At 62.6% G+C, this 57,671-nt stretch carries 51 protein-coding genes and 3 tRNA genes (2 of these 54 running past the window's edge); 34 read left to right on the top strand and 20 right to left on the bottom strand.

The annotated features are described in order from the left end of the window. Window positions 1-341, bottom strand: partial view of a phosphomannomutase/phosphoglucomutase gene (locus M1D51_RS17750; RefSeq protein ID WP_458107427.1) — the start only. It extends 1,078 nt beyond the left edge of the window; the window shows 341 of its 1,419 coding nt (coding positions 1-341); the start codon lies at window positions 339-341; its stop codon lies off the left edge, out of view. 125 nt (window positions 342-466) lie between these two features. Here M1D51_RS17750 and M1D51_RS17745 point away from each other — a divergent pair, with 125 nt between their 5' ends. Both M1D51_RS17745 and M1D51_RS17740 read left to right on the top strand, forming a co-directional pair. Then, a complete protein-coding gene (locus M1D51_RS17745; protein ID WP_458107426.1) occupies window positions 467-2,632 on the top strand; it encodes a RecQ family ATP-dependent DNA helicase in 2,166 nt (721 codons plus the stop codon). 205 nt (window positions 2,633-2,837) lie between these two features. Then, on the top strand, window positions 2,838-4,271 hold the full coding sequence (locus M1D51_RS17740; RefSeq protein ID WP_458107425.1) for an MFS transporter: 1,434 nt from the start codon (window positions 2,838-2,840) through the stop codon (window positions 4,269-4,271). Between the two features lie 177 nt (window positions 4,272-4,448). On the opposite strand, the gene M1D51_RS17735 is transcribed toward M1D51_RS17740, so the two are convergent. Beyond that, window positions 4,449-4,536: transfer RNA gene (locus M1D51_RS17735), tRNA-Ser, on the bottom strand. A 153-nt stretch (window positions 4,537-4,689) separates the two neighbouring features. Beyond that, window positions 4,690-6,951: a prolyl oligopeptidase family serine peptidase gene (locus M1D51_RS17730; RefSeq protein WP_458107424.1), complete on the bottom strand. Its 2,262-nt coding sequence runs from the start codon at window positions 6,949-6,951 to the stop codon at window positions 4,690-4,692. Between the two features lie 60 nt (window positions 6,952-7,011). On the opposite strand from M1D51_RS17730, the gene M1D51_RS17725 reads away from it, so the two are divergent. Next, complete coding sequence (locus M1D51_RS17725; RefSeq protein ID WP_458107423.1) at window positions 7,012-8,961, top strand: FAD/NAD(P)-binding protein; 1,950 nt, start codon at window positions 7,012-7,014, stop codon at window positions 8,959-8,961. 83 nt (window positions 8,962-9,044) lie between these two features. On the opposite strand, the gene M1D51_RS17720 is transcribed toward M1D51_RS17725, so the two are convergent. From M1D51_RS17720 to M1D51_RS17705, 4 genes are all read right to left on the bottom strand, one after another. Then, window positions 9,045-13,580, bottom strand: a complete 4,536-nt coding sequence (locus M1D51_RS17720; protein ID WP_458107422.1) for an ExeM/NucH family extracellular endonuclease — start codon at window positions 13,578-13,580, stop codon at window positions 9,045-9,047. 174 nt (window positions 13,581-13,754) lie between these two features. Beyond that, entirely contained in the window at window positions 13,755-14,246 is a 492-nt protein-coding gene (locus M1D51_RS17715; protein WP_458107421.1) for a septum formation family protein, read from the bottom strand. A 162-nt stretch (window positions 14,247-14,408) separates the two neighbouring features. After that, entirely contained in the window at window positions 14,409-15,194 is a 786-nt protein-coding gene (locus M1D51_RS17710; protein ID WP_172322746.1) for a VOC family protein, read from the bottom strand. A 225-nt stretch (window positions 15,195-15,419) separates the two neighbouring features. Beyond that, a tRNA-Ser gene (locus M1D51_RS17705) sits at window positions 15,420-15,507 on the bottom strand. A gap of 102 nt (window positions 15,508-15,609) precedes the next feature. On the opposite strand from M1D51_RS17705, the gene M1D51_RS17700 reads away from it, so the two are divergent. The 8 genes from M1D51_RS17700 to M1D51_RS17665 all read left to right on the top strand — a co-directional run bounded on the left by M1D51_RS17700 (window position 15,610) and on the right by M1D51_RS17665 (window position 23,094). Further along, window positions 15,610-16,593 (top strand): NAD(P)H-quinone oxidoreductase, encoded by a 984-nt coding sequence (locus M1D51_RS17700; RefSeq protein WP_172322745.1) that lies wholly within the window; start codon window positions 15,610-15,612, stop codon window positions 16,591-16,593. A 30-nt stretch (window positions 16,594-16,623) separates the two neighbouring features. Next, on the top strand, window positions 16,624-17,166 hold the full coding sequence (locus M1D51_RS17695) for a PadR family transcriptional regulator (protein WP_172322744.1): 543 nt from the start codon (window positions 16,624-16,626) through the stop codon (window positions 17,164-17,166). 200 nt (window positions 17,167-17,366) lie between these two features. After that, window positions 17,367-19,637, top strand: coding sequence for a carbon starvation CstA family protein (locus M1D51_RS17690; RefSeq protein WP_172322743.1), 2,271 nt, complete (start codon window positions 17,367-17,369; stop codon window positions 19,635-19,637). Next, the gene (locus tag M1D51_RS17685; RefSeq protein WP_172322742.1) at window positions 19,637-19,828 is read left to right on the top strand and encodes a YbdD/YjiX family protein; all 192 of its coding nucleotides are present in this window, start codon (window positions 19,637-19,639) and stop codon (window positions 19,826-19,828) included. Before M1D51_RS17690 ends, M1D51_RS17685 begins: the two co-directional genes overlap by 1 nt. An 83-nt stretch (window positions 19,829-19,911) precedes the next feature. Next, window positions 19,912-20,568 carry a bacterial proteasome activator family protein gene (locus M1D51_RS17680; protein WP_458107420.1) on the top strand — a complete coding sequence of 219 codons (657 nt, stop codon included), beginning with the start codon at window positions 19,912-19,914 and terminating at the stop codon, window positions 20,566-20,568. An 8-nt stretch (window positions 20,569-20,576) separates the two neighbouring features. Further along, a complete protein-coding gene (locus M1D51_RS17675; RefSeq protein ID WP_458107419.1) occupies window positions 20,577-21,017 on the top strand; it encodes a hypothetical protein in 441 nt (146 codons plus the stop codon). Window positions 21,018-21,151: 134 nt separating this feature from the next. After that, entirely contained in the window at window positions 21,152-21,991 is an 840-nt protein-coding gene (locus tag M1D51_RS17670; RefSeq protein ID WP_172322739.1) for an aldo/keto reductase, read from the top strand. Between the two features lie 149 nt (window positions 21,992-22,140). Next, on the top strand, window positions 22,141-23,094 hold the full coding sequence (locus tag M1D51_RS17665) for an Lrp/AsnC family transcriptional regulator (protein ID WP_458107418.1): 954 nt from the start codon (window positions 22,141-22,143) through the stop codon (window positions 23,092-23,094). On the opposite strand, the gene M1D51_RS17660 is transcribed toward M1D51_RS17665, so the two are convergent. Then, window positions 23,078-24,526, bottom strand: a complete 1,449-nt coding sequence (locus M1D51_RS17660; protein WP_458107417.1) for an amidase family protein — start codon at window positions 24,524-24,526, stop codon at window positions 23,078-23,080. The genes M1D51_RS17665 and M1D51_RS17660 overlap by 17 nt on opposite strands. 273 nt (window positions 24,527-24,799) lie before the next feature. On the opposite strand from M1D51_RS17660, the gene M1D51_RS17655 reads away from it, so the two are divergent. From M1D51_RS17655 to M1D51_RS17640, 4 genes are read left to right on the top strand one after another with little or no spacing between them, the layout of a single operon-like run. Further along, entirely contained in the window at window positions 24,800-25,549 is a 750-nt protein-coding gene (locus tag M1D51_RS17655) for a DUF5058 family protein (RefSeq protein WP_458107416.1), read from the top strand. Between the two features lie 48 nt (window positions 25,550-25,597). Further along, the gene (locus tag M1D51_RS17650; RefSeq protein WP_458107415.1) at window positions 25,598-26,329 is read left to right on the top strand and encodes a hypothetical protein; all 732 of its coding nucleotides are present in this window, start codon (window positions 25,598-25,600) and stop codon (window positions 26,327-26,329) included. A 46-nt stretch (window positions 26,330-26,375) separates the two neighbouring features. Beyond that, on the top strand, window positions 26,376-27,599 hold the full coding sequence (locus tag M1D51_RS17645) for an amidohydrolase (protein ID WP_458107414.1): 1,224 nt from the start codon (window positions 26,376-26,378) through the stop codon (window positions 27,597-27,599). A 56-nt stretch (window positions 27,600-27,655) separates the two neighbouring features. Further along, a complete protein-coding gene (locus M1D51_RS17640) occupies window positions 27,656-28,864 on the top strand; it encodes a DUF6226 family protein (RefSeq protein ID WP_458107413.1) in 1,209 nt (402 codons plus the stop codon). Between the two features lies 1 nt (window position 28,865). Here M1D51_RS17640 and M1D51_RS17635 read toward each other — a convergent pair whose 3' ends face one another. After that, complete coding sequence (locus tag M1D51_RS17635) at window positions 28,866-29,126, bottom strand: helix-turn-helix transcriptional regulator (protein ID WP_458107412.1); 261 nt, start codon at window positions 29,124-29,126, stop codon at window positions 28,866-28,868. Window positions 29,127-29,330: 204 nt separating this feature from the next. Further along, window positions 29,331-29,403: transfer RNA gene (locus M1D51_RS17630), tRNA-Thr, on the bottom strand. A 215-nt stretch (window positions 29,404-29,618) separates the two neighbouring features. Here M1D51_RS17630 and M1D51_RS17625 point away from each other — a divergent pair. Beyond that, window positions 29,619-30,350, top strand: coding sequence for an HAD family hydrolase (locus M1D51_RS17625; protein WP_172325611.1), 732 nt, complete (start codon window positions 29,619-29,621; stop codon window positions 30,348-30,350). Here the strand turns inward: M1D51_RS17625 and M1D51_RS17620 are convergent. From M1D51_RS17620 to tmk, 3 genes are read right to left on the bottom strand one after another with little or no spacing between them, the layout of a single operon-like run. Beyond that, window positions 30,347-31,969 (bottom strand): alpha/beta hydrolase, encoded by a 1,623-nt coding sequence (locus tag M1D51_RS17620; RefSeq protein ID WP_458107411.1) that lies wholly within the window; start codon window positions 31,967-31,969, stop codon window positions 30,347-30,349. The genes M1D51_RS17625 and M1D51_RS17620 overlap by 4 nt on opposite strands. A gap of 8 nt (window positions 31,970-31,977) precedes the next feature. After that, window positions 31,978-33,129 carry a DNA polymerase III subunit delta' gene (locus M1D51_RS17615; RefSeq protein WP_172325609.1) on the bottom strand — a complete coding sequence of 384 codons (1,152 nt, stop codon included), beginning with the start codon at window positions 33,127-33,129 and terminating at the stop codon, window positions 31,978-31,980. Continuing rightward, entirely contained in the window at window positions 33,126-33,785 is a 660-nt protein-coding gene (gene tmk / locus M1D51_RS17610) for a dTMP kinase (protein ID WP_458107410.1), read from the bottom strand. Before tmk ends, M1D51_RS17615 begins: the two co-directional genes overlap by 4 nt. Before the next feature lie 82 nt (window positions 33,786-33,867). Between tmk and M1D51_RS17605 the strand changes: the two genes are divergently transcribed. Both M1D51_RS17605 and M1D51_RS17600 read left to right on the top strand, forming a co-directional pair. Further along, complete coding sequence (locus M1D51_RS17605) at window positions 33,868-35,052, top strand: trans-sulfuration enzyme family protein (RefSeq protein ID WP_458107409.1); 1,185 nt, start codon at window positions 33,868-33,870, stop codon at window positions 35,050-35,052. 10 nt (window positions 35,053-35,062) lie between these two features. Beyond that, entirely contained in the window at window positions 35,063-35,404 is a 342-nt protein-coding gene (locus M1D51_RS17600) for a DUF2516 family protein (RefSeq protein ID WP_172325468.1), read from the top strand. Window positions 35,405-35,410: 6 nt separating this feature from the next. Here the strand turns inward: M1D51_RS17600 and M1D51_RS17595 are convergent, their stop codons facing one another. Next, window positions 35,411-36,232 carry a class I SAM-dependent methyltransferase gene (locus M1D51_RS17595; protein WP_458107408.1) on the bottom strand — a complete coding sequence of 274 codons (822 nt, stop codon included), beginning with the start codon at window positions 36,230-36,232 and terminating at the stop codon, window positions 35,411-35,413. A gap of 69 nt (window positions 36,233-36,301) precedes the next feature. Here M1D51_RS17595 and M1D51_RS17590 point away from each other — a divergent pair, with 69 nt between their 5' ends. Further along, window positions 36,302-37,048 carry a phosphoglyceromutase gene (locus M1D51_RS17590; RefSeq protein ID WP_458107407.1) on the top strand — a complete coding sequence of 249 codons (747 nt, stop codon included), beginning with the start codon at window positions 36,302-36,304 and terminating at the stop codon, window positions 37,046-37,048. Between the two features lie 71 nt (window positions 37,049-37,119). Here M1D51_RS17590 and phoU read toward each other — a convergent pair whose 3' ends face one another. Then, complete coding sequence (phoU, locus tag M1D51_RS17585; RefSeq protein WP_017198057.1) at window positions 37,120-37,773, bottom strand: phosphate signaling complex protein PhoU; 654 nt, start codon at window positions 37,771-37,773, stop codon at window positions 37,120-37,122. Window positions 37,774-37,972: 199 nt separating this feature from the next. Here phoU and M1D51_RS17580 point away from each other — a divergent pair, with 199 nt between their 5' ends. Next, window positions 37,973-39,277 (top strand): sensor histidine kinase, encoded by a 1,305-nt coding sequence (locus tag M1D51_RS17580; protein ID WP_458109612.1) that lies wholly within the window; start codon window positions 37,973-37,975, stop codon window positions 39,275-39,277. Then, window positions 39,274-39,954: a response regulator transcription factor gene (locus tag M1D51_RS17575; protein ID WP_020608526.1), complete on the top strand. Its 681-nt coding sequence runs from the start codon at window positions 39,274-39,276 to the stop codon at window positions 39,952-39,954. Before M1D51_RS17580 ends, M1D51_RS17575 begins: the two co-directional genes overlap by 4 nt. Window positions 39,955-40,085: 131 nt before the next feature. On the opposite strand, the gene M1D51_RS17570 is transcribed toward M1D51_RS17575, so the two are convergent. Next, a complete protein-coding gene (locus tag M1D51_RS17570) occupies window positions 40,086-40,622 on the bottom strand; it encodes a hypothetical protein (protein WP_172325475.1) in 537 nt (178 codons plus the stop codon). A 293-nt stretch (window positions 40,623-40,915) separates the two neighbouring features. Between M1D51_RS17570 and M1D51_RS17565 the strand changes: the two genes are divergently transcribed. From M1D51_RS17565 to rlmB, 6 genes are all read left to right on the top strand, one after another. Beyond that, complete coding sequence (locus tag M1D51_RS17565; RefSeq protein ID WP_011690592.1) at window positions 40,916-41,398, top strand: CarD family transcriptional regulator; 483 nt, start codon at window positions 40,916-40,918, stop codon at window positions 41,396-41,398. A 101-nt stretch (window positions 41,399-41,499) separates the two neighbouring features. Continuing rightward, complete coding sequence (ispD, locus tag M1D51_RS17560; RefSeq protein WP_458107406.1) at window positions 41,500-42,282, top strand: 2-C-methyl-D-erythritol 4-phosphate cytidylyltransferase; 783 nt, start codon at window positions 41,500-41,502, stop codon at window positions 42,280-42,282. Further along, window positions 42,282-42,839: a 2-C-methyl-D-erythritol 2,4-cyclodiphosphate synthase gene (gene ispF, locus M1D51_RS17555; RefSeq protein WP_458107405.1), complete on the top strand. Its 558-nt coding sequence runs from the start codon at window positions 42,282-42,284 to the stop codon at window positions 42,837-42,839. The genes ispD and ispF overlap by 1 nt, the downstream gene beginning before the upstream one ends. Continuing rightward, window positions 42,832-43,188, top strand: coding sequence for a hypothetical protein (locus M1D51_RS17550; RefSeq protein WP_458107404.1), 357 nt, complete (start codon window positions 42,832-42,834; stop codon window positions 43,186-43,188). The genes ispF and M1D51_RS17550 overlap by 8 nt, the downstream gene beginning before the upstream one ends. A gap of 35 nt (window positions 43,189-43,223) precedes the next feature. Continuing rightward, window positions 43,224-44,678, top strand: coding sequence for a cysteine--tRNA ligase (gene cysS / locus M1D51_RS17545; protein ID WP_458107403.1), 1,455 nt, complete (start codon window positions 43,224-43,226; stop codon window positions 44,676-44,678). An 80-nt stretch (window positions 44,679-44,758) separates the two neighbouring features. Further along, complete coding sequence (gene rlmB / locus M1D51_RS17540) at window positions 44,759-45,751, top strand: 23S rRNA (guanosine(2251)-2'-O)-methyltransferase RlmB (RefSeq protein ID WP_026542164.1); 993 nt, start codon at window positions 44,759-44,761, stop codon at window positions 45,749-45,751. A 341-nt stretch (window positions 45,752-46,092) separates the two neighbouring features. On the opposite strand, the gene M1D51_RS17535 is transcribed toward rlmB, so the two are convergent. From M1D51_RS17535 to M1D51_RS17525, 3 genes are all read right to left on the bottom strand, one after another. Continuing rightward, window positions 46,093-46,398 (bottom strand): transposase, encoded by a 306-nt coding sequence (locus M1D51_RS17535; RefSeq protein ID WP_458107402.1) that lies wholly within the window; start codon window positions 46,396-46,398, stop codon window positions 46,093-46,095. Between the two features lie 283 nt (window positions 46,399-46,681). Next, complete coding sequence (locus tag M1D51_RS17530) at window positions 46,682-47,938, bottom strand: IS110 family RNA-guided transposase (protein ID WP_458107401.1); 1,257 nt, start codon at window positions 47,936-47,938, stop codon at window positions 46,682-46,684. 259 nt (window positions 47,939-48,197) lie between these two features. After that, on the bottom strand, window positions 48,198-49,007 hold the full coding sequence (locus tag M1D51_RS17525; protein WP_458107400.1) for a carbon-nitrogen hydrolase family protein: 810 nt from the start codon (window positions 49,005-49,007) through the stop codon (window positions 48,198-48,200). 238 nt (window positions 49,008-49,245) lie between these two features. Between M1D51_RS17525 and glgX the strand changes: the two genes are divergently transcribed. The 7 genes from glgX to M1D51_RS17490 all read left to right on the top strand — a co-directional run bounded on the left by glgX (window position 49,246) and on the right by M1D51_RS17490 (window position 57,106). Then, the gene (gene glgX / locus M1D51_RS17520) at window positions 49,246-51,360 is read left to right on the top strand and encodes a glycogen debranching protein GlgX (protein WP_458107399.1); all 2,115 of its coding nucleotides are present in this window, start codon (window positions 49,246-49,248) and stop codon (window positions 51,358-51,360) included. Between the two features lie 28 nt (window positions 51,361-51,388). Then, window positions 51,389-51,835 (top strand): ribonuclease domain-containing protein, encoded by a 447-nt coding sequence (locus M1D51_RS17515; RefSeq protein WP_458107398.1) that lies wholly within the window; start codon window positions 51,389-51,391, stop codon window positions 51,833-51,835. A 6-nt stretch (window positions 51,836-51,841) separates the two neighbouring features. Then, window positions 51,842-52,201: a barstar family protein gene (locus M1D51_RS17510; RefSeq protein WP_354232656.1), complete on the top strand. Its 360-nt coding sequence runs from the start codon at window positions 51,842-51,844 to the stop codon at window positions 52,199-52,201. A gap of 311 nt (window positions 52,202-52,512) precedes the next feature. Then, the gene (locus tag M1D51_RS17505; protein WP_207596381.1) at window positions 52,513-52,839 is read left to right on the top strand and encodes a hypothetical protein; all 327 of its coding nucleotides are present in this window, start codon (window positions 52,513-52,515) and stop codon (window positions 52,837-52,839) included. A gap of 195 nt (window positions 52,840-53,034) precedes the next feature. Continuing rightward, the gene (locus M1D51_RS17500; protein WP_458107397.1) at window positions 53,035-53,883 is read left to right on the top strand and encodes a hypothetical protein; all 849 of its coding nucleotides are present in this window, start codon (window positions 53,035-53,037) and stop codon (window positions 53,881-53,883) included. 167 nt (window positions 53,884-54,050) lie between these two features. After that, window positions 54,051-55,091: a hypothetical protein gene (locus tag M1D51_RS17495; protein WP_458107396.1), complete on the top strand. Its 1,041-nt coding sequence runs from the start codon at window positions 54,051-54,053 to the stop codon at window positions 55,089-55,091. A 59-nt stretch (window positions 55,092-55,150) separates the two neighbouring features. After that, entirely contained in the window at window positions 55,151-57,106 is a 1,956-nt protein-coding gene (locus M1D51_RS17490; protein ID WP_458107395.1) for an ABC transporter ATP-binding protein/permease, read from the top strand. Between the two features lie 127 nt (window positions 57,107-57,233). Here M1D51_RS17490 and glgP read toward each other — a convergent pair whose 3' ends face one another. After that, window positions 57,234-57,671, bottom strand: the 3' end of a protein-coding gene (gene glgP, locus M1D51_RS17485) for an alpha-glucan family phosphorylase (RefSeq protein ID WP_458107394.1). Its footprint extends 2,187 nt past the window's final position; the window shows 438 of its 2,625 coding nt (coding positions 2,188-2,625); its start codon lies off the right edge, out of view — the gene reads right to left on this strand; the stop codon is at window positions 57,234-57,236.

The following is a 57,671-nucleotide window of genomic DNA, read 5'->3' as shown; positions in this document are numbered from 1 at the left end:
TTGTATTCGGCAGGATTGTGGCTGGCGGTGAACGTGGCACCGGCGGCGTTCAACGCACCGCACGCGTAGTACAGCTCATCGGTGGAAATCAGGTCCAGCAAAAGGACATCAGCTCCGCGCGCGGCAGCACCGTTGGCGAAAGCCTGGCTGAACTCAGGCGAGGACGGACGCATGTCCCCGCCGACCAGGACGGTTTCGCCTTCGAGGCCCAGGACGTCAATGAAGGCAGCCCCTACGGCCTCGACGATTTCAGCCGTAATGGATTCACCCACGATCCCACGGACGTCGTATGCCTTGAAGGATGCCGAGAGGTCGAATGTCTTGTTCTGCTCGCTAGTCACGCGCTCAATCCTACTGTGGCAACGCAAACGGGCAGGAATGCCGGCCCCTGCCTTGTGGATAATGGTTGTCCACATAACGGGGTCTGCACGTTATGGCGCTCAGGGTCGGCTGGAATACTGGGGTGATGGCCAACAACTCCCAGAACGCTGCAGTTTCCGTGCAATCACCCACCCAACAGCAGGCACTGGCTTGCCTGAGGGAGTTGGTGGGGCACCCCGAAGCCCAGTTTCACGACGGCCAATATGAGGCCATCGAAGCGTTGGTTGATGCCGGGCGCAGGGCATTGGTGGTCCAGCGCACCGGTTGGGGAAAGTCTGCTGTCTACTTCGTTGCATCCTTGTTGCTGCGACGGCGTGGAGCTGGCCCTACCTTGATTGTTTCGCCTTTGCTGGCGCTCATGCGTGACCAAGTTGCAGCCGCCGCCCGGGCAGGAGTGCGGGCTGTTGCCATCAACTCCGCAAACGCCCTGGAATGGGATACCGTGCTGGCCCGGTTGGCCGCTGACGAGGTGGACGTCCTGCTGGTCTCTCCCGAACGGCTGACCAACCCTTCCTTCAGGGAGAACCAGCTTCCGGAACTCATCCGGCGTACGGGCCTGCTGGTCATCGATGAAGCCCACTGTATTTCCGACTGGGGGCATGACTTCCGCCCTGACTACCGCCGCATTGCGGACCTCATTGCACAGCTGCCGCCGTCCGTTCCTGTCCTGGCAACCACCGCTACCGCCAACTCCAGGGTGGTCCACGACATCGAAGAGCAACTCGGCGAAGGCGTTCTGACCATCCGTGGCGCCTTGGGCCGCGAATCGCTGCGCCTTGGAGTGCTGACATTGCCCGATTCCCGGGACCGGCTTGGCTGGTTGCTGACCCACCTTGCAGATATGCCCGGGAGCGGCATCATCTACACACTCACTGTCTCGGCCGCCGAGGATACGGCCAGACTCCTGGCCGAAGCCGGGCACAATGTTCTCTCGTACACGGGTCGGACGGACCCCGCAGACAGGGAGCGTGCGGAACAGCTCCTCAAAGACAACCAGGTGAAGGCCCTCGTGGCCACGTCCGCACTGGGAATGGGCTTCGACAAACCGGACCTGGGCTTCGTCATCCACCTTGGCGCGCCGTCGTCGCCAGTTGCCTACTACCAGCAGGTTGGCCGTGCAGGACGTGGTGCGGCCAACGCAGATGTCCTGCTGCTTCCCGGCTCCGAGGACCGCGAAATCTGGCAGTACTTCGCCACTGCATCCATGCCTTCGGCAGAGAAAGCCAACGCCGTACTGGCAGTCCTCGGCGACGCCGGCTCGGCCTTGTCCACGGTGGCCCTGGAAGCAAGGGTGGACCTTCGCCGCACTCCGTTGGAACTCCTCCTCAAGGTCCTGGCGGTAGATGGAGCGGTGGAACGGGTTGGCGGAGGATGGCGTTCCACGGGGCTGCCGTGGAACTACGACGCCGAGCGCTACGCCCGTATCGCCGAAGCCCGGGTGGACGAGCAGGATTCCATGGTGATCTACCAGGACACCGCCGGATGCCGCATGGAATACATCACCTCGGTGCTGGACGACGAAACGGCTGCTGCTTGTGGGCGCTGCGATAACTGCGCCGGCCGATGGTTCCCGGTGGACGTGGCAGCCTCGGCAGCCGACGCTGCGGGGCAAACCCTGCGCCGCGCCGGAATAGCGGTGGAACCCCGCCTTCAATGGCCCAGTGGAATGGACCGGCTGGGAGTATCCGTCAAAGGAAAGATCAAACCGGATGAGAGCGTCTCAGAGGGACGGATTCTTGCCAGGCTGACCGACCTCGGCTGGGGCGGATCATTGCGGGAGTTGTTCGCTGCCGGGGCTCCGGACCGTACGGTGGACCCCGCCATGCTGCAGGCATGTGTTCAGGTGCTCCGGGAATGGTCAGGTGCTGAGGGCGGGACCCCCTGGAACGGTGTCGGCCGTCCCGCGGCCGTAGTCAGCATTCCTTCACGGAGCAAGCCGCAACTGGTTGAATCCTTGGCTCAGGGAATTGCCGGCATAGGACGTATGCCCTACCTCGGGCAACTGCAGGCCCAGCATGGCGGACCGACCGGCGCTCGCGGCGGTAACAGTGCCTACAGGCTGGCAGGGGTGTGGGACAGGCTGGTAGTCGGTTCCGATCTCGCCCAGGCTTTGGCCGGCCTGGGTGGCCAGCCGGTGCTATTGGTCGATGACCTTATTGACAGCCGTTGGACCATGACCGTCTCGGCCAGGGCACTGCGTCATGCCGGCGTGGGGGCGGTGCTGCCGCTCGCGTTGGCGCAGGCGGGCTAGGGGGGTCAGGACCTCTCGGATGGAACTGCGGATGGAGCTGCGCATGGAACTGCGGATGGAACTGCGGATGGAACTGCGGATGGAACTGCGTCTGGAACTCTGCCTGGAGCTGCGTCATGTTGTAATCGCTCCCACTCTGCGTCTATAGGATCGACCCAACAGCCTGCTGTCCGTCGCGGGCACTCCATGAACCCGGACCGGAGCCATGAGCACAAATCCGAGCAACACAGACGTCGAAGCCGCTGACCAGCCGACGTGGCGGCCGAGACTGGCACTGCTGGTGGCCGCGACATTTTTCATGGAGTTCCTGGACGGGACCATCCTGACCACGGCCATTCCCAGCATCGCCTCCGATTTCCGGGTGGCACCGGCCGACATCAACATCACCATGACGGCGTACCTGGTGACTGTTGCCATGGGCATCCCGTTGAGTAGCTGGCTGGCGGAGCGTTTTGGTGCCCGCAGGATCTTCTGTCTCGCAATTTCGGTTTTCACCATTGCCTCCCTGCTCTGCGCCATCAGCACCGACTTGACCATGCTCACGCTGAGCAGGGTAGCCCAGGGGATGGGCGGAGCCATGATGGTGCCCGTGGGCACCCTGGTGGTTCTGCGGGGCACACCCAAGTCCGAGCTTCTGCGCGCCACCGCCTACCTCGTGTGGCCGGGGCTTCTTGCACCTGTCCTGGCCCCGATGGTGGGCGGGGCGCTCACCACCTTCCTTTCATGGCACTGGATCTTCATCATCAACGTTCCACTGGGATTGGCTGCCTTCATCGCCGCGCTGCGGTTGGTTCCGCGGACACAGTTTGACGGGAAACGACGACTGGACTGGTTCGGCCTGCTGCTCACCACCTTGGGTGTAGGCGCTTTGGTGGTGGGCCTGGAAACCTTGGGCGGGCACGCGTCCAACCTCCTTGCTGCAGGAGTGGTCTTCGCCGGGGTTCTGTCCCTTGCAGGCGCAGTCTGGTGGATGAGCAAAGCGAAAGTTCCCCTGTTCAACCTCGACGTCTTCGGGACCCGGACCTTCAGGGCCACGTCTACTGGAGGGTTTATCTACCGGCTGACCATCAGCTCGGTCCCTTTCCTGCTGCCGTTGATGTTTCAGGATGGGTTTGGCTGGGATCCGCTGAAGGCAGGTGTGATGGTGGCAGCGGTGTTTGTGGGCAATATTGGGATCAAACCGGCAACTACGCCCTTGATCAGGCGCTTCGGGTTCAAACCGGTGCTTGTCTTTGCCTCGTTCGCCTCGGCTGTGACGTTTGCCCTGTGCGCTTTCCTTGATGCCCAAACACCTGAGCCCCTCATTTTCGCCTTGTTGTTGTTCAGCGGCGCCTTCCGTTCCATCGGTTTTTCTGCCTACGCCTCGGTTCAGTACGCGGACATCGTTCCCGGGCAACTGCCGTCGGCCAACGCCATTTCGGCAACGTTGGTTCAGTTGGCGGCTGCAGCCGGGATCGCAGTGGGCGCTTTGTTCCTGCGGTTGTTCGAGACCACCGACGTGTTCGGTCCGGATCAGGTGGCTGCTTACAAGGGTGCATTCGTAGCCATGGCTGCTTTGATGCTGATCAGCACCGTGGACAGCCTCACCCTGCACCGCCACGCGGGGGCTGAGGTCAGCGGCGGCGTCAAAACCGGATGAGGCAAAACCAACAGAGCACAGCGGGGGAGCTTAGCCCGGCGGCAGAGTGAAGCGCGCTGAGCTCCTGCCCTTTGCGCATCCGGAATTTATGCGCATCGGCTATAGCTCCGGATTCCTGAGGGAGGAAGCACGCTTAAACGCAAAAGGTCCCGGTTTCGAAAAACCGGGACCAATTCGCGGAGACGGGGGGATTTGAACCCCCGGTGGAGTTGTGCCCCACACTTCATTAGCAGTGAAGCCCATTCGGCCGCTCTGGCACGTCTCCCTTTGCTATTGCTAGCCCACCAAGGATACGCAGAACGTGCCGTCCAGCGCAAAACGTAGACATTCTCCCGCCCGTTTCGATGGTTCGCTGCTCAGGGGGCCGTACGAACGGCCTGGCTCGCAGCGGACCATCGAAATGGGTCCGTGGATGCGGTCAGTTGCTCCCAGCCAGCGATCGCCACAGGAAGTGGTTGCTCCGCGCCTGCAATGCCGCCGCCTGCCGGTTATCCGACGCGCCGGCGTGGCCTCCTTCAAGGGCCTCGTGGAACCACACATTCGGGATGCCCATGGCTTGCATGCGCGCAGCCATCTTGCGGGCTTGGACGGGTCCCACCCGGTCATCAGAGGTGGCAGTCCAGATGAACGTCTCGGGGTACTCCACGCCGTCATGCAGCAGATGGTACGGCGAGAAGGTGCGGATGAACTCCCATTGCGAGGGGACATCAGGGTCACCGTATTCGGCGATCCACGAGTACCCGGCGGAGAGCTTGGTGTACCGGCGCATGTCCAGGAGCGGCACGCCGCAGGACACTGCGCCGAACAGTTCGGGGTACTGGGTGAGCATGTTCCCCACCAGCAGCCCGCCGTTGGAGCCGCCGACGCAGCCCAGGCGCGGGCGGCTGGTGACGCCACGGGAGATCAGGTCCCGGGCCACAGCTGCGAAGTCCTCGTAGGCGCGGTGACGGTTCTCCTGGAGGGCGGCCCGGTGCCATGAGGGTCCATATTCGCCGCCGCCGCGGATATTGGCTACAACGTAGACCCCGCCGCGCGAGTGTGCGCCGGTGCCGTCCTCGGAGGAAACGCCCACAGTTCGCCGTTCGAGCCATGCCCGGCCAATGGACCCGCTGTAGGCCGGGGTCCGGGAGATCTCGAACCCGCCGTAGCCGGAGAGCTGCGTGGGGTTCTGGCCATCGAGGACCAAGTCCTTGGACGCCACCTGGAAGTACGGAACCTTGGTGCCATCGGCAGAGACGGCAAAGTGCTGCTGGACCTCGTACCCGGCTTCGTTGAAGAACGACGGCGACCGCTTCACTTCGGCATGCCGGCTCACCACGCCGCCGTCACCGACGCCGCCCTCACCCACACCGCCGGACTGCCTGTCCCCGGAGGGCGTCAGCGTTCCCCGCGTCAGCGTGGTGGGCGTGGTGAAACCGGTGGCAACGAGCCAGAAGTCGTTGCCGGCTGCGCCCGGGTCTTCCTCATCCACGGCGTAGGCGTTGACATCATGCAGCGGCGGGCAAGCATCCAGGAGGGTGGACGTCCAAGCACCTTCGGCGTCAGTAGTGGAAGGGTCCAACACCCGAATTTCCGAGGAGACGTCGCGCAAAAGGTTCAGCAGCAGGTAATCCTTGGTCCAACTCCAGGACTGCAGCGACGTTTGGGTATCCGGCGTGAACAGGACCAGGAGAGAGCGCGACCCCGCGAGGTAGGACTCAAAATCGGCAGCCAGCAGGGAACCCGCGGGGTACACGGCGCCGTCCACGTCCCAGTCTTTCTGCGGACGGAATAGCAGCCAGTCGCGGTGGGCGCTGATGTTGACGTCGGTGGGTACGTCGATTGCCACCCACGAGTCTTCGCGCAGCAACCACGTGCTCCGGTTGTAGAAATCGATGTAGTCCACTGCGAAGGTCCGCTCGTAGCCCGGCGTCGAGTCGTGGGCCACCATGGCCAGCATGTGGTCTTCGGGGATCTCGAAAAGGCGCTCAGCCTGGGCCAGCGATTGGCCGCGGCGAAGTTTCACCCCGGTGCGCGCATAGGAGGACGTCGTTGCGGGAAGCCCATCCGCCGTGCTGGATACCAGCAGAGTGTCCGCATCGAGCCAGCTGACGTTTCCCTTGGCTGTAGGGAGGTCGAAGCCACCCTGCACAAAGGTGCGGGATTCGACGTCGAACTCGCGGTGCCGGTCCGCGTCGCCGCCGTCGGGGGAGAGCGAAACCATGGCCAGGCGGTACTCCTCGCCCTCGGCGGGCCGGAGGAAACCGGCGCCGTGGAAGACCCACTCAACGTCCTCGGTCGCGGCAAGTGTGTCGATGTCCAGCAGGACATCCCACTCCGGCTCTTCGCTGAGGTAGCTCTCCCAGGTGGTGCGGCGCCACAGGCCTTTGGGGTGTTCCTGGTCTTTCCAGAAGTTGTAGTAGTAGTCGCCGCGTTTGGAGACCATGGCGATGCGGTCTGTTGAGTCAAGGACTTCCAGGATGCCGGCTTCAACAGCGGCATACTCGGTGTCTTCGAGCAGTTCCTCGGTACGGGCGTTCTGTTCGCGGACCCACGCCAGCTGTTCCTCACCGTGGATGTCCTCGAGCCAGACGTTTTCATCCGTGGGCTCAGGCGCGACGTCCGCGGCATGTCGCGGCCCGGTGGTGGTAGCAGTGTCTTTCCCGGGAAGTGGCGTCTGATCAGCTTCTGTGGTGGTCATCGCCCCATCCAAGCAACAGTGTTCGACTGGAAGCAAGTCACACGGAAGTTACGCTTGAGCGTGGCTAAATCGCAAACCAACCGTGTTGCCCTCATAGGGGCGGGCCCTCGCGGTACCAGCGTCCTTGAACGGTTGCTTGCGAATTGGGCTGCAGATACCCCGCAGGGAACCCGCCTTCACATCGATGTGGTGGATCCTTTTCCGGCCGGTTCCGGCCACGTGTGGCAGCCGGAGCAGTCACGGCTGTACCTGATGAACACCCAGTCGTTCTATCCCACCCTGATCCCCGAAGACCCGCGGTTAGCCCCGCCCCTGGCAGGTGGTTCCTTCGAGCAATGGCGCCAGGCGCGTCGTCGTGATGGCGAGGGACTGAACCACGCCGAAAAGGCGGAACTAGCTACCCTGGAAGCGAACAACTTCCCCAGCCGGGCCCTGTATGGCAGGTACCTGCGGCAAACCTTGGCGGGGTTGCTGGACCGGCTGCCCGACGGCGTCGAGGTCACCTTCCATGGCACGTCCGCCGTAGCGGCACGTCCCCTGGCGGACGGAACAGCGGACGGGTTCGACGTCGAACTCGCCAACGGCGACACCCTCACCGTCGGCTCCGTGGTCTTGGCGCTGGGGCACGTTGAGTCCCGTCTGAATCCGGAGCAGCGCTCTTTCAAACGCGCTGCAGAGGAGCAGGGGCTGCTCTACTTTCCACCTGCACCGCCGGCCGACGTCGACTGGCAAACCGTACCGGACAACCAGTCTGTCCTGGTGCGCGGCATGGGACTGAACTTCTTCGATGTCATGGGCCAGTTGACGGAGGGACGTGGTGGCAAATTTGTTGACGCCGGCGCCCCGGGAGCCGGGGTTCTGGAGTACCGGGCATCGGGACGCGAGCCAAAAATCATCGCTGCCTCCCGCCGCGGCACGCCATACCGGGCCAAGGCGGGTCTGGATGGTTACTATCCGAGCAGCATCACCATGAGGTACCTGACCGAAGACGCCGTGGACCGGTTCCGTGCAGCGGGAATCCAGCCTGGCTTTGATCATGACCTGTGGCCCCTGCTGCACCGCGACGCTTTGTGGGCTTACTACTCAACCCTGGCCCGTTCCCAACCCGCGGCCATCAAGGACCCTGCGCAGTTCCTCGCCGATCTTGAAGACGCGCTCCAAGTACACGCGCACACCACCACGCATTGGGAAAGCAGCGTCGGTGACCTCGTGGAGAAGCACGTAGTGGCCTCCCGCCGCTTGAACCTTCGCGGACTTGCTGCGCCGCTCGCAGGGCGTACCTTTGCATCACGGCGTGAGCTGGACTCGGCCATCACGGCTTACTTGGATGATGATGCCAGGCGTTCCGCCCTTGGGGAGGCGGACCCCGTCAAAATGGCCATCGGTGCACTGCACACCGGACGGGCCATCCTCAAATCGGTGGTGGCGGATGGCGGAATCACGGATGAGTCGTGGCTCTCAGGTCTCCGCGGTTGGTTCGAGTCGTTCGTGGAAGGGCTGGCCAGCGGTGCTCCTGCACTGCGCTCGGAGCAGCTGGCCGCTTTGGCGCGTGCCGGCGTCGTGAGTTTTGTGGGACCTGACCCGAAATTCAGCGTGGACCGTTCCGCCAAGGTATTCCGGGCCGTTTCTCCGTGGGTCCATGATGAGCCGGTGGAGGCGCCCACTTTGATCGAGGCGATGTCGCCGGCGAACAGGGTGGGCATGAACGTCTCTCCCTTGCTGGAACAGCTGATGGCTGATGGCTTGGTCCGTGCCAAGATCATGATGGGCGGCGAGGGCGTTCCCGTGCAGACCACCGGCTTGGATGTTGAACCGCATCCATACCGGCCGGTGGCGGCGAACGGGTCCATCACCAGGAATCTCTACGTCTTGGGCCTTCAACTCTCCGCGGTGCAGTGGGGCACGGCCATTGCTGCGGAAGCACGTCCACGGACCGGACCGGCCTATGCCAGCGGACAGCGGACGCTCCGCGATGCCGACGAGATTGCCCGCAGCATCCTGGCCCGCTAACCGGCCCGGACAGATACTTCCTGTAAGACGCCAGCAGGGCCCCTCGCGAAGGAGGGGCCCTGCTGTTTCTCACTCAGGGCGCGTTAGCCCCTCAAGCACCTCTGGTACTCCAACCACGCGACTGCGTACCTGAGCCAGCCCACGATGTCGTACCACTTGGACGGCTTGGTGGGCGCCGTGCACTGGGGCGGGTTCGGTCCGCTCTCAGCAACCGTTACCAAGGCCTTTACCACGGTTCCGCTTTCGACGGCGGTGAGCACCAACGTGCCGGTGCCTGCAGCTGCCGCGGCGGGAACCTTGAGGTCAACCGTTGCCGCCCCCGCTGATACGGGCACGGATCCGAGCGGTGCCGAGGCCCCCTTGCTGTCAACAAAGACGGCGTTGAGCGTGGCGTTGGCAGGGCTGCCAATGGACGTCAGGTTCAGCTTGGAAACTGCCAACGTGATCGGCTCGCCTGCCTTGACCCCGGCTGCGGTGGAGTTCACCACAGCGACCGAACGGCGGGCGAAGTCCGGCGACACCGGCTTGTGCTCCTGCAGGTACTTGATCCAGGCGTCGCGGTCCACCAGCCCGGTGTCCTTGGTGTTGCTGCCCTCCTTGAAGACCCTGAAGTTGTCACCGCCGGTGGCAAGGAAGCTGAAGGTTCCGATCCTGTACTGCTTTGCGGGATCAATCAGGCCACCGTTCACCCAGATGCCGGTGATGCGGTCGCCTGCGGTACGGGCGGCGTCGTAGGTGTAGTTGACGTTCTTGGACAGGCCAAGCTGCTGGTAAGGGCGGCTGGGCACGGTGCCGTCAGCGTTGGTCTGCCACTGCTGCTCCAGGAGCGTCTTGAACTGGGCACCCGTCAGGGACGTGGTCCATAGGTTGTTCACGAACGGCAGGACCGCGTTGGCCTCGGCGTAGGTGATGGTTCCGTCCGGCGCGTAGTAGAGCTCGTTGCGCAGGCCGCCGGGGTTTACGACGCCGATCTCCGCCGCACCCAGCTCGGGTGCCTTGAGGGTGTCCACCAGGGAGTCCGCCACCAGGTTGCCCAGGGTGGACTCGTTGGCGCGATCGTCACGCTTGGGAGCGCCGCCGGCCGGGTCCGGAGTGAAGGCCGTGGTGATATCGGCGGTGACTGTGCCAACGGGCTGGTTCCCGATTTCAGCAGCTTGGGCCAGCGCCTTGTCCACGATGGTCTTCACTGCAGCCACCCTCGGGTACGCGGCAACCAGGCTTTCGGCGGTCTCGGTGGTCCGGTCTACGATCGCTGCCTTGTACGCCGTCACCGACTTGCTGGCAGTGTCCACGGTGAGCGTCACGCTGCCCACGTTCTCGCCGTAGTTGCCGGTCTGAACGATGGGACGGGTCTTGCCGGTCGGCTGGCCGTTGGCGTCCAGTACTGGTGCGTCCCAGGCGTATTCCTTGTGGGTATGTCCGGTGAAGATGGCAGCAACGTCGGGAGTGGTTTCGTTGACCAGCTTGGCGAACGGTCCTCCGGCGGCAACTTCCTGCTCCAGCGTTGCACCCTCAGGAGTGCCGGATGCGGCGCCGTCGTGGTTTTCCACGATGATGAGGTCGGCCAGATCGTCGGCCTTGATCTTCGCAGCAACCCGGTTGATGGCCTCCACGGGATCCCCAAATTCGAGGTCCGGGATTCCGGCGGGTGTCACCAGGGAAGGGACTTCCTGGGTGACCGTGCCGATGACGGCCACCCGCATGCCGTTCATGTCCAGTACCTTGTACTCCGGCAATACCGGCGTGGTGGTGCCCTTCTGGTAAACGTTGGCGCCGAGGTAGGCGAACTTCGCGTTGGTACCTCCGGCGACGACGCGGTCGCGCAGGTCCTGCCAGCCGCCGTCGAACTCGTGGTTGCCTACAGCGGAGGCCTGCAGCTCCAGGGCGTTCAGGACGTCGATGGTGGGCTGGTCCTTCGCTACCGCAGAAGCGAAGAGTGAGGCGCCGATGTTGTCGCCGGCTGAGATGAAGGCCGTTGCGCCGGGGGGAGCTGCCGCCCGGAGTTTCTCCACCGTCCCTGCAAAGAGCACGGTGTTGGTGTCGATGCGGCCGTGGAAGTCGTTGATCCCCAGGAACTGCAGGTCAACGCTTGCTGGTGCTTCCGTGGTCAGGTCCAGGCCCACCACCACAGGATCGTGGTCGCTGGCCCGGAACTCGTCCGCGTCATAGTAGTTGGTCACATTGTTGTTATACCTGCTGTACTCAAGCGCGACGGATTCCACGGAGTTGATGTTCCAGATATCGGTTCCAGTGACTGCCTTGGCTGCAGCCGGAGAGGCAAGGATGTGGTCCAAGGAACCCACCATGCCGCCGAACAGATATGAGTGCTTGCCGGTGCCCGCCTCAAGGTCCGTGTAGCCGGCACCCGTGAGGACATTGATGGGGTCTTCCTTTGCGTAGGCGTTGAAGTCACCGATCAGGAAGACTTTGTCCGTGCCCTTGGAGGCCTGAAGATCCTTCGAGAAAGCGAGCAGCGATTCAGCCTGCTTGGTGCGGGCAATGTTCGAGGCGCCCTGGCCCTTGTCGGTATCGTCCGGAGTAGCGGCCGAGCCCTTGGACTTGAAGTGGTTCACGATCGCGATGAATTTTTTGTCATCCGATCCGCCCACCGGCTTGAAAACCTGCGCGAGGGGCTTGCGTGCGCTGGCGAATGCCACGGTGTCGTTGTGGATGATGGACTCGCCTACAGGCTCAGCCACGGCTTTCTTGAAGATGAAGGCAGTACGGATCATGTCCTCATCGCTCAGCGGGGGAGCATTGGCGGGCGTCCGCACGTAGTCCCATACGCCAGGCGTCTTCACGTTGAGGGCATCCACCAGTTTGGACAGGGCATCATCACGGTTCTTGCCGAACTGCGCGGAGTTCTCGATTTCCTCCAGGGATACGACGTCGGCGCCGGACTTGGTGATGGCCGCCACGATCTTGGCCTGCTGGCGCTCGAAGTTCTCGGCGTTGGCTGCACCGCGGGCGTTGCAGCCTTCCTTGACCGTGATCGGGTTGCCTTCGCGGTCCGTGTAGAAGACACACCCCGTGAGCTGGTCACCGGTGGTGGGGAAGTAGTTGAGCACGTTGAAGGAAGCCAGCTTGAGGCTGCCGCCAACATCTGCCGGACCCTCGGGCCGGCTGGCAGTGAAGCCCGCCGGCTGGACGGACTCAGCGTTGGCCGGGCTCAATGCCGCCAGCGGCTGGAACTTCCAGGAGTTGTTGCCGTAGCCCAGGATGACGTCCGTCCGGAACTGCGCGGGTGAACCCACGCGGACGGGATCCGACGCTGTCAGGTACGGCAGGACCTGTGCCTTGGTGGTGGCATCCTTCAGGAAGTTGGTGGATGCGCCGTCGTCGAGCTTGATGGCCCGGAGGGCGTTGTCCGCAACCACTGCCGCGTGCTCCGGGGAGCCGTACGCGGCCACAGCCGTGGGCTGGACCAACGGTGACGTTCCGGCCACGAGGCCGATTTCGCCATACTGGTTCAGGGAGTAGTTGTCCGTGACAGTGAAGTCGCCCTGGGGCGCCACGAGCATGCCTTCCAGGCTCTCCCTGGCCGCCTCATTGGCCGGCAACGTGAACGGTGTGGATTTGACCTCGGGAGCCGCCTCAGTGAGCTTCTTCATCCCTGCAGCTTCAACAGTGAGCTGGGTCTGGTTGGCGAATTCGCTGACAACACCGGTGAGTTCCAGGTAATCGCCCTGCTGGACCGTGGCCGCCGTCGTCGGTGAATAGATGAACACGGCGTCCGACGCCGACCTGGCCGCCCCGGCGGTCCCGCCGCCGGTTCCGGGGGTCTGGAGGTAGTAACCGTTGAAGCCGCCGGTGGCGTATACGGCGGTGACCTTGCCGCGGGTGGTCACGGTGCTGCCCACCAGGGGGCTGGCCGTTCCGGTTCCCTGGATGTCGGCAATGGCCTTGACTCCGGGTTCGGGCTGGGGATCCACGGGCGGAGTTCCGCCGCCGCTTGAGGCGGTGGGGGTAATGGTGGCGCTGAGGCTGAAATCGGCGGCGTTGGAGTTGGTGTCAGCGCCATTGGTGCGGTTCAGGCTCTTGACGTCCGAGTTGCCGGTGGGCGCGGTTGCCGGGGCAGTCTCAAAAGTGTTGGAGGTGCCATAGCCCAGGAGGTCGGCAATAGCGGCGTTCTCCATGACCGGGCCCGCAGGCAGCGGGGTCACGGCACCGGCCTGCTTCGCCAGGATCAACGTGCCCGTGGTTCCGCTGGGGTTCAGCGTTCCGGTGGCCTGCACATCGGCCGTGGGAAGTGCCGGCGCGGTGGAGGTTCCGCTGTTGGTGGCCCCTTGGACCAGGAAGTAACCCTTGGCCGGGATGCTGCCGGACAGGGGAGTGATTCCCGTGGGTGCAGCGGTGGCGGTGCCGGACCGGTACTGCAGTGACCAGCCCGCCAGGCTGACGGGGGAATCAGAGGAGTTGTAGAGCTCCACGAATTTGTTCTTGAAGGCGGCGCCGGCGCTGCCGCCGCTCAGGTACGCCTCGTTGATCACCACCGGCGATAAGCCGGCGGGTGCGGATGGATCATCCGCTGCCATGGCCGGAGCTGCCGTCAACGGGGCGGCAAGCAACCCCGCTGACAAGACTGTTCCTGCCAGTACTTTCCAATGTTGTTGGTGCATCCGCTCTAACTTTCATTAGGGGCCCTGTGGGGCCTTTTTGGACGACGACCACACTCTGGTGATGTGGGCGTTGTTCCGGAAGTTACTCCGGCGTAAACCTGTTGCTCGGGCATAGCAGAACACGGTGGAATGAATGGCAGGTGGACCGGGGGTGGCCGATCGGGTGCACCTGCGCTATTTGGCTGCACCCTTAAGGGATCCCGTGGTCGCGGCACCCGACGCGCCGCCGATCAGGCAGAGAATTTCGCGGTCTCCGTTCTTCCACGAGTCGCTGGTGGGGTGGAGGAAGGTGACCTCCAACTCGGAATTTTCGAAGGGCACGCCAACGAAAGGTGCAAATTGGGCGCCACAGTACTGTTCGGCCTGGGTGCCCACTTCGGTATCACCAGGGAACGTTGATGCGTCCATGTTGGTCAGTGCGTACGCCTCGAGATCGTGGCTCTGATCGCACGGGATGATGGTCACATCCACAACCTCCTGGCTGTCCGGATTGGCGATGCAGTCACCCAGCTTCACCTTGAAGGCATCAGCCTTGGAAGATTCCGTGGGCTTTCCCGATTCGTCCCGCCTGGCATCGCCGCTGCTGATCAAAGAACAGCCCGCCAGCGCGATCGATGCGATGCACAGCACAGCGGCAGTCTTCAGGCTTCGTGAAAAGTGGTGCATAGGGGTCCTCATTCCGGAAAGGAACACAGGCAGCAGGCCTGCGGTCAACCATGAGGGACCAGACAAGGACCCACGCCGGCTGATCCCCCAACACCGGCAATGAGCGGATCCGGCCGACCGCCCCTGGGTAGGAGGCAGCCGGGCGGGCCCGTTGTGTGAAAGCTAGGCTGTTTGGCCCAGGTCCTGAATGACTTTGAAGACGGCACCCGTGGGGTCCTGCAGCGTCGCCAAGCGGCCAAAAGGAGTGTCCTCGGCGGGTTGGGTGATGGTGGCACCCAAGGCGGTGGCCTGCTCCACTGCGGCGTCCGTGTCCTCCACGGCGAAATAGACGCTCCACATGGAGGGGACTTGCTCCGGGAGGAAGCCCGAGGCATCCATGATGCCTGCCTTGGCCTCGTCCCCGGCGCCAAGGGTGGTGTACCGGAATTCAGGAGTGTCGCTCATGACCTCCGTGTTCCAGCCGAAGACTTTCTGGTAGAAGGTGACCGCGGCGTCATAGTCCTTGGAAAGGAGTTCGTGCCATGCCGGAGCGCCGGCCTCAGCCGCGAGTTCGTAACCGGTCATTTCACCGAACTCCCAAGCACCGATCGAAGCGCCTGAAGCATCGCCATACATGGCCATGCTGCCCTGCTCAGGAACGTCCATGGGTTCCAGATACACCTGGCCTCCGTGGGCGGCTGCTGCCTCCGTGGTCGCCTTGATGTCATCGGTGCGCAGGTAGGTGGACCAGACATCGGGCATGGCGCCCATGTCAGCCTGCTTCGCCATGATGCCTGCCACCATCCGGCCATCTTTCAAAGCCGTAATGTAGCCGCCGTACTTTTCCTCATCCCCGGTCTCGTAGGTCCAACCAAAAAGCGCGTTGTAGAACGTCTTCGCTTTTTCAGTATCGGACGTCATCAGATCAATCCAGCAGGGTGCGCCGGGAGTGATGTCAGGCTTAGGCATGGGTCGGGCTCCTGTTGTTATTCCGCGGCGAAAGCTACGGCATATGTCAGTGGTGTGGAGACAGACAGAACACTATGCGGGGGGTCTGACACTTTCAATGATCTTCCGGGTGTCAGTTCTCAGTTGGCAGGCCGGACGGCTCGGCGGAGTGCCGCGCGAGGCCCTGCGGAGGAGGGCCGGGCATGCAAAATGCCCCGGGTCCTGGGACCCGGGGCATCTCATTTGCGGAAGGTAAGGGATTTGAACCCTTGGTACGGGGTTACCGCACACTGGTTTTCAAGACCAGCTCCTTAGGCCGCTCGGACAACCTTCCTCGCCTAGTAGTGTTTCATAGGGAGTTGGCTGTTCCAAAACATCACGTCCTCCAACCCCTGCCCCGGGGGTTTGAGGACCAGCAAGAAACCGGGAGTTCGTCATGAAAGCCGTCTACATCTCAGAGCCAGGCGGGCCCGAAGTCCTCGAAATCCGCGAGGTCCCCGCACCAGTGCCGGGGACAGGCGAGGTCCTGATCGACGTCGTCGCCGCCGGCTTGAACCGCGCGGACGTCCAACAGCGCCGCGGCTTCTATCCGCCGCCACCTGGGGCCTCGGACATTCCCGGGCTTGAAGTCTCCGGACGCATCGCAGCCTTTGGTCCCGGCGTTACCAAGGCCTTCTCCGTGGGAGACAAGGTAGTGGCACTGCTCTCCGGCGGCGGCTACGCCCAGCAAGTGGCCGTGCCCGCCGAACAAGTGCTGCGGATCCCTGAGGGCGTGGACCTCATCACCGCCGCTTCCCTGCCCGAAGTTGCCGCCACCGTTTACTCAAACCTCATCATGACCGCACAGCTGCAACCCGGGGAGACTGTGCTCATCCACGGGGCAACGGGCGGGATAGGCACCATGGCCATCCAGTTGGCCAAAGCGTACGGCGCGACGGTAGCTACAACCGCAGGAACCGACGAGAAGGTGGGAACCGCCAAGGCCTTCCTGGGCGCCGACATCGCCATCAACTACACCGAAGAGGATTTCGCCCAAAGCCTCAAGGCACAAAACGGGGGCAAAGGCGCTGACGTGATCCTCGACGTCGTGGGTGCCAAGTACCTCCAACAGAACATTGACGCGCTCGCCGACTATGGCCGCCTCATAGTGATCGGCCTGCAAGGCGGAACTACAGCGGAGATCAACCTGGGGCAACTCCTCAGCAAGCGTGCTGCCGTGATTGGCACAGCGCTGAGGCCTCGGCCCGTGGCGGAAAAGGGCATCATCATGTCCGCCGTTCGTGAGTCCGTATGGCCGATGCTGACGGACGGCAGGATCAAACCCCTGGTAGCAAAATCCTTCCCGTTGCACCAGGTCCGGGAAGCCCACGAGTACTTTGATTCCGGCGAGCATGTGGGCAAGGTCCTGTTGCTTCTCTGATCCGTCCGTCCACCCGCAGCGAGGAGCCTTATGTCCATCCGGCACAGCCTGCTGGCCCTGCTCCAGGACCAGCCCCGGTACGGCTATGAACTTCGGGTCGAATTCGAGGACCGGACAGGAGCCGCCTGGCCGCTGAACATCGGGCAGGTCTACACCACCCTTGACCGCCTTGAGCGCGATGGCCTGGTCAGTAAGGACGGCGACGACGGCGGCGGCCACGTCATCTACAGCATTACTGACGCCGGGGCTGAGGAAGTGGTGGCCTGGTTTGGCGGGGCCGTGGACCGTGGCACCCCGCCACGGAACGAGATTGCCATCAAGCTTGCACTTGCCGTGACGTTGCCGGGCGTTGATACGTCCGCTGTGATCCAAGCCCAGCGGGAGGTTTCCGTCCAGGCTTTGCAGGAGCACACGCAGGCGAGGAAGGCGGCGTCCGCCCATCAGCGTTCCATCGACACCGCGGGACTTCTGGTGCTTGACTCCCTGATTTTCCAGGCAGAGGCAGAGGTGCGCTGGCTGGACCTGTGCGAGGCCCGCATGGTGCAGGCGCAGGTCAATGGCGGCGCCGGCTAGTCCACCACGGCGCGGACCTTGGTCACCCGCCGCAGGGATGTGACCGTTTACCGACCCTTTGTTCAGGGGTGGCGCGTGCTCCCTTTACTTGTCTGTGACGGTTGTTACTGTGCTGGAAGGCAACCGGCGATGCGGTCCCCACCGCGAAGATCGCCACAAACAGTAGTACCCATCACTGCAGCAGTTCTCAAGGAGGAGATATGGGCAAGGTTCCTGACAAGACAGGGCTCGCGGATAAATTGGATCCCGCGCTGCCTTCACCGGCCGTGGATGACACGGTGCGGGAGGCTGAAGAGCGGAAGTGGACTCCGGCCAAGATCGGCCTCTGGGTAGCTATTTCGCTGCTGGGAGCCGTGGCGTGGTTCATGCTGGCCCTGGTGCGCGGTGAGACCGTGAATGCCATCTGGTTCGTTTTTGCCGCAGTCTGTACTTATCTGATCGGCTACCGCTTCTACTCCAAGGTCATTGAGCGGTACCTGCTCAAGCCGGACGATCGCCGTGCTACTCCCGCTGAATACAAGGCGGACGGCAAGGACTATGTCCGCACCGACCGGAATGTGTTGTTCGGCCATCACTTCGCCGCAATTGCCGGAGCCGGTCCGCTGGTGGGGCCGGTCATTGCAGCCCAGATGGGTTACTTGCCCGGCACCATCTGGATCATCATCGGCGTCGTCCTTGCCGGTGCCGTCCAGGACTATCTGGTCATGTTCTTCTCCATGCGTCGCGGCGGCCGTTCCCTCGGCCAGATGGCACGTGAAGAGCTGGGCGTCATTGGCGGAACGGCGGCCCTGGTAGCCACGCTGCTGATCATGATCATCATTGTGGCCATCCTGGCGCTTGTGGTGGTCAACGCCTTGGGAGAGAGCCCGTGGGGCGTCTTCTCCGTGGGGATGACCATCCCCATCGCACTGTTCATGGGCGTCTACCTGCGTTTCATCAGGCCCGGCAAGGTGATGGAAGTATCCATCATCGGGTTTGTCCTCCTTATGGCGGCCATCATCGGCGGCGGTGCCGTGGCCGGAACCGAGTGGGGCGCGGCCTTCTTCCACTTGGATAAGGTCACCATCGCCTGGGGCATCATCGTTTACGGCTTCATTGCCGCCATCCTGCCGGTGTGGCTGCTGCTGGCCCCGCGCGACTACCTCTCCACCTTCATGAAGATCGGCGTGATCGTGATGCTCGCGCTCGCCATCATCGTGGTGCGGCCGGAAATCACCGTCCCGGCGTTCAGCGAGTTCGCCAGCCGTGAGAACGGCCCCGTCTTCTCCGGCGCGCTCTTCCCCTTCCTCTTCGTCACCATCGCCTGTGGGGCCCTGTCCGGGTTCCACGCCCTCATTTCCTCCGGTACCACACCGAAGCTGATTGAGAAGGAACGCCAGACCCGTTTCATCGGCTACGGCGGCATGCTGATGGAATCCTTTGTTGCCATCATGGCCCTGGTGGCTGCCATCTCGATCGACCGTGGCATCTACTTCGCCATGAACGCGCCCCTTGCCCTCACCGGCGGAACGGTGGAATCCGCAGCGCAATGGGTGAACAGCCTCGGCTTGGCCAACGTGAACATCACTCCTGATGTCCTGGCGCAGACGGCCAAGGACGTGGGCGAGGAAAGCATCATTTCCCGTTCCGGTGGTGCACCCACCTTGGCAGTGGGCCTGGCGCACATCATGCAGCAGTTCATCGGCGGGCCCGGCATGATGGCCTTCTGGTACCACTTCGCCATCATGTTCGAAGCCCTGTTCATCCTGACTGCCGTGGATGCCGGCACGCGTGTTGCCCGCTTCATGCTGCAGGATTCCATCGGCAACTTTGTTCCCAAGTTCAAGGAAGCATCCTGGCGACCCGGTGCCTGGCTGTGCACCGCCATCATGGTGGGTGCATGGGGTGCCGTGCTCCTGATGGGTGTCACCGACCCCCTCGGAGGCATCAACACTCTCTTCCCGTTGTTCGGCATTGCCAACCAACTCCTGGCTGCCATCGCGTTGGCCGTGTGCCTGGCCATCACTGCCAAGCGCGGTGTCTTCAAGTGGCTGTGGATAGTGGCGGTGCCGCTTGCCTTTGCCGCAGTGGTGACCATCACCGCCAGCTTCCACAAGATCTTCTCGCCGGTTCCCGCAGTGGGCTACTTCGCCAACAACCAGGCATTCTCCAAGGCCCTGGCGGATGGCAAGACCGAGTTCGGCACGGCCAAGACCGTGGCCGCCATGGAAGCGGTGGTCAGGAACACCATGATCCAGGGCGTGTTGTCGGTCATCTTCGTGACCCTGAGCATCATCGTGATCGTGGCCGCACTGCTGGCAACCATCAAGGCTATCCGTGCCGGCGGTGGACAGGACCATGAGGACCCGGCGGTGCCGTCCAGGGTGTATGCCCCGGCTGGACTGATCCCGACCCCGGCGGAGAAGGCCCTGCTGGCTGAGTGGAATGCCCTCCCAGCGGAAAAAAGAACGCAGAAAGCCGGACATCACTGATGAATGCCGTGGCCAAAGGACTTCGCGGGTTCGCCACCTACATGGGTTCGCTCATGGGCGCCGATGCATACAAAAAGTACCTTGAACACTTCAATGCCGGCGGCCACGCCGGTCCCGCCATGACCGAACGTGAGTTCTGGCGGGACCGGATGGACCGGCAGGACAGCAATCCCCAGGGGCGTTGCTGCTGAAAGGGGACGGGTTTCGCTACGAACGAAGTCCACAATGAAAGATTGGACGGCGGTACGCGCGAACCCCATGAGAGTATGAACGAATGAGCGATCTGAACAACATTCAGCCCACGGATGAGGCTTCGGACGACACCCCCGTGGAGGGAACCACGCTGGAAGGTGGGCTTGAGAAGCCCCTCGGACAGCAATCCAATGGGGGAGAGCCCGGGAAGGCTGCCAAACCCAAGGCAGGCAACCTTCACGAGCTCGTAGACGAGCCGGCCAAGGTGATGCGGATCGGAACCATGATCCGCCAACTCCTGGAGGAAGTGAAGGCCGCGCCCCTGGATGACGCTGCCCGTGGCCGCCTCGCTGAAATCCACGAGCGCTCCATCAAGGAACTCGAGGACGGGCTGGCGCCGGAGCTGATCGAGGAGCTGGAACGCATCAGCTTGCCTTTCCCTGATGAAAAGGCGCCCTCGGATGCGGAGCTTCGCATTGCCCAGGCACAGCTGGTGGGTTGGCTGGAAGGCTTGTTCCACGGCATTCAGGCAGCCCTCGCTGCCCAGCAGGCTGCCAAGGAACATGCGGCCGCGCAGATGCACCTTCGCCAGCTCCCGCCGGGGACTGTCATTGCGCCGGGCATCGTTATTGGTGAAAACGGTCAGCCGCAACGGGCCGCAGCGCCGGGGGCTCCCGGTACAGCTCCTCAGCCGGGCCGGCCGGAAGACCCCGACCACGGTCCGGGTCAGTACCTCTGAGTTCCCAGGTGGGTTTCTTTGGGGCCGTCCGCCAAGGACGGAAAGACGATCTGGAGCTTGGCAAGGGGTTGTGGCGGCGCGCCCATGACCGTTTCCACCGTGGATTGGATCGATATCACCAGGTTCTCGAGGGCGTTGATGATGAACAGCTCTATGGCGAACTCGTTCAGATCGCCAACGAGCTCGCTGAGTTGTCTGCCCGTGTGAGGACTATTTGCGTCGAGGCACAAAAACGTTCTCCGAGCGACGGACTGGACGTTCCCGGGGCCTTGGCCGGCGTGCACCGGGCGTTGTCCAAGGCCGGTAATTCCTTGGCCACCACAGCAGAGGCGGCGGCGATGTTGAGGCTGGCTGTGGGCCCCGTGCCGGTGGGAGCCCTGTCCGTCAGGCGGCGTGCTGAGTCGGTGTTCGAGCAGGTGGCTGACGCGGAGCGGCAACTCGAGGCCTGACAAGCAAACAATAAGCCAAGCGTGCGCAACTACACGCGCACGCGTTTATTCCTCCTGGACAAGAAGTTAAGCGCATAGCTGATCTCCGTAACAATCCGGGCTTTTAACAGGTTCGTGCTGGCAGGATGGCACACATGACTTCGTCACCAACACTTACTTTCAACGACGGCAACACCATCCCCCAGCTCGGCTACGGGGTGTGGCAAGTTGAAGACGATGTAGCCGAAAAGGTGGTGCGCCAGGCTTTCGAAGCCGGCTTCCGCCACATCGATACCGCCAAGATCTACGGCAACGAGGCCGGCGTCGGCCGCGCCATTGCTTCCTCCGGCCTTTCCGCCGAGGACATCTTCATCACCACCAAGCTGTGGAACGCTGACCAGGGCTATGAGTCCACCCTGGCCGCTTTCGAGGAGTCCATGGACCGTCTCGGCCTTGAGACCCTGGACCTGTACCTGATCCACTGGCAGCAGCCCAAGCAGGAAAAATACGTGGACACCTGGAAGGCCCTTATCGAGCTCAAGAAGCGCGGACGGGTCAAGTCCATCGGTGTCTCCAACTTCACCAAGGAAGGCCTGCAGCACATCATCGATGAAACGGGCGTTGTTCCGGCCATCAACCAGGTGGAGCTTCACCCGTTCTTCAACCAGGCCGACCTCCGCGAATTCAACGCCTCCAAGGGCATCCTGACCCAGGCTTGGTCGCCGTTGGGACAAGGTGGCGAGCTGCTTGAAAGCGCCACGGTTGCCGAGATTGCCGCCAAGCACGATGCCACTCCCGCCCAGGTGGTCATCGCCTGGCACCTGGCCATCGGCAATGTGGTCATTCCCAAGTCCGTCACTGAGTCCCGCATCCAGGAAAACTTCGCAGCGCTCAACGTCACGCTGGACGCCACGGACATCGAGGCCATCAACGGTCTTGACCGCGGTGCCGAAGGCCGCATTGGACCGGACCCGGCAGTCTCCGACTTCGCCTAAACCCGAAGCCTGATCCCGGTGCCCCGTCCCCTCCCCGGGGGCGGGGCACTTGCCGTTAACGCACGACGCCGGTACCCGGCGTCGTGACGCCCCGCACCTGAGTCCGTGGTGAAATTGAGCAACCCCAGCCCACGGAGGACGGAGCTTGCATGGTGGTGTTTGACGCCTTGGAGCGGCAGATTGTTGCCGCTCTCCAACTGGACCCGCGGTGCCCTTGGCGCAAAATGGCGGCGGCGCTCGGCGAAGCAGAGCGAACCGTGGCCCGCCGCGGCTCACAGCTGTTGGAGTCCGGGGCGGTCGCCGTGGTGGGCATCCGGCCCAAGCCGGCCGTGGTGCTGGTGCAGATGCGGTGCCTGCCCGGTACAGTGCGGGCAGCGGCCCATGCACTGGGGCAAAGGGCGGACACCACGTTCGTGTACACCACTACGGGTGCCGGAGACTGCGTTGCGGAGATCCTCACCGAGCCATCCCGCATGGGTGATGTGCTCTCTGACGAGTTACCTGCAACCATTGGCCTGCGAGACGCCACCAGCTACCCCGTACTGCGATACTTCCGCACCATCCGCGGGTGGCGGCCGGAGATCCTCCCCAACGACCAAGCGGACGTGCTCCGCTCCAGCCTCACCCGCGATTCCGGCAGCCTGGTGCCGCGGCAGGACTTGAGCCGCCAGGACCACGAGATCGTTGATGCCCTTTGTGCCGATGGCAGGATGAGCTTTGAAGCGTTGGGCAGGCGGGTGGGTGTCTCGGAAGCAACAGCGCGTCGCCGCACCGAATGGTTGTTGGCCAATAATCAGGTTCATTTACGCGCGATCCTTGAACCGGCGTCCTTTGGCTTGAACGTTGAGGCACTGCTCTGGATCCGGGCGTCTCCGCAGCATGTTGAACAGGTGGGCAAGAGCCTGGCGGAGCTGCCCACTGTCCGCTATGCCGCGGCGATCGCCGGCGACTACCAGATCATGGCCGACGTCACGGTGCAGGACATGGCAGCCCTTTACAGTTTCATCACGGATTCGGCATGGGCGCAGAACGCCGTCACCGTGGATGTTTCCATCCTGTTGGACGCGGGAAAACGCGGTGGCAGGGTTATGCGCTCACGGTAGTCATTGGTTTCTGCGCTGATGTCACTTCAGGCGCGACGCCTGCATACAAGGTCTGCTGTTCGAAGGCGTAGCCGTAGCGCAGCAACTGCATATCCGTGTAGTGGTTGCTCGCCAGCTGCAGGCCGATAGGGAGTCCTGCAGGACCAAAGCCGGCCGGGACGCTGAGCACAGGTAACCCTGTGGCGGACAACAGGCAGGCCGAGCGCATCCAGTCCAGATACGTTTCCGAAGGCACCCCGGCAATGTCCGCCGGGTATCGCTGCGAGGCATCGAAGGGGAGGACCTGCGCGCACGGGCTGGCGAAGAGGTCGTACTGCCCAAAGAATGACTGGACGCTTTGTTCCAGCCGTGTTCGGGCCGCCGCGGTCTCCAGCAGGTCCCGGGCAGTGAGATCGAAGCCCTTCCGGACGTTCCAGTGCACCTCGGGTTTGATGACGTCCCCGGCGCGTTCCAGGATGGCTCCCAGTCCTGCGGCGAAGTCCATGGCACGGGTATTGCCGAATACAAGGTCGGCTTCGCTGAAATCGGGGGTGGCTTCTTCTACGATCGCCCCGAGGCGCTCAAAGACCTCCAGTTGCCGCTCAAGGTGATCCAGGATTTCACGGTCCACGGGGACCCCGATTCCGAAGTCCGGTGACCAGCCGATCCGGACGCCATGCATATCGGTTTGCAGCCCTTCCCGGAAAACCTCCGGGTTGAGCCCCTCCGGGTGCGGAACGCGGGGATCCTTGCCCGCCGTCACGGACATGAACAAAGCGATGTCCTCCACGCTCCGAGCCATGGGGCCGGTCCTTCCCAGCCACGCGTAGGCGTTGACGTCGGACGGCATGGGGATCACCGCCGTCGAGGGCCTGAAGCCCACCACATTGCAAAAGGAAGCCGGGATGCGGAGCGAGCCGCCCATGTCGCTGCCGTCGCCGATGCTTTGGACACGGGAAGCGACGACGGCGGCCACCCCGCCACTGCTGCCGCCGGCGCTGAGGGTGGGCGCGTAGGGGTTGGTGGTGGTCCCGAAGAGGTCGTTGAACGTGTGGGAGCCGGCTCCGAACTCGGGAACGTTCGACTTTCCGGTACTGACCACGCCGGCCGCCTTCAACCGGGCAATGATGAGGTCGTCGGCGTCGGGAACGAAGTCGCGCAAGGCGAGCGAGCCCTGTGTGGTGCGCATCCCGGCGGTGTTGTTGGTGTCCTTGTGGGTCATTGGCACGCCGTGAAGGGGTGGGAGTTGTGCCCCGGACGCCGTCAGTTGGTCCGCACGGTGCGCCAAGGCCTGGGCACCTTCGGCGTCGAGGGTCACCACTGCATTGATCACGGGGTTGACCTCGGCGATGCGTTCAAGGTGTTCGGCCAGGGCTTCGCGGGCAGAGATCTTCTTCGCCCGGATCGCTGCGGAAAGTTCGACGGCGGACAGCTCGCCAATGGTCTCAGGCATGGTGCTCCTTTGCTGGATGTCTACTGCCTTGAAGTGTGCCCCGTCACGCCGGAGCGCGGAAGCCCGGGATCCCCGACGGCAAGGTTTGACGGATTCGGCCAGATGAGAGGCTGATTCCGTCAGCTATTGTTTGTGATCCGGCTCATAGTGAATGGTGTTTCTAACCCCATGGCCGATCCGGTTACTGGGTATGGATTTGCCCCACAGCGCCGCACACTGCACAGCGTCGTCCCGGTCGAGGAACAGCTGGGGGGCTCTCACCCGGAGGTTTCCATGCACCAACCCCTGGCACTGCAATCACTGGTTCCCACCGATTCGAACGACATCATGGTCATCGCCAACAATCCTGTCCTGTGGATCTGCGTGGCCGGCGTCTTCGGCGTCATTATCCTCCAGTCCGTGATCTTCATGAAGGCCGCCCGGCGGGCGGCACCATCGGTTGAGATGAGTCCGCAGGACATCAAGACCTCGTTCCGCTCCGGGGCCGTCTCCGCAATCGGACCTTCCTTGGCCGTGTGCCTGGTCGCCATTGCCCTGTTGGGCCTCTTCGGGGCGCCTGCTGTCCTTGTACGCATCGGCCTTATTGGATCGGCAGCCTACGAGGTGTCAGCGGCGAGTGTCTCCGCGGGAACCTTGGGGGCCAAGCTGGGTGAGGCCAGCTACACCCAAAGCGTTTTTGCTGTCGCCTTCTTCGTCATGAGCATCGGCGGCGCCATGTGGATGCTGGCCACCTTGATCCTGACGCCGCTGCTCCGCAAAGGAGACGCCAAAATCCGATCCGTTAACCCTGCGGCCATGGCGATTGTCCCGGCGGCAGCCTTGATCGGCGCCTTTTCCTGCCTTGGGCTCACGGAACTCCCTAAATCCGGGGTCCATGTGTTGGCCTTCATCGTCTCCGCCGCGGTGATGGGCTTGTGCCTGCTGCTGGCGCAAAGGCTTCGCAGGAGTTGGCTGCGCGAGTGGGGGCTGGGTTTTTCCATTGTCATCGGGCTGGCCGCAGCCTACCTCGCAGTCGGCTCCTGAGACCGGCCGTCGTCGTCCCCTTCCATGAGCCCGAAAGGAATACCCAGTATGTCCTCCACCACCTCCGCTCCTGTCACCATCACCCAAACCGGTATGGCAGATTTCAACCGGACTACCTCCCGTTGGGGCCAGATCACCATGATCGCGGGGCTCCTTATATCCTTGGCCGGCCCCTTGTTCCTGGTCTTTTTCGGCGGGCTGGACATCACTGCCGCCCAGTTATGGATCGCCTTTGCCGCAGTCGCTGCAACTTTTGGCATTATCTGGATCGTGGAGCCGCTCACGTACTACCCGGTGCTGGGACCTGCCGGCATGTACCAGGCATTCATGATCGGCAATATTTCCAGCAAACTCCTTCCTGCGGCACTGATCGCCCAAACCAACATCGGGGCAAAGCCGGGCAGCAAGCGTGCCGAGTTGGCCGCCGTCGTCGCTATCTGTGGCGCCGCAGCAGTCCACCTGATGTCACTGGCAATCTTCGTTGGTCTCCTGGGCACTTGGCTCATCAGTGTCATCCCTCCCTCCGTGCTGCTGGTGACGCGCCTGTACGTGCTGCCTGCTGTGTTGGGTGCCGTGCTGGTGCAGGCCATCGTGTCCATGAAGCAGCCACGCACCACGGTGTTCGCGCTGCTGGTTTCGGCGGTCGTCGTGTTTATTGTTCTGCCGCTGGTGCCGTCGCTCGCCATGGTGTCCACCGCCATAGCTGTTCTGGGCACCATCCTGTTGGCATGGTTCTTCCGCCGCAAGGAAGCCATCAACGAGGCCACGCCGCACGTCTAACAGCCCCGCCTCCAAAACCCCGCAAAACCACCAGGAAGACAGGCCAATGACCCAGACTGCCACCGAACTCCGACTCGACGCCGAACAGACCGCCGAACTGCACTCCCTGTACCGTCACCTTCACGCCCATCCGGAATTGTCCATGCAGGAGTTCGCCACAGCAGCACTCATTGAAGAGCAGTTGGACCGTCTGGGGATTGAGCATTTCCGCTGCGGCGGCACAGGAGTGGTGGGAGTCCTCCGGAACGGTGACGGTCCGGTGGTGGCGTTCCGCGCAGATTCGGATGGCCTCCCCATCCAGGAAACCACCGGACTGGATTACGCCAGCACGGACACCGGCACCCTTCCGGACGGCACGGTGGTTCCCGTCATGCACGGCTGCGGCCATGACACGCACGTGGCCAGCCTGCTGGGTGCGGCCGAAGTGCTGGCTGGCAACGTGGAGTCCTGGTCCGGCACGCTGGTACTGATTTTCCAGCCCGGAGAGGAAACCGCGGCCGGTGCGCTGGCAATGCTGGACGATGGCTTGTGGGACAAGGCGCCCCGTCCCGAGGTGGTCTTTGGACAGCACGTCATGCCGCGGCCGGTTGGCACTATTGCCATTTCCAGCGGCCCGGTTGCTGCCATGGCAGATTCGTTGCGGGTCACGGTGCACGGCCAACAGTCCCATGGTTCCCAGCCGCAGGACTCCATCGATCCCATCGTCATGGCCGCGCACATGGTCACCCGGCTCCAGGGGATAGTGTCCCGTGAGCTGGATCCGCGGAAGTCCGCCGTCGTCACTGTGGGGACCTTCCACGCGGGACTCAAAGAGAACATCATCCCGGCCTCGGCCGAGTTCACCCTCAACATCCGCACCTTCGACGACGACGTCCGCGGCCAGGTCCTCTCTGCCGTTCGCCGCATCATCGAGGCAGAGGCGGCAGCGTCCGGGGCGGCCGTCCCGGTCATTGAGGAGATGTACCGCTTCCCGCAATGCTTCAACGACCCCGACACCGTCCCTGCAGTTATTGAGGCACTGCGGCTGACGTTGGGGGCTGAGTCAGTTGAATCCACCCCGCCCATGATGGGCAGCGAGGACTTCGGGCACCTGGGTACGGCGATCGGCGTGCCCTCGGTGTTTTGGATGTTCGGCGGCACTCCAGCCTCGGGGATTGAAGGTCCAATCCCCGTCAACCATTCGCCGTTCTTCGCGCCCGAGCTGGAAGGAACGCTTGCCGGGGGAGTCGCGGCCGCCGTCGCTGTGCTGATGTCCCGGCTGGGCAGATGATTCCCTTGATCTGACGTTTAAGGGTCGCACAAAACAGACTCGCCTAGGATGGGCCCATGGGGGATATCGAAGATCTTTTTGACGGGCCGGCATCAGGATCGCCAACCGCGCTTTCGAGCAAAGCTGTGCTAAATCGACGGACTGCCCAGTACATGCCGGCGGAGGAGGAAGAGGCCCCGGTCAGGCATCTTGCCGGATACGCGCCGTTCACGGCATTTTGCGAAGGCGAGGGAATTCCGGCCGGCCGGCTTGCCGCAGACGTTGCCGCATTGCTGGAATTCCTTCGATCCCACATCGGTGACATCTCCGGCGAACCCGGTTTGAGCGAGGCCGCCACCATCTTCGTTGGGAACGTCATTGCGGCCATGCGTCCGGAGGCGCACTGGAGAATCATGCCGGACGGTTCCCGCGAAGTCGGAGACCGCGGCATGGTGATCACGGTGGACCGTTTGATCGACGGGCTGAGGCAGGCCGACGACGCAATGGTGGCCGGGCTGCTGACGCACCTTATGGAGTGGGCGGATGAAGAGCCGGACGGTCCTGCGCCGGCCGAATTGCGACCGGTTCCCACGGGGCAAGCCCCTGAGCTTTTCATACGGCCGGAGTTGCCATCACGTGAATACCGCGACGCTGACGGCCAAGTGATCGGGTACGGGAGCAGATGGGGGTCGGAAAGCCCGCCGGAGGACTCCTACAGCGTGGACACCCACGGCGAACGCTTCGAAGGGCTGCACTTGGTGGCCCGGTCCTTGATTGAGTACCTCAACAGAACTTATGACGTGGATGTCAGCATTGTCCCGGCCCACACGGCGGAGGTATCCGTGACCGCCGAGGAGATGGTGGATGTGGTTCGATTGGCACCCCGGGACCCGCTAGCGGCGCCATTGACGTTCGTGCTGACCAGTCTTCCGTCAGTGGTGGTCCGTGCTGGAGTGCTGCACGACTTTCCATTTCCCATCTGCGGTTGCGACGCCTGTGACGAGACCGCAGAGAGCGAAGCGTCGCGCATGGAGGAGTTGGTCCTTGGCGTTGCAGCAGGTGGCTACGGCGAACGCTATCCCGTGGGCCGGAAGCGGTGGGCGGAGTACGCGCTTTTTGCTGTTGACGGCTCCGGCAGTCGCAGCGGGAAGGGTCCGCAGGGACGTTCGTCAGCTCAACTCTCCGCTGCGGAAGAGCGGCTCCGAGCTGTCCCCAACGGCTGGAAGCCATGGCCGCTCAGGGGCAGCGGGACGTCAATTCGTACTGCGAGGCCTGGATCCGCCTAGCTCACGGCCGCACCTGCAGCTTGGAAAAGCGCGGTACCAAAGCCACATCGCGGCCCACCGCCCTGATGGCCCGCATGGCAACGACCACGGAGACTGCTCCGCCGGCTTCGAGACGCACGATGGTTCCGCGGGTGACGCCCAGTTTCACGGCGAGCTCCTGCTGCGTGATTGCGGCTTCTTTGCGCGCATCTGCGATGGACCGCCCAAGGGATGCAGCATCGACAGCCCGGTAGAACGGCGTCAATTCATCGGAATGTTCCATAAATCGATCATAAGGACTCCTAGGCAAAATGTCCTTTATTTCGAACATTTCGGAAAATTTGGCAGATGTTCGAAAATTCCATCATCACGCCTGCATCTACATGGCCCATCAGGGGAAAAGCCCGGACAAGAAAGCCCGGACAAGAAAGCCCGGACAAGGGAAAAGCCCCGGACCCCCATAAGGGGATCCGAGGCTTTTACTCCGAGCTTCCTATCAGAATCGAACTGATGACCTTTTCATTACGAGTGAAACGCTCTACCGACTGAGCTAAGGAAGCACCGCGTTCATCCCCGGTTTCCCGGCGATCACGCAAGACATAACTGTAATAGAGGCACCGCACCCGGGTCAAAACGAGGGCGGTGGCGGCAGTTGCGGGGATGTTCACTCACGCGTCGGGCCGGGTTCAGGCGGGCGTTTCCCTGCCGCCGGAAGCTGGGGAATCAACTGTGGCGGGGTACACCCGCCACACAGACAAGCCAAAGGAGCCGCTCAATGACCGGGGACGCATTGACCAGGAACACCAGCCACACATTCAACCGGCTGAGGTTGGCGGTGGTGGACATGGTGGGTACCACCATCACCGATGATGGGCGCACCGAGCGTGCCATGTCCCGGGCGTTGGTGGAGCACGGCATCGAACCAGGAACCACCCGCTTCGAGAGCATGCTCGGCTACGCAAGAGGCACCATGGGTTACTCGAAAATGACCGTGTTCAGCCATCTTTTCGACGACGCAGCGGTGGCTGCCAGCGCCAACAAGGTCTTCGAGAAGGCCTACGACGACATGATTGCCGACGGCGGTGTCCGCGCCATTCCAGGGGCGGAGGAAGCCATCCTGTGGATGCGTGAGTCCGGGATGCAGGTGTGCCTGGCCACGGGCTTTGGCCGGCACACCCAGAACATGGTCCTGGAATCCTTGGGCTGGATGGGACTGGCGGACTTGAGCCTGTGCCCGGCGGATGCGGGGCGCGGACGTCCCTACCCTGACATGATCCTCACTGCCGTCCTCGCCCTGGATCTTGACGACGTCCGCGAGGTGGCCGTGGTGGGCGATACCAGCTCGGACATGCTTTCAGGTGTCCGTTCGGGAGCGTCCCTCGTGGCGGGCGTCCTGACAGGATCCCACTCGGAGGCGACGCTGCGCGCGGCGGGTGCCACCGTCGTCGTGGATTCGATCAAGCAACTGCCGCTCCTGGTGGAGAAGCGGGAAACCAGCCAGCTCTAGCAGGTGAGGCCGTCCTGCGGCAGCTTCCCGTCAACAAAATACTCGTCGACGGCGGTGCTGACGCAAGAGTTCGAGCGGCCGTAGGCGGTGTGTCCCTCGCCCTCCCACGTGAGCAGTGCAGCGTTCTCCAACTGCTTCCGCAGCGACTGGGACCATTCCAGGGGAGTGGCGGGATCTCCGGTGGTGCCAACCACCACGATGGGAGCGGAGCCCGTGTAGTCAACCGGTGCAGGGGTCCGGGCGCTCTTGTACGGCCAGTCCTTGCAATTCACCCCGCCATAGGCAAAGAAGGCGCCAAAGGTGGGTGATTCCTGGATGAGGCGGGCTTCCTCTGCGCGCATCCCGGCGGTGTCAGTGACCATGGGGTAGTCCAGGCAGTTGATGGCTTGGAACGCAAAGGCAGAGTTGGAGCTGTAGGTGCCGTTGGGCTCGCGGTCGGCTCCAAGATCAGCCAGCCGCATCATCTGGGATACGTCCCCGGAGAAGGCGCTCTCCAATGCCTGGGTCAGCGCGGGCCAGCTTTGGTCATTGTAGAGAGGCAGGATCAAGCCGTTGACGAAGTCATTGCCGGTCACCAGCCGGCCATCCTTGGCCGTCTGGGGGTTCTGGTCCACGGCGTTGATGAGTTCGCGGATTTCCTGGACGCCGTTCTCCACGGACCCGCTAAGCGGGCACTGGTTCTGGCCCTGGCAGCTGGCCACATAGGTGCGGATTGCCCGTTCGAAAGCCCGTGCCTGTCCGGCGGTCAATTCCTCGTTGCTGATGGACGGATCAACGGCGCCGTCGAGCACCAGGCGGCCTACATTGTCAGGGAAAAGCGCGGCGTAGGTGGATCCGAGGAACGTGCCGTAGGAGAAGCCCAAGTAGTTGAGCTTGGCGTCGTTGACCACGGCGCGAAGGACATCCAGGTCCTTGGCCGCGCTGACGGTATCGATGTGCCCCAGGACGTCCCCGGTCTGCTCCGAGCACTGCTCGGCGAAGGACTTGTTGAACGCCAGGGCGGCTTCCAATCCTTCGTCGGTGTTTTTTCGGAACACCTTTTCGCGGGCAGCATCACGTTCGGCGTCGGTCATGCAGGTCACGGGAGCGGAGCGCTTCACACCGCGGGGATCGAAGCCCACCAGATCGAAGTTGTTCTTCAGCTTCTCGGTGAAATTGGTGTTGCCCGCATCCTTGATGTAATCCACGCCGGAGCCACCGGGACCGCCGGGGTTGACCAGGATTGACCCCTGCTTGTTGCCGGTACTGGGCAACTTGATGACGGCGAGGGCGATTTCACCGTCCCCCGGATTGGCATAGTCCTTGGGTACTTGGACTTTGCCGCACTGGAAGCCGTTTTCGCAGGAGCTCCATTCCACCGGTTGTGAATAGAACTTTTCCAGACCCTTGGGCGCCGAGGCTGCGATGGATGGATCCACGGTGCTGGTGGACGGCTTGGCCGTGGGTGCAGGCAGGAAAGGTACCGTGCAGGCGCTCAGCACCAGCGCGGCAGCCAGGGCAACGCAGGTAGCCACGAAGCCGCGACGGACCCCACGCCGGGCGGACCGGTCCCTGGAAAGGTCGCCGGCGGACCGGACCTTTGAAGGGGCACCGGCGGACCGGCGGGGTGCGGACGTCATGGGTTCTCCTATTGCTGGATGAGGCTCGTGGCCATGGACTCGACCGCCAACAAGGGAGCTACGTTGGTGGTGGTGATTCGGACACGGGCTTTGTTGATGGCGTCCATCCGGGCCAAGGTGGTTTCCGGGGTTGAACTGCCGGCGTAGTCTTCCAGTTCGCTCTTGAGCTCAACGTTGACCAGGTCCACAGCGTTCCCCAACTGGATGATCAGGACGTCCCGGTAGAAGGACAGCAGGTCCGTCAGGGTACGGTCCAGGGAGTCTGTGATGGACCGCTTGGCGCGCCGTTTCTGGTCGTCCTCAAGCTGCTTGACCTGGCTGCGCATGGAGGGCGGCAGCGTGCCGGACTCCGGAGCGCCGAGGCTGGCCAGCAGGGCGATCTTCTCAGCTGCGTCGCGCTCGTCATTGGAGCTGTTGGCTTCTTCGGTAGCGATCTTCACCAGCTTTTCGGCCATCATCACCGCCGCCGTGACGCCGCGCAGACCCAGCGGAATCCTCACGGTATCCAGCCGCCGCTGCCTGGCGTCAGCGTCGCGGGCCAGCCGCCGGGCAATACCGATATGGCTCTGCGCGGCACGGGCGGCGCGATCAGCGAGTTGGCGTTCGACGCCGTCGCGCCTGACCAGAAGATCAGCGACGTCGGACGCCGGGGGAAGCCGCAGGCTCACCGGACGGCACCGGGAACGGATGGTGACCAGGACATCAGCGGGGGAGGGGGCGCACAGCATCCAAATGGTGCGGGGTGTAGGCTCCTCGATCGCTTTCAGGAGCACGTTGGTGGTCCGTTCGGCCATGCGGTCCGCGTCCTCCACCACGATGATCCGCCACCGGCCGGTGGCAGGCCGGTCGCCGGCCTTGGAGACCAGCCCGCGGGCTTCATCAATGGTGATGGTGACTTTCTCGGTCCGCACGAACGTCACGTCTGAGTGCGTTTCGCCAAGAATCGTGTGGCAGGCCGCGCATTCGCCGCAGCCGCGAAGGGCGACGTCGTCCTGCTCGCAGTTCAGCGCAGCCGCAAAGGCTTTGGCCGCATTGGAACGGCCGGATCCCGGAGGGCCGGTGAACAACCAGGCATGGGTCAGGCCGGTTTCACCCTGCGCCGCCTGTTTCAATTGCGCTACAACCGGTGCCTGCCCCTGGAGGTCGTCCCAGACGCTCACGGACGGTCGCCCGGAACGCGGTCACCCAGCAAAGACTCCACCCGCTCCAAAATCTGGGCGGCGAGGGTCTCAATGTCCGCACTCGCGGGCAGCACCAGGTAGCTGGAGGGGGCTGCCTCGGCCAGTTCCAGGAAGGCGTGCCGGATGGCCGAATGGAAGGCATCGGGCTCGGATTCCAGCCTGTCCTCAGTGGCGTCCCCGGCGGTGCGGCGCAGGCGGCCGTCGGAGGGGTCGACGTCGAGCAGTACCGTCAGGTCCGGATGCAGGCCTTCGGTGGCCCACTCATTGAGTGACAAAACGCCTTCGGCGCCCAGGCCTCGCCCGGCTCCCTGATAGGCCACGGAGGAATCAATGTAGCGGTCAGTGATGACCACCCGTCCCTCGGCCAGGGCCGGACGGATCACCTGGCTTGCATGGGCGGCGCGGGCTGCAGCAAACATGAGGGCTTCGGTGCGGGCATCGATGATGCCGTGGCCGTGGTCCAAGACCAGGGAACGCAGCTTTTCGCCAATGGGAGTACCGCCGGGTTCGCGGGTGCGCAGCACGGAAAGTCCCCGGGACTGGAGGGCGTCAGAGAGCCGGGCGGCCTGCGTGGACTTGCCCGCTCCGTCCCCGCCTTCGAAGGCGATAAATAGACCTGGGCTCTGAATACTCACCCGTCTAGCCTACCGAGCTTCACTGACATCCAAGCGCGTCATACCTTTCATCCACAGCCTTTGCCCCCACTACGCTGAAACCATGAGCCTTTCCGATCAGCATGCCGCCGAATTGTCTCCGGAAACCGTAGTCGTTGCAGCCGGCCGCCCCGAGCGCGCCCATGATGAGCCGGTCAATCCACCCATCGTCCTGTCCTCCACATACTTCGGCACCGGCTCATTGAGCGACGGCGACCGTGGCTACGGACGCTACGCCAACCCCACCTGGGATCCGTTCGAGGACGCACTTGCCAAACTGGAGGGTGCCACCCTTCCGGGCCTGCTGTACGCCTCCGGTCTCGCTGCAGTCAGTTCGGCACTGTCCCTGGTACCAGCCGGCGGCGTTGTGGTCATGCCCTCCCACAGTTATGCCGGCTCACTGGTGATGGCAACGGAGTTGGCAGAGAAGGGATTCCTCGAACTGCGCACGGTGGACATTACGGACACTGACGCCGTAAAGGCCCTCATCAACCCGGAAAACGGCACGACGGCGGACCTCCTCTGGCTCGAAAGCCCCACCAACCCCATGCTCGGCATCGCCGATATCCGTGCACTGGCCGATGCCGCTCACGCAGTGGGTGCGATCGTCGTCGCGGACAATACTTTCTCCACGCCCTTGGTGCAGCAGCCGTTCAGCCTGGGGGCCGACGTCGTACTTCACTCGGTGACCAAGTACCTGGCCGGACATTCGGACGTCGTGCTGGGCGCCTTGGTGACCTCCAACCCGGAACTGCGCGCCACGCTCCTGCACCATCGCATCATTCACGGTGGCATCGCCGGACCGTTCGAGGCCTGGCTGGCGCTGCGTGGCCTGCGCACGTTGGCGCTAAGGATTGAGCGCTCGCAGGCTTCGGCGGCAACGCTCGCTGAACGCCTCAGCAGCCACCCCCGCGTGGAAGCCATCCGCTTCCCCGGCCTCCGCACGGATCCCGGCCACGAGCGCGCCAAAGCGCAGATGAAGGGCTTCGGGTCCATCCTCTGCATCCAGATCGCCGGCGATGAACAGCGCAGCGGTGCAGACGCCGCGGACGCACTGGTCCGTGCCTTGCAGCTGTGGCTGCCTGCAACATCACTTGGCGGGGTCGAGTCACTGATTGAACGCCGACGCCGGCACACAGCCGAGCCCCTCAGCGTCCCGGAGAACCTGGTCCGCTTGAGCGTCGGGATCGAGAACGTCGAAGACCTCTGGTCCGACCTTGAGCAAGCGCTGAAGTCGTTGGACGGCTAGGCTAAAGGGCGTGGACGGAAAATTCTTGATCGCGATAGTCACCGGCGCGGTGTACCTCATCCTTGGCTTGGTAGCCCTTGCCTTGGAACTGTGGGCGTTCGCGGACTGCCTGCGCCATAAGCCGACGCTTTTCGTGGCTGCTTCCAAGCGGACCAAGACGTTCTGGACTGCGCTGACCGGCATTGCTTTTGCCATCGGCGCCTTGACGGTGATCAGCGGCGGAAGCGGCTTGGGCCTCTTCGGCATCGCTGCTGTCACCGCGGCCTGCGTTTACCTTGCCGACGTCCGTCCCGCCCTCCGCGAGGCCGGCAGCGGCGGCAACCGCAACGTGGGCCCGTACGGTCCCTGGTAGAAGGCTCTACCTGGGCGCCACTGCGTCCCACGCCACCGTCACTTCACCGAGGCGCCACCGCGCCGGACCGTCCTGAAGCGGCCATCCGGCGTCGAGCAGTGAACGGCACATCCCTGTCCAGCGCTGCCGGTTGCCGAACGACGCCAAAGGGGCCGCCTCCAGCCAGGCCTTGTCCATCGCCTGCAGGAACGCGTAGATGGGTTCGCCGGGAACGTTGCGGTGAATCAGGGCCTTCGGCAGCCGCTCAGCAACGTCAGAGGGCATTTCGAAACTCCCGAACCTCACCGAAAAGCTGAGGCTCAGCGGGCGCTCCGGATCAAGGGCCACCCACGTCACGCGGCGGCCGATCTCATCACACGTGCCGTCAATGAACAGGCCTCCCGGCGCCAGCCTCGATTGCACCAGCCGCCAAATGCCCGCAACATCAGCTTCCTCATACTGCCGCAGCACATTGAACGCGCGGACCAACACCGGATTTCCCGGCACCGGAACCTCGAACCCGCCCACGTGAAAGCTCAGCCCCGGCCGCTCGAGTTCCTTGGCGGTCCGGACACGCTCCGGCTCAATCTCGATACCGCAGACCCGGACATCCGGACGCACGGCCTGCAGCCGTTCGAAAAGTTCGACGGCGGTGGTCGGCGAGGCGCCATAGCCCAGATCCACCACCAGGGGCTCGACGGCGGCACGCAGCCGCCATGCCTGCGGCCCGGAAAGCCAACGGTCCAGGCGGCGCATGCGATTGGGATTGGTGGTGCCGCGGGTGATGTTTCCCACGGGCTTCCCGCCCCGACTGCGGGGAGAGCCCACCCGTTCCGCTTTTTGCACCACGGCCCCACTTTATCTCGCGCGGACGTAACGCCGGGCAGGGCACGTAACCGCTCAGCTAGGATGAAAACCATGACTTACAAGCTGATTCTGCTGCGCCATGGCCACAGCGAATGGAACGCCAAGAACCTGTTCACCGGTTGGGTGGACGTTGACCTGAACGATCAAGGCCGCGAAGAAGCAGTCCGCGGTGGAGAGCTCCTGGTTGAGAATGACATCCTGCCGGACGTCCTCTACACCTCGCTCCTGAAGCGTGCCATCAACACCGCCAACATGGCCCTGGACAAGGCTGACCGCGGCTGGATCCCGGTCAAGCGCGACTGGCGCCTGAACGAGCGCCACTACGGCGCACTGCAGGGCAAGGACAAGGCCCAGACCCTGGCCGAGTTCGGCGAAGAGCAGTTCATGGAATGGCGCCGCAGCTACGACACCCCGCCGCCGCCCCTCCCGGACGACAGCGAGTTCTCCCAGGCCCACGATGTCCGTTACAAGGATCTTGGCGACGCATTGCCGCGCACCGAATGCCTCAAGGACGTCCTGGTTCGCCTGCTCCCGTACTGGGAATCGGACATCAAGGAAGACCTCAAGGCCGGCAAGACCGTCCTGGTCACCGCCCACGGCAACTCCCTGCGCGCCCTCGTCAAACACCTGGACGGCATCAGCGACGACGCCATCGCCGGCTTGAACATCCCCACCGGCATCCCGCTGGTCTACGAACTGGATGAGGACTTCCAGCCCATCAACCCGGGCGGAACCTACCTGGACCCCGACGCAGCAGCACAGGCCATCCTCGCGGTGGCCAACCAGGGCAAAAAATAAAGCCTGAACCAACGACGACGGCGGCCGGTCACCTCAGGTGACCGGCCGCCGTCGTCGTTAATGCTGTAGGGCTAGAAGCCTTCCGGCTGCCATTCGCCGGTCACCAGGTAGGTGACCTTGCGTGCCACCGAGACGCCGTGATCGGCGAAGCGCTCGAAGTAGCGGCTCGCCAGCGCAACGTCCACAGTGGTGGACGGGCTTTCATTCCACTCGGGGGAGGCGATTGCCTTGAAGACGCTGAGGTGGAGGTCGTCCACGGCGATGTTGATCTTGAGGATGTCGCGGGCTACCTCAAGGTCGCGGGTCTCCAGGAGTTCAATGACCTTGGCCGTGATCTCGATGTCGTGCTGGGCCATGGCCTTGAAGGTCTGGGTCAGCGATGCGGGGATCACCGTGGCAGGGTAGCGCAGGCGTGCCAACTGGGCCACGTGCCGGGCCAGGTCACCCATGCGTTCCAGCGAGGCACTCATGCGCAGCGATCCCACAATCATGCGGAGGTCGCTTGCGACAGGACCCTGCAGGGCAAGGATGTCGATGGCACGCTCGTCGAGGCTGTTCTGCAGGAAGTCGATGCGGGCGTCTGCGGCGATGACGTCCTGGGCAAGGTCCACGTCGGCGCCTTCGAAGGAAGTAGTAGCCTTCGTGATTGCTTCGTGAACCAGCTTGGAGATCTCGATGAGGTCGTCACCTACCTGGGTGAGCTCCTCTTGAAAAACCTTGCGCACTAAGGCGTCCTTTCCTTGGAAATCCTGTTCCCATGATGGGGGTCGGATTTCAAAACCATTGACAGTCCAACCAGTAACTGTGTCAGGGGCCAGTGAACTGTTCGGCTCCTTTAGATGAACGTTAGTTGAACCGTCCGCGTTTAGCGCCGGATCACTGCTTGCCCGTGTTTCCACAGCATAAGCTGGACACGTGGATCCATTGCTCATAGGTGTCGTCGCAGGTCTCGTAGGCCTGTCGTTGGGCGTCTTTGGCATGCTCGCTTTCAGGATCAGCGAGCGGCAACGCAGCATTGTGGACCTGGACGTCAACGAACCCCTGCTTCCGGAAGGCGCAGCGGAAGTGCTGTCCGTCGTCGGGCGGGCCTTCGTTGTGGTGGACGCGATCGACGGCGTAGTCCGCGCGAGTCCGGCAGCCTATGCGTACGGGCTGGTGCGTGGCCACACCGTGGTGCACAAGCAGCTCCTGGATATGACCGCAAAGGTCCGCCGTGACGGCGTCATCCTGGAAGAGCAGTACGAACTCCCACGTGGTCCGCTGGGAAAGGGCACCATTGTGGTCCAGGTCCGGGCAGCCATGCTCGGCTGGGAATACATCGTGCTTCTGGCCGACGACCGTACCGAGATCACCCGTACCGAGGAGATCCGCAACGACTTCGTGGCCAACGTATCCCACGAACTGAAAACTCCCGTGGGCGCCATCTCCCTCCTTGCTGAGGCCTTGGAAGCGTCGCCGGATGACGAAGAAGCCGTGCGCAGGTTCGCCAAGCGCATGCACAAGGAGTCCGGCCGGCTGGCAGCCTTGGTCCAGGACATCATTGAACTTTCCCGCCTGCAGGGGGCCAACGTCGCCCAGCAGGGGCATCCGGTGGACATCAATACAGTGATCACCGAGGCCGTGGACCGCTCGCAGTTGCCGGCCGAGAGCAAGAACATCCAGATCTTGGTGGGCGGGCGCTCCGAGTCGTTGGTCTTCGGTGACCGCGATCTCCTGGTGACAGCCCTGCGCAACCTGATCGACAACGCCATCCGCTACTCGCCGGAAAATACCCGTGTGGGCGTCGGAGTCCGGAGCAGGGAAGGCGTGGTCGCCATCTCCGTCACGGACCAGGGCGAGGGGCTGACGCCCGAGGACCAGGAACGCGTCTTTGAACGCTTCTACCGCGTGGACGCGGCACGATCCCGCCACACGGGCGGCACGGGCCTGGGCCTCAGCATCGTCAAGCATGTGGTCTCCAACCACGGCGGCGAGGTGACCGTATGGTCCCAGCCCGGTCAAGGTTCCACGTTTACCATCCGCCTGCCTGAGATGGAAGGCCAGGACGACGACGCCGCACTGCCGGCTCCCGCTGCCACAGCAGCCGGGTCGTCCGAACTTCCGGCGGCCGGCGCCGCCGTCGAACCTGCCCACGCGGTTCGCCAAGACAACAATGCGATTCAACAACCCCAAATCGCGGGTCAACAAGGGGGCGCCAGCGGCGCCCAAGAGCAAGGAGCCAGCGCTTGAGCCGGATTTTGATTGTGGAGGATGAAGAGTCCTTCAGCGACCCCCTGTCCTATCTGCTGGGCAAGGAAGGGTTCGACGTCGAGGTAGTGGATAACGGCAGCGACGCCTTGGTGGAGTTCGACAGGAACGGTGCGGACCTGGTCCTCCTGGACCTGCAGTTGCCCGGAACGCCCGGAACCGAGGTCTGCCGCCAATTGCGCCAGCGTTCCAGTGTCCCCGTCATCATGTTGACGGCCAAGGACTCTGAGATCGACAAAGTAGTGGGCCTGGAACTCGGCGCCGACGACTACGTCACCAAGCCCTATTCCTCCCGGGAGCTCGTGGCCCGAGTCCGTGCCGTCCTGCGCCGGCAGGGAGAGCCGGAGGAACTCATCACCTCCACCGTCCAGGCCGGTCCTGTCCGGATGGACATCGAACGGCACGTGGTCAGCGTCAACGGCGAGCAAGTGTCACTGCCGCTCAAGGAGTTCGAGCTGCTGGAGATGCTGCTCCGCAACTCGGGCAGGGTGCTGACGCGCGGCCAGTTGATCGATCGCGTTTGGGGTTCGGACTATGTTGGCGACACCAAGACCCTCGACGTTCATGTGAAGCGCTTGCGCAGCAAGATCGAGCCCGATCCCTCCGCGCCCCGCTACCTGGTGACGGTGCGGGGGCTCGGCTACAAGTTCGAGCCGTAAAAGTCCGAACGAGCCGTAAAGATCTGCAGCACCAACATCTGCAGCACCAACAAAGGAAGGGTCCCGCCTCTCGGCGGGACCCTTCCTTGTTGCTTCTACGTGCTGTTGCTTCTACGTGCTGGTGCCGGGGCTTAGTGGCCGGCGGCCGGAGCCTCGGAGGACGTGGACGTGGACGTCGGTGTCGCCGTGGGGCTCGGGGTGGTGGGCAGGTACTTGGCGTATTCGGGCAAGGTGCCGTCCAGTACCGGGACGTTGACCGTGGCTGAGTCGGATCCGCTGCGGATGGTGATCGGGACCAAGCCGCCGGGGATGACACCGGCGGTGCTGAGGATCGCTGCATCCGCAGTGTCGTTGAGGAACGTCTCCCCGTTGGCCTTCACCGGGATCTCCGTCTGGGCGCCGTTTGCACCACTGACGGTGAGCGTCGCATCCGAGCTGGACTGGTTGAACACAGCACCGATCACCCGGCCGGGCTCGTTCTCACCGGAGGCAACAATCAGGATGTTGCGCAGCTGCAGGGGACCGAGATCAGCTTTGATCCCGTCCGATGCCGAGTACTGGTGGGTAGTCTGCTGGGCGTTGACGAATCCGCAGCCGGTGACGGACAGAAGACCGACGCCGATTGCAGCCGCCGCAATTGCCAGCTTGCCGCGCTGGACAGGGTTCATCGCAGTATTGCGCACGACACCTACTCCTCAAGAGTCATTGGAACACTTTTCAGCCATAGCCTATCGGCAAACGGACCAAAGTAAGGATTCGGGGAGGCATTATGGCGCTGCTGCCAGGGGAGATCTTGCTCGCACCTTGCTTGCTCGATGCATCTTTCCCCGAATACGTCAAGACCTTGGAGGAAGTCGTTTAAGGCCTTTTTCCCTGTATTGGCGCGGTAGAAGCGCCCTTCGAGTGCCAGTCGTATGCCTTAATCGTGATAGACTAATCTGCGGGAAAGGGGAAAGTCCACATGGTTTTTGAGGTCGGCGAGACAGTAGTTTACCCTCACCACGGTGCAGCAAAAATTGAGGAAATCAAGATGCGCACCATCAAGGGCGAAGAGAAGATGTATCTCAAGCTCAAGGTGGCTCAGGGTGATCTGACCATTGAAGTTCCAGCAGAGAACGTTGACCTTGTTGGGGTCCGGGACGTAGTGGGCAAAGAAGGCTTGGAGCACGTATTTGACGTTCTCCGCGCCGAGTTCACTGAAGAGCCTACCAACTGGTCACGTCGTTACAAGGCGAACCTGGAGAAGCTTGCTTCAGGCGATGTCATCAAGGTGGCAGAGGTCGTTCGCGATCTTTGGCGTCGTGATCACGATCGCGGCCTTTCCGCAGGCGAGAAGCGGATGCTGGCCAAGGCGCGGCAGATTCTGATTTCAGAACTGGCCCTGGCGGAGAAGACGGACGAAGAGAAGGCTGCAAGCGTTCTTGACGAGGTCTTGGCTTCCTAAGAATTGATCCCCGGTGGTGCGAAAGCGCCGCCGGGTTTCTTTTTGCCCGCAAAGTACCCGGAGATACTCGTTGATCAAGTATCTTCAGTAACCTTGGGCGCATGAGTATTCCTTCCAAGCGCGCCGTTACGGCCGTGATCGTGGTTGCCGCCGGCTCCGGTGAACGCCTCGGCTACGGCATGCCCAAAGCCCAGGTTCCACTGGGCGGCGAAACCATCCTGATGCACGCCCTCCGCGGTGTGGTTGCCGCGGATGTTGCGCGCCAGATATGCATCGCCGTGCCCAAAGGTGACACGGCGCTGCGGGAGTCGATCTCCAACTTCACCATTGATTTGGTGGACGGTGGCCCTGAAATTTCCGTGGTCGACGGCGGTTCCTCCCGCGCGGATTCCGTCCGGGCTGCGTTGGCTGCTTTGGAAGACGGCACCGAATTCGTGCTGGTGCATGATGCAGCCCGCGCCTTGACTCCGGAGCGCGTCTTCCAGCGCGTCGCCGACGCCTTGGCCGCCGGTGCGAAGGCCGTGATTCCGGCCATGCCAGTGGTGGACACCATCAAGACGGTCGCGGAGACCACCGGTACGGACTCATCCATCGCCCCGGAAGTTGTCGCCGGAACCGCGCCGCGCGAACACCTCAGGGCCGTACAGACCCCGCAGGGCTTCGAGCTGGCCACCTTGCGCCGAGCCCACGCCGCTGCGGAACTGTTTGATGACAAACAAGCCGCAGCCGTGACTGATGACGCCATGCTGGTGGAACTGTTGGGCGTTCCGGTCCACGCCGTTCGGGGAGCCAGCCAATCCCTGAAGATCACCACGCCGCTGGACCTCATCATTGCCGAAGGCCTCTTGGAAGGCCCCCTGGGAATCCGTTGGGTGGAAGGCTGATGACACTGAGCCAGGACATGATCCTGCCCCGAACCGGTGTCGGTATCGATGTGCACGCGTTTGCCCCCGCGGAGGACCCCCAGCCGCTCTGGTTGGGCGGGCTCTTCTGGGAAGGAGAGCAAGGACTCTCAGGGCATTCCGACGGCGACTGCGTGGCACATGCTGCCGCAGATGCACTTTTCTCTGCCTGCGGAATCGGGGATCTGGGCACCCACTTCGGGACTGACAGGCCCGAGTTCGCCGGGGCCTCAGGGGTCAAACTCCTCGGCGAAGCCGCCCGTATTGTCCGGGCAGCCGGCTTCGAAATCGGCAACGTCGCTGTGCAGTTCGTGGCCAACCGGCCCAAGTTCGGTCCACGCCGGGAAGAATCCCAACGTGTCCTGAGCGAAGCAGCGGGCGCTCCCGTGAGCGTCACGGCCACTACCAGTGACGGACTGGGGTTTACCGGCCGTGGCGAAGGAATTTCCGCCGTTGCCACCGCCCTGGTGTATCCGGTGCCCGCCCACCAAGCCACCGCGGCAGAGCCGGGCCCTGCTAAAGGTGCCCCGCATGCCTAAGCCCGGCGCCGGCGTCGTGCGTTCCGCGGTGATGCTTTCCCTAGGGCTCGCCGCCGCGCTCCTGGTGGGCGGTTGCGCCGGGACGCCGAAAATGGACGTGGCGGCCAGCTGCGAATTCTTGGACAATGACACCTTCAAGCCAGACGGTAACCAACAGCAGCAGTCCAAACAGATCGCTGCCCACTATCACGAGATCGCGGACAAGCTGGCTCCGGAGATCGGAAACCCGATCAAGGAAATGGCGGCGATCATGGACGAAGCGGCTGCTTCATCGCTCGGGGCAACCACCAAGGACCAGCAGGAAAAGCTCACGGTGCAGTTCAATAAGATCGGCGAATACTGCAAGTAGGCAGGTCACGCCGCGTCATCGGCTAATCTGGAGCGGTGACCCTGCGCTTCTATGACACCGCCTCCGCCGAAGTCCGCGACTTCGTTCCCCTCGAAGACGGCAAGGCCAGCGTGTATTACTGCGGGGCCACTGTCCAAGGAATGCCGCACGTAGGCCACGTCAGGTCGGCCATTGCGTTTGACCAACTGAACCGCTGGCTTGAGTTCCGCGGCCTCCGCGTCACCGTGGTTCGCAACGTCACGGATATCGACGACAAAATCCTCGCCAAGTCCGCCCAATCCTTCGGGCCGGACTGGGACTCCGAACCATCGGCACGGCAAGCCGAAGAGTGGTGGGCGTTGGCCTACCGCTACGAGCAGGAATTCCAGAACGCCTACGACTCCCTGGGTGTCCAACGGCCCACCTACGAGCCCCGCGCCACGGGCCACATCCCGGAGATGCACGCGCTCATCCAGCGCCTCATCGACCGAGGCCACGCTTACCCCGCCCTGGACGATTCCGGCGACGTCTACTTCGATGTCCGCTCCTGGAGCAAGTACGGCTCGCTGACGCGGCAGAACATTGACGACATGCAGGGAGCCGCGGACGCGGACCCCCGCGGTAAGCGGGATCCCCGCGACTTCGCGCTGTGGAAGGGTTTCAAGGACGGTGAACCCGTCACCGCCAAGTGGGAGTCCCCTTGGGGTGCCGGACGTCCCGGCTGGCACTTGGAGTGCTCGGCCATGGTCACCAAATACCTTGGCCCGCGGTTCGACATCCACGGTGGAGGACTGGATCTTCGCTTCCCGCACCACGAGAATGAGATGGCCCAGTCCCAGGCCGCAGGCGACGACTTCGCGAACTTCTGGATGCATAACGGCATGGTCACCTACCAGGGTGAAAAGATGTCCAAGTCCATCGGCAATACGGTGAGCCCGGCCGAAATGCTGGAACTGGCATCTCCCCGTGTGGTCCGCTACTACTTGGGCCAGGCCCACTACCGCTCCATCCTGGACTACCGTCCCACCTCGCTGCAGGAGGCCGCCGCCGCCGTCGAGCGTATTGACGGTTTCATCCACAAGGCATCCGCCAAGGTGGGCACCGCCGCCTCGGACGTTTCCCCGCAGGCCAACATGCCCGCTGCTTTCATCGCGGCCATGGACGACGACCTCAACGTCCCGCAGGCGCTTGGCGTCCTCCACGAAACCGTGCGGGCAGGAAACACCGCGCTGGCTTCGGGTGATCTGGACTCTGCGAAAGCCGCCCTGTACAGCGTCCTGTCCATGACAGAGGTGCTGGGCCTGGATGCGGTGAAACGTCCGGAAGCTGTTCAAGGCCGCGAGCACGCCGCCTTGGAAGTGCTGATCGAAGCCCAGCTTGAAGCGCGCGCTGCCGCCAGGGCCGCTAAGGACTGGGCTGCATCCGATGCGATCCGGGACACCCTGGCTGCTGCGGGCGTCGTGGTCGAAGATGGTGCGGACGGGGCCACTTGGAGCCTCAAGCGCGACTGACAAAAGGCCGCGGCGGCCGAATTGCATCGGGTCAGTAGACTTGATTCCAGACTTACTCACAAAATCAAGGATGGAAACTCATGGCCAACAACGGTCGCCGGTCGGTCAAGCAGAAGAAGGGCCCCTCCACCGGAACCGGTGGCCACGGCCGCAAGGCCCTGGAGGGCAAGGGTCCCACGCCCAAGGCGGAGGACCGCACCTACCACAAGGCATACAAGAACAAGCAGCTGGCTGAACGCTCAGCTGCCAAGCGCGGCACAGGTCCCCGCCAGGGTGGCGCCGGTGCACGCTCCGGCCCCAAGGGCCGTGCAACCGAAGAGCTGGTCACCGGCCGCAACTCGGTGGTCGAAGCCCTCCGCGCCGGCATCCCGGCCAAGGCACTGCACGTCGCCATCCGCATTGAGATGGACGACCGCGTCAAGGAATCCCTCAAACTTGCGGCCGAGCGTGGCATCCCCCTGCTCGAAACCGGCAAGGTTGAGCTGGACCGCATGACCGAGGACGCTGTCCACCAGGGCCTGGTCCTGCAGATCCCGCCGTACGAGTACGAGGACGCCTACGACCTCGCCGAGACGACGCTGGCCAAATGGAAGAAGGGGCACATCTCCAACGCCCCCATTTTCGTGGCACTGGACGGCATTACCGATCCCCGCAACCTTGGTGCGATCATCCGCTCCGTGTCGGCGTTCAGCGGCCACGGCGTGATCGTTCCCGAACGCCGCTCCGTGGGCGTCACCGCGTCCGCTTGGAAGACCAGCGCAGGTGCCGCTGTCCGCGTGCCAGTGGCCCGCGCGTCGAACCTTAACAACGCGCTCAAGCAATTCAAGAACATGGGCATCTATGTCCTTGGCTTGGACGGCGACGGCGACGTCTCACTGCCGGACCTCACTGTGGCAACCGAGCCCGTTTGCATCGTGGTCGGTTCCGAAGGCAAGGGCCTGAGCAGGCTGGTCCGCGAAAACTGCGACCAGATCGTCTCCATCCCGATCGACTCCGCCATGGAGTCACTCAACGCCTCCATGGCCGTTGGTATCTCGCTGTACGAAGTGTCGAGGCAGCGCGCCGCCAAGTAGTCTTCGCTAAGGCGCCGCAAGCGCCGTCCTCTCGCTAAGGCGCCGCAAGCGCCATCCTCTCGCTAAGGCGCCGCAAGCGCCATCCTCCGCGTGCTGCTCCTTCGTCGCTTTGACGCACGCTTCCGGACGGCCCTTGCGGCGCCTTTCGTGTGCCCCGTGTCATCAACGATTACCAACGCTCTCGCACATCCCTCGGGCTTGAGCCGCACGCTCTTTCAGGTCCCTAGGGTTTGAGTCGAACGCTCGCTCATGTCCCTAGGGTTTGAGTCGAACGCTCGCTCATGTCCCTAGGGTTTGAGTCGAACGCTCGCTCATGTCCCTAGGGTCTGAGTAGAAGTCCTCTACTTTTGCTTCGCGGCAAAGAAGGCGCTGACTTTTCCCAAGAACTCAACCTCAGCCTTCAACCGCGCGTTCTCGGCCAAAGCCTTCTGATGCTCTTCCCATTCCACGGGCCCACGATCGGGCACCGGGACCAGTGCCGGACCACCAGGGGAACGCTGACGGGCCCGCGCGAGCCAGTTGCCCAACGTGCTTTCCTTCACCCCGATCTCCTCAGCTACCTGTTTCACCGACCGATCAGTGGACAAAACCAGCTGCACTGCTTCCTCGCGGAACGCAGCATCATATTTTCTTCTGGGCGTGGTCATCTGAAGCGAATCTCCCATCAAGCTGTCTCAGAAAACCATACGACCGCAAACGCTCGCTCATGTCCCTAGGGTTTGAGTCGAACGCTCGCTCATGTCCCACGGGTTAGGGGGCGGACGCCCACGACACCTGGCCCCGTTGCTCAGGCCGGCGTGACGCTCCCTTGAGTTTCTCGATCCCTGTGAAGCCGGTATCCCACGTGCTTTCCTTCACTCCGAGCCCTAGGGATGTGCGAGAGGGCCGGTGGGAAGGGCTAGGGATGTGCGAGAGCGCCGGTGGGAAGGGCTAGGGATGTGCGAGAGGGCCGGCGGGAAGGGCTAGGGATGTGGGAGTGCCCCTATGTTTTTCGTCAAGCGGTTGCGGGGGTTGGTAGAGGGTGCCGTCGCGGAGCATGGCGTAGAGGGTGTCGCAGCGTCGTCGCGCCAGGGCGATGAGTGCCTGGTTGTGGCGTTTTCCTTCGGCTCGTTTGCGGTCATAGTAGGCCCGGGAGGGCGGGTCTTTGAGCGCTGCGAAAGCGGAGAGGAACAGGGTTCGTTTGAGGACTTTGTTGCCTTTCCTGGAGGAATGATCGCCACGGATGGAAGACCCGGATCGCCAGGTAACAGGGGCCAGCCCCGCGTAAGAGGCCAGGTGCCCTGCGGTGGGGAAGTCTTTCCCGGCGACTTCGGTGAGGATTCGTGCAGCGGTCCTGATGCCCACGGCCGGCAGAGACATCAGGACCGGGTGAAGAGGGTGGGCCTCCACAAGAGTCTCGACCTGGGTCAGGACCGTTGCGCGGCTTTCGTTGAGCCCGGCGAGCATGGCCGCGAGCTGGGGCAGCACGATGGTTGCGGCGTTCGTTCCCACGACAGTGACGGTTTGCCGGCCCAAGGCCTCGATGATTTCATCGGCAAGACGTTCACCCATGCGCGGAGCGAGTTTGGTCAGCCGGTTCCCGATCCGACGCCGGCCCGCATGACGGAGAGCTTCAGGGGTAGGCCAGGTCCGCAGCAGATCCAGCACCGCCGGGTGGTCCATGTAGGGTCCGAGCACCCTTTCCAAAGCTGGGTGGATCTGCGTGAGCAGCCCGCGGATCCGGTTCGAAGTCGCCGTGGCCTGCTTGGCCAGATCATCGTCGAACCCACACAGCATGCTCAGCTCAGCGAGCTGCTCATCGACCAACTGAACCGAGCGCAGGGCATGCGGCATGGTCCTGGCGGCCTCGGCGATGATGAACGCATCCCGGGCATCGGTTTTCGCCTCTCCGGGGTGAAGATCCGCGATCCGGCGCATCGCCAGGCCCGGCAGGTAGCCGACCAGCACCCCGGCGGCCTGGGCCACCGCGACGGGAAGCGCACCGATGGTCGCGGGCTGGTCAACAACAAACAGGATCCGGCCGTTGTCCTCCAGCTCGGCCATGATCTCCCGGATTTTGGCTTCGTCGTTGGGCAGCGCCCGGTCCAGCAATTTCCTGCCGGCCCGGTCCACGGCAACGGCATGATGGACGCCCTTACCAACATCCAAACCAATAAACACTTCGACAGCGTCGTGGTTCCTGATCATCTGGCACCTTCAGTCGTAGTCAACTACCGCACTGGCCCGCCAGCGGTGTCAGGACCCGGCACCCACGTTACGCACGACGTTCCCGAACTGTCCTGCCCCTATCAGCGATCTCCCGGCACCTACCAACCCCGGTGACAACACTCTCAAGATCATCGAATCAACAGAGGGTCGCAATCATGCCGGGACCAGCAGGCCAGCACACCCATATCCTGCACCAGGAAACGGGCTACGAAAAAGGTAACGAGGGCCGGTGGGGGAGTTAGAACCGGCGGCGGTTGGTCAGCACCGGGAGTTTCTGGCGGGCTTCCTCGACTACGGCAGGGTCCAAGTCGTAGAAGATCAAGCCGGGTTCACCGTCAAGGGCCTCCAGGACCTGGCCGAACGGGGATACGACGGCGGAGTACCCCACTCCTGTGGGCGCGGCACCTTGAGGCTCAACGCCCTGCGTGGCGGGATCGCCCTGGCCGCACGCGAGCACGAACGTGGTGGTGTCCACGGCGCGGGCGCGCGCAAGAAGTTGCCACTGCTCGGCTTTGCCCGGCCCGGACCCCCAGGACGCCGAGACGATGTTCACCACCGCGCCGCGATCGGCGTTGGCCGTGAACAAAGCCGGGAAACGGATGTCGTAGCAGGTGGCCATACCAAAGGTGAGGCCGCCGGCGTCGAACGTTACGGGGTCTGTACCCGCCTCAACGGTGTCCGACTCAGCGAAACCAAACGCGTCAAAGAGATGGATCTTGTCGTAGCTCGTCTCGACGCCGGGGCCGGTGGCCAGCAGCGTGTTACGCACGCGACGGGCCCCTGTAGTCGAAGGACTGCCGGGGGTGAACATGCCGGCCACGATTACCAGCTGCAACTCGTCGGCGAGGGCGCGCACCCGGCCGGCCCACGGCCCATCCAGGGGTTCGGCAATGTCCAGCAGTGAATTCCCGAACGCGCGCATCATGGCCTCGGGGAAGACCACCAATTCGGCGCCGCCGTCTTTCGCCAGACGGGCGTTCTCCTCGAGGAGCCGCAGATTGTCGGCCAGATCCCGGCCGGTGATGACTTGGGCGAGTGCCACACGCACGATAGAACCTCCAGTTGTCTCCGTCCCAGTATGCCAAGCAGGCGGGACAACAGCCGGTCCATGCGACTTATTCACGTAGCCTCCCCGCCGCGAAGGTGACTCAGGAACAGCGTTCCAGCACGTGAGCGGCCCAAGTAATCCGGCCCTCAGCAGGCAAGTAATCAAATCGCGATGTGGAACGTCGTCACATGCGCGGCCGGCGCGGCACATACTTGGCGTGGAACTAAACTTGCAAGCAATGGTTATGCCAATTTTTGACACAGCAGCTACCGTCGACGCCTCGCGGCCACGGCCCCTCGGACTGAGCACGCCCCAGCCCGGCCTTGACGGTGCCGAAAAAACGCAGGACCACCAGGTGAACGTGGCAGTTTTCGCGCCCGGCCTGACAGAAGTAGAGATCGCCTTCCAGGCTCCCGGAGAGCCGTGGCGCGCCCACATCCTTCCCAACATTGAAGACGGCGTGCACTTCGGGTTGGTCAGCGGAATGCCGCCGGGCACCCGTTACGGTTTCCGCGAGGCATCGTCCGAGCGCGGCTTTCCGCTGTCCTTGCCGGCTGTGGACCTGGACGACGACGGCGAACACCGGCTGTTGCTCGACCCCTACGGCCGCGCTGTGGACCAGCGGGGCGAGTTCCTCACCAGCGTGCACGTGGAAACAGGTTTTGACTGGGGCGACGACCGTCCACCCCGCATTCCTTTGCGCACTTCCGTCATTTACGAAGCACACGTTCGTGGACAGACGATGCTGCACCCGGACATCCCGGAGCACCTCAGAGGCACCTACGCCGGTATGGCCCATCCGGTGATGATCCAGCACCTCACTGAGCTCGGCATCACGGCCGTGCAGCTCCTGCCCATCCACTTCCACCTGGATGAATCTCACCTCCAGGACCTGGGCATGACCAACTACTGGGGCTACAACACGGCCGCCTTCTTCGCGCCGCATTCGGACTACGCCACGGAGGCAGCGCGCAACGCCGGTCCCCACGCGGTACAGGACGAGCTCAAGGGCATGATCAAGTTGCTGCACGCGGCGGGCATCGAGGTCATCCTGGACGTGGTGTACAACCACACCGCCGAAGCTGGTCCGGATGGACCGCCGCTGAGTTTCCGTGGACTCGCAGAGAAGCGCTACTACCGGCACGATGCCCATGGGCGCTACCTGGACACCACTGGCTGCGGAAACACCTTGGACTTCAGCGATCCCGTGGTGGTGGACCTGGCCTTGGATTCCCTGCGTTACTGGGTGAACGACTTCCACGTGGACGGCTTCCGCTTTGACCTTGCCGTGACTTTGTGCCGGGACGCGGGCAACTCCTTCGACCCCCAGCATCCCTTCCTGCAGGCCATTGCGGAGGACCCGGTATTGTCCGAGGTCAAGCTCATTGCCGAGCCGTGGGACGTCGGCTACGGTGGCTGGCAGACAGGCCGTTTCCCCCACGGTTGGTCGGATTGGAACGACCATTTCCGTGACGGCGTCCGCAGCTTCTGGTTGTCCGACCGCGCCGCCATCGAAGCAGGTGGCCAGGGCGGTTCCGTGGCATCGTTGGCTGAACTCATGGCCGGTTCCGCGAACCTCTTCGCATCCTCCGGACGTACGCGGCTTGCGTCGGTCAACTTCATCACGGCCCACGACGGTTTCACGTTGAAGGACCTGGTCAGCTACGACCGTAAGCACAACGAGGCAAACGGCGAGCAGAACCGCGACGGCCACGGCGACAACCGAAGCTACAACCATGGCGTTGAGGGCCGGAGCGAGAACGAGGCCATTGTTGCCGCCCGCGCCCTGTCCATCCGCAACCTGATGGCCACCCTGCTGTTGTCCTTCGGGGTCCCCATGATCACGGCAGGCGACGAAATTGGCCGGACCCAGCAGGGCAACAACAACGCCTACTGCCAGGACAACCCCACGGCATGGCTGGATTGGAGCCGCACCCAGGAAGCCAATGCCATGTTCCGGACTACACGTGAGCTGGTCCGGCTCCGTCGCTGGTTCCTTCGGCACCAGCCCGAAAGTTTCCCCGGCAACGCGAACAATTCGAGCCTGCAATGGTTTGACGACAAAGGCCAGCGGATGACTCCCGCACGCTGGAACGATCCCAATGTGCGCTCCGTCCAGCTCCTGATGGGGCATGAGGACAGCGAAATCCGTGGCTTGATCGTAGTGAACGGTAGCAACCAGGATGTGAAGATGGTGCTGCCGGAGATCCTGAGTGAAACGGGCATCGGCAAGCGCATGTTTGAGCTCCGCTTCACAACGTCGGTGCTTCATGAACGGCGGAAGGGCGCGTTGGTGGCCTCCGGCGAGCGGGATATCCTGCAAGCCAACACCATCAACATCTACCGCACGTAGGCACACACACCCTTCAGGAGCTCTTCGCATGAACCGCAGCCGCAGCAAACTGGTGGCGTTCGCGGGGTTGGTGATCGCCGTCGTCGTGCTGGTGGTCGCCATGGTGGGCGGTGGCGGGCTAACAGCGCCAACCACGACGCCGGAGCCTGGCTCCGCGTCGTCGTCGGCCGCCGCGGTGGCAAACCCCTCAACGCTGCCCACCATCAATGCCTCACAGTTGCCCAAGGAAGCCCGCCAAACGCTGGCCCTGATCGCCAAGGGCGGCCCCTATCCGTACAGCGCAGACGACGGAAATTTCGGCAATTTTGAAGGCCTCCTGCCCAAGAAGACCAGCGGCTTCTACAAGGAGTACACGGTCAGGACGCCCGGAGAGTCGGACCGCGGAGCCCGCAGGATCGTCGTGGGCAAGGACGCCGCCAAGTACTACACCGCGGACCACTACAACTCGTTCACGTTCATCATCGAAGGCAAGTAGGAGCCCATGAAGATCTATTCCGCAGACACCTGGACCCTGGAAGAACTGCGGGAGCAGATTTCCGACGCCGGTCGCAGGACCGTGATGGTCCCCCCGGCAACCACCAAGCAGGCGGTCCTGGAAGTCTTCGCCCAGGTATTGGACTTCCCCGAGTACTACGGCGTGAACCTGGACGCCCTGAACGACTCCCTGCACGACTACGCCGATGCCCTCTCTGAGGACGACGGCGGACCCGTCACCATGATCTGGCAGGTCCCGGCCGCTTACCGCACAGACCGGTCCTTCGGAGTGGTCTGCGAAGTCCTCCAAGACGCAGAGCGCTACGCTGGCCGCGACCTCGCAGTCATCGCCGTTTTCGAGAATTAGTCTCGCCAAGGTTGCTGGCCACTGCACAAACAGCGGCTTGCGTGCTCTGACGGAGAGCTGAGAAGTGGCCCCGCATTGATTCCCGTGCGTTCGTGATGCCCGCCGAGACGCTTAAGTGGTGCGTGCCACCCAATCGTGACGCAAGAATTTAAACATTTCTGTGCTTTCTCCGGTTATTACCATAGTTTGACGTTGAATGTGTCGAGCGATACATTTTGAGGGGCCTTTAGGGTCTACGTCAATGCGTATTGGGGAACGCGCAGGATTAATTGCTGACCTCATTCCGCACCAGCTGAAATGAGGATCACGATATGAAGAAGCTTGCACGGATGGCTGCTGTCATCGCACTATCTACCTCGGTGCTCTTTGCCGCCAGTCAGTCGGCGAATGCCAGTATTTTCTATGCAGACAATAACTACGGCGGCGCTACATACGGAGCCGACAACTCGACCTGGATGGGGTCGTTTGATAACAAGGCAAGTTCGGTAAAGAACTTCGGCTACTACGTCACTTGGTGGCAGGACATCAACTATGGCGGTGCCGGCTTTGGCAGCGCTAACGACTATAGCGCCATGGGTTGGTATGTACCCTTCCTGGGTACGTGGAATGACAACATCAGCAGCTTCCACAGGGGCTAAACCTACGCGGCCGTTCGCATAACGAAATGTGAATAGCACCATGCTTTGACCTGCTGATCAAAGTATCGGCAGGTCAAAGTTCCTGTCTGTGAAGAGGCTCGGCTACTACTAAGTCGAGGCGTAAGAAACGAGATTGGATGCGGGATGGTGTCGAGGACAACTCTTAAGCGACGGGCATGCTGGAAAAGGTATTTTGTGGCCTCGCTTGCCATAGGCGTAGCGTTGGCTATTTCGTCGTGTTCGGAGGGTGTGGACAGTTCAATCACGCCGGACTCATCGGGAAAAGTGAATCTGGATTACGAGAACTCTCTGATCGTATTCCCAGTGGACGCGTATAGGATTTCGGCCCGTGATCGCTCTCAGATTCTCCTGGCGAGGGAAGTCATCATGACCACGTGCATGAAGAAATTTGGCTTCGTCGATGATCCGAATGCTGCTTATCCGAAGGCAGAGAACCGGAACTTCGGCGTGTGGAACGTTGATCGCGTGAGGCAGCACGGCTTCCGGCTTATTGGAGAAGACGCTCAATCGAACCAGAAGCACGACGAGGCAGGTACGTGGGGGGATGCCAGGTACAAGTGTCTTGCCAGTGAAAAGAGCAAGATCGATGAAGTCACTCCACCTGATGACCTGATGAATGGTGGTGCTGCAGCGGAGATCGCTGTGAAAAGTCTCGGTATGGCATCAGAAACTGACGCTTGGAAGAATGCCAAGGGCGACTGGGACAAATGCATCTCAGCGGCTGGCCTGACACCCGGGCGGGACGCCGCCAACGCCAAGTGGTCGAGCCAGCAGTCCTTTGACCTGCAGTCGAGGACAGATCAGCAAAACCCGTCGAAGTCGGACACAGCCGAGGGCGTCCGAATCGCCACGATTGAGGCCGAATGCAACCAGGAAGTCCAACTCACCCAAACGCTCGGTGATATTCAGGCAAGCTACCAGCTGCCGCTTATCAAGCAGAATGAGGCAGTTCTTACCGAGCTCAAGAAGAAGAGCCAGAACTATGTAGATGCCGCTGAGAAGTTACTGAAAGAGACGCAGTGATCGATGAGCATCCCCGGCAGAGAGCTGCGGAAGCTGTCGGATTGAGTCGACTCTCGCGACGGTGGCTAATCGTCCTGTTGGCAGTCACCGCAGTTATGTCCGCGGGGGTGGGGTTGCTCGCTGGAATCGTCTTTGATCAATCAGAGATCATCCGGCCAGAGGACTCCATGGCTGAGATTCCTGTCTATGCCATGGTTGAAAACCGTGTCGTCGACGACCGTCTTACCTACTCAGGAGTTGTTAAGGCCGGACCGGCGGTGCCTATTCACATTGACTTAGAGGGTCAGGAACCGATTGTCGTGCGCCAGACGCTTCAGGCGGGGGACACGTTGAAGTGGGGCGACCTTGCAGGTGTGGTTTCAGGCAAGCCCTATTTCGTCCTGCCTGGTCCGCTCCCTTTGTATCGCAATCTTTCCCGAGGAGATGCGGGAGATGACGTTTTGGCGCTGCAACGGGCACTTCTGCAGTTGGGGTACCCTTCCTCCGAATCTGGTCACATGGACAGCGCAACCATGGATGCTGCATCCTCTTTCTTTGCCAGCGAGGGTTTCGCCTTGAGCAGCGGGAGAATGCCTACCGAGCAAAGTCAACAAGTCGAACCGGGAGCTACACCAAAAACCACGGCACCAGTCGACGCTAAAACCCCCGCGCTCTCGATCCCATACAGGCAACTGATAGCCCTCCCCGTCGCCAGCGCGACCGTTGTCTCCGCGCTGAACATAGGGCAGAAAGTTACGCCCGAAAGTCCTCTCGCCATGTTCCAGGCCGAAGATAACTTCGTGGAGTTTATCGCCGAGGTCCAGCAGGCTGAGTCTCTTAAGGCAGGCCAGGATGTCACTGTCAGGGTCGCGGAAAAGCAAATGACAGGACGGATAACTGGGCTGGGTCCATTCACTGATGCGGGAGATGGCCGACGTGCGGGACATCCCGTGACGGTTGAGCCTACGAGTAAGGCGGATCTGGTCTTATTGACTCCCAACTTGAGTGTCACGGTGGCTGGCCAAGGTAGCGCGGCAGAAGCCCTCGCTGTGCCGTTATCTGGTATCCGACAGGATGCCGAAGGCACCTACGTTCTCAGAAGCTCGGGCGACGGAAGAAACGCAAAGGTCCCCGCAACGCGCGTCGCCATCACGATTCTTCGGTCAGGGGGAGGTTTCGCCGCAGTCTCTGGTGATCTCAGCCAAGGTGACGAGGTCCAAATATCGTGACGATTTCACGATCGGGGCCTCTCACGCGCAGAGCAGAATATACAGGCTCCGATAACGCATTGGCGATCAGCCTGGAGAGAGTATCGCGTACATATCCAGGTGCCGATTCCCCCGCTCTATCTGACGTCTCACTGGCAATTGAGTCCGGTGAGTTCGTGTCCATTGTGGGCCCTTCAGGCTCAGGGAAATCGACGCTTTTGAACGTCTTGGGCTTGTTGGACAGAGCAAGCTCCGGACGTCTCGCCATTCGTGGGCAAGCCGTCGACGCCGCTTCAGAACGAAGCCTCGACACGATGCGATTACGCCTGATTGGGTTCGTTTTCCAGTCCTCAAACGTCATCGGTGAAGATAGTGTGATCAGCAATGCTGCTATCGGATTACGGGTCCAAGGCGTGCCGATGGACGAGCGGGCGTCGGCTGCCTTGGACGCGCTGGAGTTCGTAGGTCTGGAGCATAAACGCAAGGTCCAAGCCAAGCTCCTATCAGGCGGCGAACGGCAACGACTTGCAATAGCACGGGCAATTGCGACGCACCCGCGGATCATTCTTGCCGACGAGCCAACAGGCAATCTTGACTCAAACAACAGCAGACGGGTCATTGAATACCTTCGGAAACTCAACTCCGAAGGTGTCACCGTAATTGTCATCACCCATGATGTGGACGTGGCGAACCAAGCGGATCGCCGAATTGAGATCCGAGACGGTCGAATCACGAGTGACGTCGAAACGAATTCCCAACCAATGCCGCAACCTAGGGTTCCAGTCGACCTCGAGCCGTTTGGTGCAGCCAGTCAGCGGTCATGGGTCTCTCGCACCGTGTGTTCCCTCATGGATGACTGGGGCGATGCACTGAGCGCGCTCTCGGCCCATACCCTCCGAACAATGCTTCTCGTCCTTGCATTTGCGATTGCCATCGGGGGGATGACGGGTGCCCTGGGTATCAGTTCGACGACGTCGAATGCCATAAACAATCGGCTGGCTATCGCCTCACAGGATCGGCTGTCCATCTCCATCGAAGACGGATCTGCCGTGCTTCGAGATGATTTCGATGGACTTCGCTCCGGGGTAGATCGCATCGCCCGTCTTCCTCATGTAATCGGCGCGTCCTATGTGTACTCAGCGGTTCCGGCAGACGTACATATAACACGGGTTAAGCCCTCCGACCTGGAACCCGAAACGCCATTGTCACTTCACTCCTCCTCGAAGAACTACTTCAATGACTTCGGAATCGAGCTAATTCCCCACAACATCCGAAGTGCCCTCGATGACCCACTAGCTGGTCCACTCGCAGTAGTCTCGACAAAGGCGGCAATTGCGCTCGACATACCGTACAGCAAGAAATCCGGGCCGGCGGCAGGGGTGAGCATATGGATCGATGACCAACTTGTGCCGATTGTTGGTGTCTTCGAACCTGGCCCAAACTTTCCTGAGTACGCTGACTCCGTATTCGTAAACACCAGCATCATGCGTGCCGTCTCAAGATCAGACCTAAAAGTTCAAGTTCGAACCGAAAAGGGCTTCTCGGCTGCGATTGCCCGAGTAGCACCGCTTGCATACTCGCCGAGCGACCCGGGGAAGGCAAAAGTAGACGTCACAGCCGATATTCAGTCAATCAGGCAGGATGTCTCAAATGATCTCGGGTCGCTCATCGCTTTGCTATCGCTGGTCCTGATGCTCCTGGCGATCATCACTGCGGCTTCCTCGATGTACCTGACCGTTCAGAACCGATCGGCAGAGATAGCCCTTCGACGAGCGATCGGCTCAAGTCGATGGCTAATTTGCCGATCCTTCATCCTTGAGGGCTTCATCGTTGGAATGACAGCAGGTACGCTCGGCGGCATCATCGGAACTGTGACCACGCTTTGCGTCTCCTGGATCCAGGCCTGGCCGCCCGTATTGCCCCCGGAGCTATGGCTGGTGGGAGTCCTTCTGGGTGCGACCACCGGTATTGTGAGCGCCATATACCCCGCGTGGGTCGCCAGTCGCCAAGATCCCGCTATTGCAATTCGCGCGTAGCAATCCCACCTGAGTTTCCCCCCCCGAACCAGCTTCGTGGATGCAAAACAGTACCCTCCCCGAGCGGCCGCCCGCTTTTCCGTCGTTGAGCAACAACGGAAAAGCGGGGCCATACACTTTCAAAGGCTTAGGCGTTCGCGATCAATCCCAGTTCAGCCTTCGATGCCAACGCCGAGTGCTTCGGGAATACCCGGACGGTGTAGCCGAACGAGCCTGAGCGGTTGATGACCAGGGAGCCGTGGAAGAGGTGGCGTCCGCCGCCGAGGTCTTCCAGGGAGTCCAGTTCGGCCACCACCACGTCCTCGAGCTCGTCGGAGTCCTCCGCGCGTCCAAAAGCTACCTCGACTGAGACGTCGTCGGGGGTGAGGCTGTTGAGGGCCACGTAGGCGTTGACCTGAAGGCTGTCGCCCACCTGGGGTTCCTCGGAGACGCCCACGGAGTCAACGTGTTCCACCACTACCTGGGGCCAGGCGTTCCGGACCTTGGTGGTCCAGGCGGCGAGTTCCTTGGCTTCCTTGAAGGCCTCGGCAACAGCCCTGCGCCCGGATACAGCGGCTGGGCAGTA

The sequence above is a fragment of the Arthrobacter sp. R3-55 genome, assembly GCF_054161505.1.
The sequence above is the reverse complement of the archived record's forward strand: the minus strand, read 5'-3'. Positions and strand labels throughout refer to the sequence as shown.

Coding starts and splice junctions, on each gene's coding strand:
- M1D51_RS17745 (WP_458107426.1), top strand. CDS start 467: ATGGCCAACAACTCCCAGAACGCTGCAGTTTCCGTGCAATCACCCACC.
- M1D51_RS17740 (WP_458107425.1), top strand. CDS start 2,838: ATGAGCACAAATCCGAGCAACACAGACGTCGAAGCCGCTGACCAGCCG.
- M1D51_RS17730 (WP_458107424.1), bottom strand. CDS start 6,951: ATGACCACCACAGAAGCTGATCAGACGCCACTTCCCGGGAAAGACACT.
- M1D51_RS17720 (WP_458107422.1), bottom strand. CDS start 13,580: ATGCACCAACAACATTGGAAAGTACTGGCAGGAACAGTCTTGTCAGCG.
- M1D51_RS17715 (WP_458107421.1), bottom strand. CDS start 14,246: ATGCACCACTTTTCACGAAGCCTGAAGACTGCCGCTGTGCTGTGCATC.
- M1D51_RS17710 (WP_172322746.1), bottom strand. CDS start 15,194: ATGCCTAAGCCTGACATCACTCCCGGCGCACCCTGCTGGATTGATCTG.
- M1D51_RS17700 (WP_172322745.1), top strand. CDS start 15,610: ATGAAAGCCGTCTACATCTCAGAGCCAGGCGGGCCCGAAGTCCTCGAA.
- M1D51_RS17695 (WP_172322744.1), top strand. CDS start 16,624: ATGTCCATCCGGCACAGCCTGCTGGCCCTGCTCCAGGACCAGCCCCGG.
- M1D51_RS17690 (WP_172322743.1), top strand. CDS start 17,367: ATGGGCAAGGTTCCTGACAAGACAGGGCTCGCGGATAAATTGGATCCC.
- M1D51_RS17685 (WP_172322742.1), top strand. CDS start 19,637: ATGAATGCCGTGGCCAAAGGACTTCGCGGGTTCGCCACCTACATGGGT.
- M1D51_RS17680 (WP_458107420.1), top strand. CDS start 19,912: ATGAGCGATCTGAACAACATTCAGCCCACGGATGAGGCTTCGGACGAC.
- M1D51_RS17670 (WP_172322739.1), top strand. CDS start 21,152: ATGACTTCGTCACCAACACTTACTTTCAACGACGGCAACACCATCCCC.
- M1D51_RS17665 (WP_458107418.1), top strand. CDS start 22,141: ATGGTGGTGTTTGACGCCTTGGAGCGGCAGATTGTTGCCGCTCTCCAA.
- M1D51_RS17660 (WP_458107417.1), bottom strand. CDS start 24,526: ATGCCTGAGACCATTGGCGAGCTGTCCGCCGTCGAACTTTCCGCAGCG.
- M1D51_RS17655 (WP_458107416.1), top strand. CDS start 24,800: ATGCACCAACCCCTGGCACTGCAATCACTGGTTCCCACCGATTCGAAC.
- M1D51_RS17650 (WP_458107415.1), top strand. CDS start 25,598: ATGTCCTCCACCACCTCCGCTCCTGTCACCATCACCCAAACCGGTATG.
- M1D51_RS17645 (WP_458107414.1), top strand. CDS start 26,376: ATGACCCAGACTGCCACCGAACTCCGACTCGACGCCGAACAGACCGCC.
- M1D51_RS17640 (WP_458107413.1), top strand. CDS start 27,656: ATGGGGGATATCGAAGATCTTTTTGACGGGCCGGCATCAGGATCGCCA.
- M1D51_RS17635 (WP_458107412.1), bottom strand. CDS start 29,126: ATGGAACATTCCGATGAATTGACGCCGTTCTACCGGGCTGTCGATGCT.
- M1D51_RS17625 (WP_172325611.1), top strand. CDS start 29,619: ATGACCGGGGACGCATTGACCAGGAACACCAGCCACACATTCAACCGG.
- M1D51_RS17620 (WP_458107411.1), bottom strand. CDS start 31,969: ATGACGTCCGCACCCCGCCGGTCCGCCGGTGCCCCTTCAAAGGTCCGG.
- M1D51_RS17605 (WP_458107409.1), top strand. CDS start 33,868: ATGAGCCTTTCCGATCAGCATGCCGCCGAATTGTCTCCGGAAACCGTA.
- M1D51_RS17590 (WP_458107407.1), top strand. CDS start 36,302: ATGACTTACAAGCTGATTCTGCTGCGCCATGGCCACAGCGAATGGAAC.
- M1D51_RS17570 (WP_172325475.1), bottom strand. CDS start 40,622: ATGAACCCTGTCCAGCGCGGCAAGCTGGCAATTGCGGCGGCTGCAATC.
- M1D51_RS17565 (WP_011690592.1), top strand. CDS start 40,916: ATGGTTTTTGAGGTCGGCGAGACAGTAGTTTACCCTCACCACGGTGCA.
- ispD (WP_458107406.1), top strand. CDS start 41,500: ATGAGTATTCCTTCCAAGCGCGCCGTTACGGCCGTGATCGTGGTTGCC.
- ispF (WP_458107405.1), top strand. CDS start 42,282: ATGACACTGAGCCAGGACATGATCCTGCCCCGAACCGGTGTCGGTATC.
- M1D51_RS17550 (WP_458107404.1), top strand. CDS start 42,832: ATGCCTAAGCCCGGCGCCGGCGTCGTGCGTTCCGCGGTGATGCTTTCC.
- rlmB (WP_026542164.1), top strand. CDS start 44,759: ATGGCCAACAACGGTCGCCGGTCGGTCAAGCAGAAGAAGGGCCCCTCC.
- M1D51_RS17535 (WP_458107402.1), bottom strand. CDS start 46,398: ATGACCACGCCCAGAAGAAAATATGATGCTGCGTTCCGCGAGGAAGCA.
- M1D51_RS17530 (WP_458107401.1), bottom strand. CDS start 47,938: ATGATCAGGAACCACGACGCTGTCGAAGTGTTTATTGGTTTGGATGTT.
- glgX (WP_458107399.1), top strand. CDS start 49,246: ATGGTTATGCCAATTTTTGACACAGCAGCTACCGTCGACGCCTCGCGG.
- M1D51_RS17515 (WP_458107398.1), top strand. CDS start 51,389: ATGAACCGCAGCCGCAGCAAACTGGTGGCGTTCGCGGGGTTGGTGATC.
- M1D51_RS17510 (WP_354232656.1), top strand. CDS start 51,842: ATGAAGATCTATTCCGCAGACACCTGGACCCTGGAAGAACTGCGGGAG.
- M1D51_RS17505 (WP_207596381.1), top strand. CDS start 52,513: ATGAAGAAGCTTGCACGGATGGCTGCTGTCATCGCACTATCTACCTCG.
- M1D51_RS17495 (WP_458107396.1), top strand. CDS start 54,051: ATGGCTGAGATTCCTGTCTATGCCATGGTTGAAAACCGTGTCGTCGAC.